Below are 57671 nucleotides of genomic sequence, written 5' to 3' on the forward strand. Positions count from 1 at the left end.
TATTGCCGAATTTAATTCGCTATGAATTAATGAAATGTTGTACTTAGTTAGTAAAGAAGGCAAATCATGCAACTACATCGATTCGATAACATTCAGGAATAGTGGATATCTCAGACTGGCAACTGAAGGCGATCGCTCCAATTAAATTACTTTGGTGAGAGTTTTGGCAAACCTCCTCTAATTTGTCACACTTGGGGGGAGATTAAGTATGCTGTATTCTGAACTTCAGCGATAAATTGCTTTTTGAATAAATGCTTAATTTTATTTCCTATTTGTTTTTAGCTCAAGCATCGCCTTCTCCTCCACCGCAGGAAATCTTCGTTCCCCAACAAACAAGACCTTTAACAGGATATCTTGACGAAGTACCAGTATTTAATAGTAATAATCCAGAAGTAGTTAAAAGTGAAGGAATTCTGCTTTCTACATTTCCTCCTCAAGGCAAAAAATTCCCCAGCGCCCACCTAAACTTTCCATTTCAGGGAAGGTTTGATTTATTTTCTCACCATATTGCTAGAGCGATTGAGACACCAGATGATTTGCGGACTCTTTATTTGGGAGTGATTGTTTACAATCCCAGCGATCGCTCTGCAACTGTCAACATTTTGCAAGCAGCTAGTTATGTGAGTCAACCTGATGCACCTTTTGTCAAGCTGCCTTCTATGCTGTCAAATAATTCGGGAAACATTTATGCAGGGCCAGGCGATCGCGTCATGAATGATGTGCTGCGAGTCAGACGACAAGGATGGCCGGCCCAGTTGGTAATTCCACCAAAACAAAGCCGGATGTTAATGAATCATCCAATTCCAGTGCGGACTTTAACGCCGCCATTGAATGGACGTTCTACTTTGTTACGTTTGTATAGCGATCGTCCTGTTTATCTGGCGAACCTGGCCATGTTTGCCAAACCCAATCCCGATGGTAGCGAACGAGCGCCTACTTTAGAAGAATGGGAGAATTTATTAGAAAATGGTGATTTTGCTGGGCCCCGCGAATCTGCTCCCAGTCCTCCAGATAAGCTTGCAGGGGCAACAGAAATTTACGGACGGGTAGCGGGAGTAGCTGTTGGCTCTCGTTGGCAAGCACAAGTTACCGACTCTAATAGTTCATACCTGACAATTCCCGAATCAGGACAAGCTTTTTCCTACGGTTTAAGTACCCTTTTGGCTGGCAAAATGGGTACTGGACAAAACCAAACTGCTAAACTCGTAGCGCGCTATCCTGGTACTGCTTACAAAGCTCACGGCAACTACGGCATTGAATACAACATCTCTCTACCATTATTCAACAATACGGATAAGCCGCAAACTATAAATGTACTTTTTCAAACGCCTATAAAAGAAGATGAGTTAAGTAAACCAGGGCTTCGCTTTTTTTCACCACCCGCACCAGCTGTCTTTTTCCGAGGCACTGTTCGTATTCGCTACAATGACGATAATGGCTTACCCAGAACTCAATATTGGCATTTAGTTCAACAACGGGGACAGATGGGAGAACCGCTGGCTCAATTAAAAATATCTCCTGGGCAGCGCCGACTAGTAGAAGTGGATTTTCTCTACCCACCTGATGCTACGCCCCCTCAAATGTTGACAATCCAAACTGTAGATCAAAATTAACAATTTAAAATTCCAGAAGTATTGTATGGAATACAAGTCTTGAGTTGAGTGCAATTTCTGATAAAACAGATGTTGTTCTTAATCTACTGGGGCAAAATAGAAAACATGACGATTGAATCCAATTCCTCTAATCTACCAACCCCAGAACCAGGCCCCGAAAACGATTCGCAACCAGATGACTTTGACGGTGGTGCAAATGAGAATAACCTAGCCTCAGAAGCACTAGCGACACAACAAGCACTAGCAGCAATTGGGTCTTTGCAATCTTCGCAACATACAACTGCTTTACAACAAGCCCGTTCTGACTTCAAGCAACCCATTAGCAAGCAATTTACAGTTAAGCCGAGGGCATTGCTGATTATTCTAATCGCGATCGCCATTACCTTCACTGGGATTATCCTCAATAATTGGATCGTCGGCATTATCGGAACACTGATGGCTTTGCTACTATCCCTGGCGATATTATTGCCTTGGTTGCAAGAAGTTTTAGACGAATGGTTTTCACCCCAAGAACGTACCCTGTTTGTGGCCTTTTTGGGACTAATAGTAGCCATTATCGGCACGATCAGGTTCACAGGTGTAGGCGATCGCTTGCTGCTTTTAGGACGCCAGATTAACTGGGAAACTGCTGGTAGCCTCGCAGAATGGTTTGGCGCTTTGGGGCAAATTCTGATCGCCATCATTGCCGTTTACGTAGCATGGCGACAATATGTTATTTCCAAAGACTTGACAATTCAGCAAAATATGCTGACAGTTCAGCAAAATATCATCACCCAGCAACAGACAATTGATTCCTACTTCCAAGGCGTTTCCGACTTGGTATTAGATGAAGAAGGATTATTAGAAGATTGGCCCCAAGAAAGAGCGATCGCTGAAGGACGCACTGCGGCAATTTTAAGTAGTGTCGATGGTAGTGGGAAAGCGAAAATTCTCCGTTTTTTGTCACGTTCCAAGTTGCTGTCGCCCCTAAAACGCGATCGCTTATTAGGTCGAGCCATTCTTGATGGAACTGGCGGATATGCAGAAGACCGCCTCGAAGGTGTGCGCGTCATCGATTTAGGCGTAATGCTAGCCGCAGCAGACCTTTCTGGTACTGATTTACGTTGGACTGATCTGAGCGAAGCTAATCTTGTCCGCGCCAATCTGAGCGGTTGCGATCTAGTAAAAGCCAACCTCTCCCGCACAATTTTATATGGTGCGAATCTCAATGATGCTGACATCAACGGGATTCGCCTATTCTATGGTGTAGTAGATAAAGCCTCACCCCGCAGCCGCACCCAACCACCAGATTATGAAACCGGCGAACAAACCGGCGCTGTGGTAGAAAATGCCGATTTCAGCAACGTACAACGAATGTCTGAGTCTACACGTAACTACTGTTGCACTTGGGGTGGCGAGAAAACTAGAGGTACTATTCCTGGTGGTTGTGAAGGTATTCCTAATAAGTTGGGAAGATAGTGACAGCAAAATCTAGAATTCAGGAGTAAAACACCCTTTAGGGACTGACAAAAAATAAAATATACAAGCAATATTAACAATTCAAAATTCAAAATTCAAAATTAAAGACATTTTCAGACGGGGATTTAAACCCCATCTGAAACTGACCGGAGGCGGAGTGGTTTTACTCCTAAATTCTGAATTCAGAATTTAGGAGTAAATAGTTATCCTGGCAAAAGAGTATCATATTGTACAAAAATTATTGACATTGCTTACAAGTATTAATTTGCTTGAAAAAGTTTAGATAAAATGCCAGCATTCTAGAAATTTGATTGCTATATTAGATTAAATAACTATTCTGGCAAGGGTTTAAAAGCTGTGCGGGATGATTTACAGGGATTGGAAATTAGTCAGAACGATCTGCAAAAGCTGACTAATTTACCTGTCAATGAGAAACTTATAATCATTACAAATCCTCTCAAGAGATTAGTAAATGTATATATACAAAAACTTCAAAGCTCTGAAGGAGCAACTGTAGTTTTTATTGGATTTTCTACATTTCTTTTTGTCTATATTTTATTCGATCTAATTATTAAAATGTTTGTGACGTGGATAACAATTCCATCATGGATATTATTATTTTTTTTAGGACTTTGGGTTGGCGGTCTGACGCAAAGTATTTTGTATTTTATCTGGAAAAGTAAAAGTAAGCTAGTTAAAGCTAATATGACAAAATCTCTGCAAATCCTGTTAAACGAGGTTAATAGATATAATACTGTTATTAGAGTTATAGATATTAATGACCAAATAGAAGAAGCTGGTAATCCAGAAGTGATTATCAAGGAAAGAGAGGATGTAATCGAAGCGCTTAAACTTACCAAAACTGATTTAGTTCGCGCTTTGAAGACAGAAAGGATTTTGAGAGAAAATAAGAATTTTATCCTCAGTAATACAGAACTATTTGTCAACAATTTAGCAACTTTAACAGCGATGCAAGTAACAGAGGAGGCTACTGAACATGGAAGGTTACTCAATGAAGCATTACAAATTGCATTAGATGTGCAATACGAAATGAAAAGATTACAGACTCAACGTTAAGATAATTTGTAATTAAGTTTTGTAATAGGAATTTAGAAAGCACTCGTAAATTCACTCGGTACTCAGTAAGAGTTAGAGAAAGCGTAGATGCTACTGATAAATCCATAGAGGTTGCTGGGTGAGTTGGCTTCCAGTCTGCTAGTAAAATATTCTCAATGGCTTTTTTCCATAATCTTTCCCACGGTTGCAATCCCCGGTCTAACATAAAGAATAATCGTAAAGCGATCGCTTATCCGTATGGACTGGAAAGAAATTAGAGGAAACTGGGTAATCATTCCCCAAAATCCCATAGGTATCGTTCATTTTTTAGGAGGTGCATTTGTCGCCACTGCACCGCACATCACTTATCGCTGGTTACTCGAACAACTGGCAAGTAAAGGCTACGTTGTAATTGCTACGCCTTTCGTCAATACATTGGATCATACTGCGATCGCCAAATCTGTGCTGTTAAACTTTGACCGCACCCTCGAACGATTGCATGATTCTAGGGCATTACGCAAGCTTTACTTTCCCATCTACGGCGTTGGACACAGTATGGGCTGTAAACTCCACTTGCTGATTGGTAGCCTGTTTAAAGTAGAACGTGCAGGGAATATTTTAATATCCTTCAACAACTACGCCGCTAAAGAAGCTATCCCTCTAGTAGAGCAGTTCAATTCTACTTTGAAAATCGAATTTACCCCTTCGCCGTTGGAAACTAACAAACTTGTCCAAGAACATTACAATGTCCGGCGCAATTTATTAATAAAATTTAGTAATGACACCATCGATCAATCGGCAGCTTTAACCAAAATCTTACAAGAACGTTTTGATGAGATGGTGACAGCACAAACGTTACCAGGAAGTCATACAACACCTTTGGGTCAAGATATTAAATGGCAAACGGGAACATCTTTTACCCCCTTTGATGCTTTAGGGCAATGGTTCAAACAAGAAGCATACCGTGACTTAAACCAGTTAAAAAGCAATATTCTTTTATGGCTAAATCCTTTGGGAACACCATAATATTTATGACTGTTAAATAGTCGTAAATTCGATCGGTAAATAGAAATGAGTTATAGTGCTTTTAATTTGAGTTTAATAAAGACCAAATCCTCAATTTCTTAAGCCTGTTGCTACAACGAAGGGTACTCTCTCTTTCTTTTTAAGAGAGAGGAATCAAAACATATTGCATACATAGATATGTAACGACTACTTTAAGAGTTCTCCGTTGCGCTAGCGTCTCCCCTTCTCCCAAAGGGAGAGGCTAACGCCAAGAGAGAAGCAAGCAGTATCCGCAAGGTACAATAGCACTATAGCAGCATTTCTATATTGATATTACTAGCTTATTAGCTGACATCATATTTTTATTTTAGATTTTGGCAAAAAATTATTAATGAGTGTTTTCAACAAATTTATATGTTTCAAATACTAATAATTGATGACGACTATTCAATAAAAATACTCCTGAAAAGGATGTTGGAAAAACAGGGTTATGAAGTAGTTACTGCCAGTAGCGGTGAAGAAGGAATAGAAAAGGCACTAGCTTATCGTCCAGCACTAATTATTTGTGATTGGATCATGCCAGGGTTGAATGGTCTGGAAGTTTGCCACCACATTAAGACAGACCCCAAATTTTTCACCACATTTTTTATTTTATTAACATCCTTAGATTCCGTTGCCGATTGCGTCAAAGGTCTAGACGCTGGTGCTGATGATTTTATCTCTAAACCTATTGAGCATAATGAATTACAAGCACGGGTAAGAGCAGGATTACGCCTGCATCAGTTGAGTAGAGATTTGCAGGCTCAAAAGTTGCTTCTAGAATCAGAAATGTCAGAAGCAGCAGAATATGTGCGATCGCTGCTACCTCCTTCTATGGCTGAACCCTTCAATATAAATTTTCGATTCATTCCCTCACGACAACTCGGCGGTGACTGTTTCGATTACTATTGGCTCGATGATGACTATCTGGCAATTTACCTACTCGATACTGCCGGACATGGACTCAAAGCTACTCTTCCTTCTGTTTCAGTGCTGAATTTGCTGCGTTCCCGTGCGCTCAAAGGTCTTGATTACTATCAACCTAGTGATGTATTGAAGGCTTTAAATGACACTTTTCAGATGAATTATCAAAATGATAAATACTTTACGATTTGGTACGGAGTTTACAACCGAATCAACCGCCAGTTAATTTATGCTAGTGCAGGTCATCCACCAGCAGTTTTAGTAACCGGCACATCTCCAAGAAAGTCTGAAGTTCAACTCCTAAAAACCCCTGGTATGCCAGTTGGCATGTTTCCAGAGGCAAAATATGTTGATGGGTTTTGCAATATTGAAAAATTCAGTACCCTTTATATTTTTAGTGATGGCGCTTATGAAATAACTAAATCAGACGGCACACTTTGGAGTTTGGATGCTTTTATTCAGCTACTGGTTAGCTTACAAGGTTCTGTTGATAGCCAACTCGATCGCGTACTCAGTTATTTAATAGCTCTGAACTCCAAAGATGCTTTTGATGATGATTTATCTATTTTGCAAATGAAGTTTGATTAATTACGTATTAGAGACTAAAACCTGATTAAATGCATCTTGGCTGGGAAATATTTCAAATACTTTATCCATATTAGTCAGTTCAAATAATATTCTGACTTGCTCATTAATTGAACAGAGAACAAGCTTAATATCTGCGGCTCGCAAGGTTTTAAAAGCTAATACTAAAGCTCCCAAACCCGAACTATCCATAAACGTTACATCTTTAAAATCAACTAACACAATTTTCGCACCACTTTCTAGAATATTTGTGATATTTTGTCGAAAGTCTTGTGAAGTTGTGGCATTCAAATTACCACTGAGCTTAATAACTTTTACTTGCTCTCTCATAATTATGTCACTCTGACTTATGTAAATAATACTCTGATTTCGCTATTATAGAACATTTAAAAATGCTTGTAAAATAAAATTTAAGATTAAATATTGATTAATAATTGATAATTAATCGGGATAGAGAAAGATTAATTATAAAAATTTGAATCTATTTTTTTGTAATTAAAAAAATTATTAGCTTAATTATGTATAGTTTTTTTACTATAAATAGACCAACTATAAATCAACCAGCTAAGTAAGTTGTCACGATCGACAACTGGTATATTTAGTTTTGTAAAGATGTTAAAATGACCAATCTATAAGCAGTTCGTTGATTTGATGTTCTATCATGTATGTTGATTTTTGAACGCCGACTTACTTGCATCTTCTCGATTTAAATATATACTTACTTACATACAAGCTGAAGTTACTGCTTTTCAGATTATTTCCCAAAGATTTTTGCAAAACTGAAATTCTCCAATAAATCTCACGATCGTAGCTGTCATTAAGCAATTCAAAATTCCAACAGTCTGAACTACACTTACGTATAGCTAAACCTAGTCCAGCAGCAGCTTTTCCTCCGTGAGTATTTATGATAGTAACTAGGATCTACATTTATTTATGTCCAATTACTTACATAATTGAAAAAATTTACCTCTGGACTACCGCTCTAGAGCCAAAAATTTAGGTTTAAACAGCGCCAAGCAAGCTAGAACCGACACCAAGGCTTTAAAAGAAGTTTTCTCGAAGGCATCGCCTTTGCTATTTTAGTATTCCCAATATCTGTCATTTATCGACAAATAATACAAAAAGTAAAGAGTTATGAATTTGTTACTCCTGTACAGACGCGATTAATCGCGTCTCTACTGCTCACGCCCTCAAACAGGACTCACTTTGGCTCTGTGAAGCAGCTTCTCACCTTGAAGGTAGCCAGTGTAGCGTATTTTGACTGTTTCTCCAGGTTGTGCAGTTCCCTCCAGCAATTGGTGCAGTTGGGGATCGTAAGGTAATTCTGCTCCCACAGGGGCGATCGCTTCTACTCCCCACGCCTGTAACAGCTTTTCTAGGGGTTTCTGCACCAAGGGTACTATTTTGACTGCTGCTAGCTGAGGATTCTCCTGCGCTTTCTGTGCTGCTGTTGGCCATTGCAATAATAAAGACTCCAGCAGTTGCAAACTCGACTGCTGGAGTTCTTGTAGTAATATTTCTCGCTGTTGTTCTAATTGAAGCTGCGAGCGATCGTACTCTCTTCTTAAATCTGTAATTTCTTGTAACAATTCCTGAGTAGGCGCTGTTTTCTCGTGTAATAACTCTACGGTTGAAAAAGTTGCGATTAATTCATTCAATGGCATCTGTAGCACTGGCGAAAGCTTAAGCAGCACATCTACCCGCATCTGCTCTAACTTTCCTTGGCGTAAGCGTAAAAGTTGACGCTCTGAGACGCCAGCAGCGCGACTCAGACCTTTAAAACTAGAAATACCTACCTGTTGCATTAAATCTTGCAACTTTTGGGAATGGAGCATTGGGGCATGGGGCATTGGGAATGGGGCATTGGGAATGGGGCATTGGCGATTAAGTTTTTTCTCTGTTCCCTATTCCCTATGCCCTATTCCCTAATTCCTATTCTTCCAGTAAACTTCTCAACATCCAAGCTGTCTTTTCGTGTACTTGCATCCGCTGAGTCAATAAATCGGCGGTAGGTTCGTCGTTAACTTCCTCTATCACCGGGAAAATAGACCGTGCAGTTCTGACTACGGCTTCTTGTCCTTCCACAAGTTCGCGAATCATCTCCACAGCTTTAGGAACTCCGGGAGTTTCTGGAATCGAACTCAGTTTGGCATATTCGCTGTAGGTTCCTGGTGCAGGATAGCCAAGCGCTCTAATTCTTTCGGCTATTAAATCAACTGCTAAGGCTAATTCTGTATACTGGGTTTCAAACATCAAATGCAATGTTTGAAACATCGGCCCCGTTACATTCCAATGGAAGTTATGAGTTTTCAGATACAGTGTATAAGTGTCAGCTAACAGGTGAGATAAGCCATCGGCAATTTTAGCCCTACTCGCCTCGTCAATGCCGATATTTACATTTTTGACTGTTACTTTCGATGACATAATTTTCTCCTAATTAGGTTATATGTAATGGGGGATTGGAAATTGGGTATAGGAAAGAGGACTTAGGGACAAGGAGAATTGGGGACAAGGGGAAAGACTTGATTGTAAGTTCTAAACTTTTGTCACCTTGTCCCCCTTGTCTCCTTGTCTCCTCTGCTCCCCTGCTCCTTATTCCCCACTCCCATTTTCTATGCCAAGTGCATCTTCAAAACGCTACGGGGTGCTTTACGAACTCTGGCTAAAACGGTTTCCTTGCCTAAACGCTGGCAAGCTTCATACCGATGGCAACCAGAAAAGCCATAATATTGTCCATCTACTTCTAGGACATCAATAGGTTCTTGCTGCCCAATCTCCGCAATCGATTCCATTAAGGCTTGTACTTTATTTGGATCGTTTGTACGCGGCAATGGCCGTTTTATCTGATTTAATGGAATTTCTTGGACTTTTACCATAAAAAGTTTATCCAACTAATTCTGTTTTTTGTCTCTATATAAATCATAGTCATTATGACTTCGTTTTGCAACTAGTATTTAGGGCAAAATTGGTAATGGTATCATTGGAGCATTCATGCGACAAAAAAACCGCACTACAAAGCAATTGGAAAATCAGCTCCAACGACGCATTAAGGGGCAGAAGACCCTTGAGTACTCGCTATCGCTTCCCTATCAGGTAGCCATGAAATTTTCGTTTTGGCGTTTTCCCCACGCTGTGCTTACAACATTTTGTCTATTGGGACTGACTGCTGCATCAGGGCCTGAGAGCAACATCCAGGATATAGAACTGAAAATTGGAATTGTGCAAAGATTTGGCGCCGAAGCCACAGCCAAGCTGCAACTGGAACCCATAAAAGGCGATCGCTTAAAGCTAAAATTTCAAGTGGGCAATAAGCAGCAAGTCCTGTTTACGAAAAATCCTGTAAAGCTGGAAACAGTTATGCAAGCTTTACCCCAGTCAGCAGTCGAAGAAGTAGTAGTTTTGGGCACATACCGCACTTTTGAAACTGCGGAAGACAGTGCTAATAAATGGCGTACTCAGGGAATGGAAGTGGAAATAGCCCAGCCAGAACGCTGGCAGGTTTGGGCTAAACGAGATGTTTACAGCACCCCTTTACTGCGACGCTTGTTATTACAAAACATCCAAGCTTCTACTAAAGAAAAAGTATATCTTGATACTAAAGTTTTGAAGCAAGTGCCGCGAGTGAGTTGGGTGGTGGATGGTAATCGCTATAGCCCAAATAACTTGGAAATTAGCACTGATAAAAACTTAATTCGGGTAAATAAAACCGAAAAACAAGAGTTTGCTCGTCTTTATGCCGGTCGAATGAATTTGCAGCCAAATGCTTATGGCACATATACTCTAGTTAATCAAGTACCTTTAGAAACTTATTTGCGTGGGGTTGTGCCTTACGAAATAGGAACAGATGCACCAAAAGCGGCGCTGGAAGCCCAGGCAATTCTTGCCCGGACTTATGCTTTGAGAAATTTACGTAGGTTTGCCGCAGATAACTATCAGTTGTGTGCTGATACTCACTGCCAAGTTTATTATGGGTTGAAGGGAGCAGCAGCCAAAACAGACCAGGCGATCGCCTCAACTAAGGGTAAAGTACTAACTTATAAAAATGAACTCGTAGACGCCCTGTATTCTTCTACCACTGGTGGCGTCACCGCTTCCTTTAGCGATGTCTGGAATGGCGAAGATCGTCCCTATCTGCGTCCTGTACTGGATGCTCCGACTAATTTTTGGGACTTGTCTAAGCAGAATTTAGCAAATGAAAAGAATTTTCAGAAATTTATTAATACGCAACAAGGATTTAATGAAAGCAAGTGGGATATGTTTCGTTGGCATAAGGAAACGCCTTTAAAAGATATTATCAAGGACTTGCAGAAGTTTTTACTCGTGAAAAACAGTCCCCATGCCAAATTTAAGACAATTCAGGCTATGGCAGTATTGGAGCGCAGCCAGAGTGGACGTATCCTGCAACTTGCGGTTAAAACCGATCGCAGTACCTTTATTTTGTACAAAGACGAAGTTCGCAGTGCTTTTGCCGCTCCTACAAGTACGCTTTTTTACATCGAACCCCTGAACAAAGGCAAACCAGAACTCTGGGGATACGCTTTTATTGGTGGTGGATTAGGACATGGAGTCGGCTTGAGTCAAACTGGCGCTCAAAATTTAGCTAAACTAGGTTGGTCAAGTCCAAAAATTCTCCAATTTTACTATCCTGGTACTCAGATTCAAATTCTCAACAAAGAGACTAAGCTTTAAGCTTATTGGCATTCAAGTTGCATTTTTCGCTAGGAGTCGGGAGTTAAGAAGAGGCAAAAAATAGAGAGGAAACTCCATACTTAAAAAATTAAGCAGGAACACAACATTTACTGCGTTCCTGCCCACCATAAAATTAGACTTTTTTCAAAGTCGCCTTCAGAGGTACACACGGCATTGCATTGCAAGGGTGTTAACTCTAGATATCCTGTTTGTATTTTGTCAACATTAGTAACTCTTGCAAGAGGTTTATGTTTGAGTTGTTTAACTCTTAGTAAAGGTCTTCTTCTTTGTGAGTTTCGATAGTTAAATCAGAGGTTGGGTAGGCGACACAAGTCAGTACATATCCTTTCTCTATTTGTTCATCATCTAAGAATGACTGGTCACTCTGATCGACAGTACCCTTGATGATTTTACCTGCACAGGTCGAGCAAGCACCAGCGCGGCAAGAATAAGGCAAGTCAAGACCACCTTCTTCAGCAGCATCTAGAATATAGGTATCGTCATCAACGTCAATTGTTGTGTTAAGTCCTTCAGCCTCGTTGATTAGTGTCACTTTATAACTTGGCATTGAGAAATCCTCTCTTTTACAAACGGCAGTATAAGTTATCTTAAGGCAAAGGTCACGGCTGTTCTGTGGAATTAGCCGTTGGTTCAAATTTGCTTCAATTCTGATACTACGAGAAAAATTAAACGATGTAACTGGAAATTGAACCCGATTAGTAATGAAATTTAGTTACTTAATCCCGATAAGTTTTCTTTATATTATTTTCGACCCTAGCCAGGTTGTGATTAAAAAAAATTATATAAACAAAACGTAAACATGAGTAAGGTTAATGTTACCGAGATTTTGTAGAACTTACGTAGAAGAGATTCACCAGCTCCTTTAAAAAATAGGGCTGTTTCATTTTCTAATCTGATTTAAATGCGCCCGTTATAACAGTAGAGATATTATTTTTATTTTGCCATTTTTTTGTTCATTATTATATTGACAAATGTCTGACATTATGAATAAAAAAGGGGCTTTTCTTCTGAAGTCTTCCTTTTTGAGTACACGTAATTCTATCTAGCTTCAAATAAAGTCTTATTTATCCTTGAGAGGGTAGGACGAATGTTGTAGAGTCTAGACTGGTGAATCCCATGAAGAGAGAATCTGACTATTAGAAGCGTGGGAAGATCGAGAACAGAACTAATGAGGATCATGTATAATTCAGAAGCAGCTTTGGAAAAAGCAAGAGTGCGTGTAGGTTTGGTAGGTACTGGGTATGCGGCAAAGTTACGGGCTGAGGCATTGTTCCACGATCGGCGATCGCACATAGTCGCAGTTGTTGGTCATACAAGAGAAAAAACCGAAACCTTTGCTAGAGACTACCAGATTCAAGTCTTGAGTACTTGGCAAGAGCTAGTAGGGCGTGAAGATATAGACCTAGTAGCGATCTCTACTGTTAATCGAGATCATGGTGCGATCGCTCGTGCAGCACTTAGCAACGGCAAACATGTGATTGTAGAGTATCCTCTTTCGTTGGATGTATTTGAAGCCGAGGAACTGATTGCCTTAGCCAAAGCACAACAAAAACTCCTACACGTTGAACATCTGGAACTTTTGGGTGGTTTGCATCAAGCTTTGAAGCAAAACTTAGACAAAATTGGTGAGGTATTTTATGTTCGCTACAGCACCATCAATCCTCAAAATCCTGCACCCCGCAAATGGACTTATAACCACGAGTTGTTCGGCTTTCCCTTAATTGGTGCCCTGTCTCGCCTACATCGCCTCATCGATTTATTTGGTACAGTATTTAGTGTTAACTGTCATCAGCGATATTGGGAAATAGAACCGGAATACTACCAAACCTGTTTCTGCACTAGTGAACTGTCCTTTAACAGTGGACTTTTAGCCCAAGTCGTGTATGGCAAAGGCGAAAGTATTTGGCAATCAGAGCGGAAGTTTGAAGTTCACGGTGAAAAAGGTGGTTTAATTTTTGATGGTGACACCGGAATATTCGTCCAGCCAGGGGAAACAACACCTATAGAGGTTGGGCCTCGTCGGGGTTTGTTCGCCAAAGATACGAGTATGGTGTTAGACCATCTTTTTGACGGGACTCCTTTGTACGTTACCCCAGAGGAAAGCTTGTATACCCTGCATGTTGCTGATACTGCACAAAGAGCTGCACAGACAGGGTTAACTATGTTTATGAAAGATACTTTAGATAAAAGTTAATGAAAACTGAACTAATTGTTATTTTATCCCAACGAGAAATAGAGAAAATGCGTCAAGCTGGGCGTTTAGCTGCTAAACTTCTCCAGCATCTAGAACCCTTTGTGAAACCAGGGGTTAGCACTCTCGAACTAAATGATGAAGCCGAACGTTGGACGCAAGCGCATGGAGCAAAAAGCGCACCCCTTGGCTATAAGGGTTATCCTAAATCGATTTGCACCAGTGTAAATGAGGTAATTTGTCACGGCATTCCCAACGCCAAGCAAATCCTTAAGGAAGGTGACATCATTAATATTGATGTCACACCGATTGTTGAAGGTTATCACGGCGATACATCCAAGACATTTTTTGTTGGTTCTCCTTCCCCAAAAACGAGAAAGCTGGTAGAGGTGACAGAAGAATGTTTGCGTCTAGGTATTGCTGAAGTTAAGCCTGGGGCACGCATTGGCGATATTGGTGCAGCCATTCAAGAGTATGCTGAAGGACAAGGCTTTTCTGTAGTGCGAGATTTCGTTGGCCACGGCATCAGTAATATTTTCCATACTGCGCCGGATGTTCCCCACTATGGCACACGCGGTAAGGGCAAGCGCCTCAGAGCAGGGATGGTTTTTACCATTGAGCCAATGATTAATGAAGGTACTTACGAAGTCGAAGTTCTGGGCGATAAGTGGACGGCGGTAACGCGCGATCGCAAGCTTTCTGCTCAATGCGAGCATACCTTAGCTGTAACTGAAGATGGGGTTGAAATCCTTACCTTACCTGAAGGCGAGAATTACTGGGCTGTATGATTAATAATTCATAATTCCTAATTATGGGATTTGCAACTTGATTGGGGACTTCTAAGAAATAAATAGACTTCTTGGCATTTGTCGGGGTAAAGGGGAAGGTGGGGTTCCCTCTGGGGATAAGGGTAAAGAAATTCAAAATCCTTTCCCTTTAACATGAGTCCCTTTTCCCTAAGAGTGCAAAAATATATTTTTGCAAGGTCAAATCTGCGACCAGAGCGTATGCAGAAACTCATGCGTTGCGGCGAATTCGGGGCAGAATCCGGGATTTTACTTCTTGCAGGAATGCTGAAATATAGCACAAGCCTTGGTGGTTAGGACATCAACAGACGATAAAACTTAGACACAAAAAGGCTTTTCACCCAGTCCCCAGTCCCCAGTCCCTTGCTATAACAATCCGGTTTTGCAAATTGTCGTTAAGAAACTGCTGGCGAAGTTTCCGCAGTGGAGTATCGCTTGCGTGGATGGGGTGCTGGTGAATTAGGAGTAGTGAATCTGTACAATCGAGAAGAGTTTGGGCTTGCTGTTTAATACCCAGATACCCTTGCCTAGAGCGTTACCCGGCAATGTAGTTAACTTGATGACACCTCAATGACGTTTTGGGCAAAGCTTTTATAAGCATCGCCCATTTGTTTAGCCACCGAGTCAGGAAAAACGTGAAAATCCCCAGTTTTGAGAGCTTTTATTATCCCCTCTGCCACAAGTGCAGGTGGCTCTGCAACCTCACTCATTCCTGCCGCATCGCTCATATCCGTGGCAATCGGGCCAGGGTGAACACTTAGCACAAGCGTGTCCTGCTTACTCAATAGTTCTCGTAATGTCTGGGTGATTGAATAGGCCGCAGCTTTTGAGGCACAGTAAGTGGCAGAGTCGGGGAAACCCTTGAGCGAAGCAACAGAATTGATTTGGGCAAACACACCACCTCCATTGGCTTTGAGTACTGGGGCAAACGCCTGAGCCATGTAGATCAATCCATATACATTGATGTTCATCTGAAATTCGAGAGCGGCGATCGCATTCTCAGCTAAGGGAGTTCCAGCTTGAAAGACTCCTGCATTATTGATAACTATTTGCACATCTGGGGCAGTTTGAGCAGCAGCAACAATAGATTGGGGATCGCCTAAATCAACCTGAATTGGTACTACCCGATCGCCATATTGTTCAACCAATGAGGAGACACTGTTGAGCTGACGAACAGCCGCATAGACTTTGGTGGCTCCGTGTTCAATAAACGAATCAACTATCGCCTTGCCGATGCCGCGATTTGCGCCCGTAACCAAAATGGTTTTGTCTTTGATGTCGTAGTTCATTTGGATTTCTCCTTATGGTTTTTCACGATCTGAAAAACCTTGGACAATCGCTCTAAGTTAGGGCAAAGAAATTTAGCTGCTCTCTTGAAGAAAGACTGCGGCTTCCACCGCTCCTTCTAGCATGGTATCATCATGCGAATCTAGCAACACCAATTTTTTAGCCGTCTTGGAAGTTTGTGCTTTTGGACACCTCTTCCCAGGCATTGAAAGTTGTTGTTTCGGGAATGAATATTAGCACCAAAAGGATTATTATTGCTGGGGGAATAGTTTATTTTATGGAAGTCCCTAACTATTACCATTGTTAATGACTTGTCGTATCTTTTCACATATTGGGTATTTACTTACCCCACTCAACCTTACCCAAGCTTTAGATCCGGTGAGTGCAACAAATAGCTGGTTACGAAGGCTTGTACTTGGCATAAAATTTGACCGAGACAATTTTAGATTTTAGATGCAAGGATGCAAGGATTAAACTCAAAATCTGTAATCTAAAAAAGGTTTCAAGCCTCTCCATTTATGGAGAATATTTAAAAAAATCATTATTGAAGCGAAGCCTCTTCTTTAAAGGAGAGGTTAATCCAAAATCGGCGTGACCTCTCAAAAGTTTTCAAACCCCCTCTTAGAGTTTAGTATTTATTAATAGTAGTGTACAAACTATTGCACCAAGCATATAAACCATAGACGTGTCAGCATCTTTTAAAAATAGAAGATAAAACATAGACAACACTACAAAAATCAACACTGTTATTTTCAACATAAAACTTAACAATTTCAACTATAAATACCAAAAAATACATCAAAAATATATCTCACGTTTTTTGAAATTGTTGTTTGCAGAAAATAGTTCAATTTCTAATAATATTTAAGACTTTATACCGTTTCTTTGTAAAGCTGCATATATTTACCCCCCAGCTACGCTGTCCCCCCAAGGCATCGGGGGGACTACAGGGGGGTCTTATTATGTACATCTTCATGCAGAATTAGTATTAGCGTGAAAAAATTATTGAATCGCTATTCTTAATATATTTCTCAAGTGATTATTTACCTGATTGTAATTATGACAGTTTTTTTTGTGGTAGTAACTAATCTAGACAAAAGTACCGATACCAAGTACTTTTATCTGTCTAAGTTAAATCTTGGTCAGAAATATGCCGTCTCTATAGCAATCCGATTTGATTTCTGAATTAATCGTAGGGACTAGGGACTGGGGACTGGGGACTGGGGACTGGGAAGAAGGAATAAAGGTGTACTGAGTTTTTTTCACGCAATCAAATATGAGTCCTATAGCATTATTTATTTTATTCTCTGAAAGTCCCTTAGTTAGATAATCTAGATAGTGTGAGCTTCTTTTTATTTTTTAGCAACCCCTAAATCATTGTGTCTCACTCGTTACATTAAGTTCGTTTTGGAGAAGGTTGTTTCTGTTTTGAAACACTAGGCTGAGAATTTAAAAATGGGGGGATGGGACACTCTAGCGTCATGGCGATCGCTCTGAGTAAATCTGCTTCTGAAGGAGTAACTTTGTTATCTAGTAGTACCGTGTGGGCACAAGCATCAACAATAGCTTGTTTGAGTTTGGGAGTGGCAAGACGCAGGCGCTCAATACTTTTCTTTAGTTCAGTAAAATTACAACTTAATGGCATTTCTGGTTTTTCTTGCTCTCCGGCTTTGGGAAGTCGAAAAACTCCAGAACGAAAAGCATAGGCGATGTCTTCAGTGGACGCATCAGGTTGGGAGTGTCCGACACGAGCAATTACGGACAATATTAATAGACTATCTGGCCAAATCTGTTCGATGGAGGTGAATTCTACGGTTGTAGTAGATGCAGGATTTATACTAGGTTGAAGACGATGCCACAGTATTAATTGCAACACAAAATGCCACAGCGATAAACTTCCCGTGGCTACAACTAAACCGTGGACGCATTTGCATAGCCTTTGGCATTCTTTGGCATTTTGGCGCAATATAGGCACTGCCAAATCCACAAGTGGTAAGCGAATTCTAGGATCTAACTGATTAATTTCGCTACTTAATTCCAAGGTTTTCTCTACCAAATCAGCAGGCTGTACCTCTCGTAACCAAGCTATTTGACGTTCTTGTATTTGGAGATTTTCTGTATCTAAGGCTAACGCCAAAGCGATCGCTATTGCACTTTGTTGCTCCCGCGCACCCAAACGCAAAGATTCTGGTAACTGCGATAACAGCGCTTGAGCATGGGCAAAATGCTCTGGTGTAACGCTTCCAACTTGGTTTACAACCTGTTTTGGTGTGGCACTGTCACCACCAGCAAAGCCCATTGTTAGGGATTCTTGGGAAGGGGAACGCATTTGATTGCGAGATGGCATTGCTGCTAAATTGCTGACGTTCAAACCCCCAACGCGGCGGATACGTTCTGCTAAGGGTGGGTGGGTAGAAAACATATCTTCCCAGAAAGAGGGGTTGAGGGCATTGCCAAAAAACATGTGGCTAGAGGCTTCTGCTCCGGGCGATATTAACCGTGAATCCATCTGTTGGAGTTTTTGGAAGACTCCGGTAAGTCCGTTGGGGTTACGAGTGAACTGTACGGCTGAAGCATCAGCGAGAAATTCGCGTTGGCGAGAGACGGCGGCTTTAATCAAGCGTCCGCAAAGTAATCCGATACCGCCAATGGCCATTAGTGCCAAACCAAACGCCCAAATAGGTAAACCCTTGTCTTCCTTTCCTAAGCGGAAGCTATCGCGAAGCCGCCAGAGCAATTCCCCGGTTAAATAAATGAATAAAATCCCATGCAGTAGTCCCACTAAACGCAAATTTAGCCGCATATCTCCATTGAGAATATGACTAAATTCGTGGCCGATGACTCCTTGTAACTCATCCCGGCTCAAGTTTTCCAAAGTTCCACGGGTAACTCCAATTACAGCATCATTGGGCGAAAATCCGGCAGCAAAGGCATTAATACTGGTTTCTTTGTCGAGGAGATAAACTTGTGGGACAGAAATACCAGAAGCGATCGCCATTTCCTCGACAATATTTAATAGTTGTCGCCCTTGTTCGTCGGCCATTTCTGGTAGCAGGAGTCTTCCTCCTAACTCTTGGGCAATGACGCTTCCACCTTGACGGAGACAGGCAATTTTATACAAACTTCCGATGGCGATCGCAATTATTGTAATCCCAGCTACGTAGAGAAATAAGCCTGGATGCCACCAAACACGGGGAGCCATGCGAAACAGAAATAAAGTGGCAATATAAATCGCCATAATCATAACTGCGATCGACAAAGAAAATAATCCGATTAATTGTTGCGTATTTTGGCGTGCCCGATCCTGATGTTCAAAGAAGTTCATAGACACCTAAAAAGATACGCGTGGAGCATTTCTTATTTCTGGGGTAGCTTCGGGGAGCAATTCTGCAACAGTAAAGTTAAATGTATTTGCTACAAGGTTGCTGGGAAAAGATTCGCTCTTGGTGTTGTAAAGTGTCACCGCGTCATTAAAAGCCTGACGGGCAAAAGCAATCCGGTTTTCAGTGGAAGATAATTCTTCCATTACCTGAGTCATGGCGCGATCGGCTTTCAATTCTGGATAAGATTCTGAAAGTACCATCAACCGACTTAACGCACCCGTTAGCGCCCCTTCAGCATTGCCCAACTGTTGCATCGCTTGGGGATCGCCAGGATTTTGTACCGCACGACTGCTAGCATTAATTGCAGAATTCCGAGCGGCAATAACTGCTTCTAAGGTTTCTCGCTCATGTTTCATATACCCTTTGGCAGTTTCCACCAAGTTGGGAATTAAATCATAGCGGCGCTGTAATTGAACATCGATTTGAGAATAAGCATTTTTGTAACGGTTGCGATACTTAACTAAATCGTTGTAGGCATTAATGATAATTACAGCAACAATGGCAACTAAAGCAACAGAAAATATTAAAAGCCCCATATTTTTAGATTATTTCCATCAGGTACTTACTTTTTTGCAGATTTACCAAACACGGTAATCTTGATATCCAGCAAAATTAGTGTGGATATAAAGATGAGTCTACTTGTAGCAAGTTGGCTTCGTCGTCTGTAGAATTAGTTACGCAAGTTTACTGATGTAAGATTTTTAAATAACCGCAGAGGCGCAGAGAACGCAGAGTGAAATAATTTACAACAATTCCAAACTATTTGTGTCTAAGTATTTAGGCATAAATAAATTAAAGTTTGTAATAAACCACATCTAGTTTGCATAATCTGAAATTGTACATTTCTTGTGGGGTGGGCGTCTCGCCCGCCCAATATATGCAAGTTTAATGTGGAACAGCTTAGTAAAGACTTTAGTCCTAATAATCCTTGCTCTGAGCGATAAATCGCTCACTACAAACTAAGAGTTTATTTTATTGTATTTAATTATGTCTACCTACTTACCTACTTATCATCTCTCTTTTCTCTGTGTACTCTGCGCCTCTGCGGTCGATTAAAAATTTTAGCCAGATATATCACCCATGAATCTGAAGAAATAGGGAATAACCACTGACAGCAAAAATAAAAAGGATGGCGGCAGGAAAAATTACTACATCCCTGACAATAAATAAAATCCAATCTTTTCTTAATTCTTGTTTAAACTTGAGTTCTCGCAGTTTTCGCTCAAGTTCTACGTCTTCTTGTGATTGCAAGTTGACAGGTGGCAAAATTAGCGGATTATCGCCTTTGCTGGCAATTCTTTTTGATAAATCTGTTATATCTGTCATGCCGTTGAGATACTGATATTACTTAGTGTCTCATAAAAAAGAGCCAGAGAGTTTTAACTCTCTGGCTCAAAGCTGGAGACAAAAGAATCATCAAATAAAGGCTAACTTGAGTAAGAACCTAAATTCTTCCCAGGTTATGCAACCCTAAAATAGCGCCCACACCTAAGATATGGCCAAAGGCAGCACTTGCTAAAAACGCTGGTACACCAAAATTACCAAGGAAATTGGCTGAGGGTAGTTTTGGTTCTGCGTTGGGATACTTGATGGTAGATTTGCCAAAGGCAATGGCAATGATATTAGCAATAATCATAATCAGTCCAACTGTAGGACTCCATTGCAGAGGTGTGGTTGCAGCAGCGAGTAAGGTTGAAGTTAACACCTAGATTTGCTCCTGAAATTTATTAATGGTTGAAAACATAATCTGAAACTTTCCGAAGCAAATTCAAGAAATTACCCGATTTTGCATCAATATTTAACAGTTATTCTTACTACTTAATACAAAATGAGTTTAATGCAGCGAGCTGATTGTGCTAGTTAGTTTGAATTTCAATGTCTGAAACAAGCGAACCGTTAGTATTGATTTATACTTATAGTTGAATTCAGCAGTAAAATACGCTTTATATCTGGGTAACAGACTTAATTTGCGTACCTCCCAAACTTGAAATCTGCTGTAGATAAAAGTGATTCCGATAAAATTATCCCCGACTTTTTGAAGGATACAGTTGAAGTCAGAAATTTCAGGAGCGGATTCACCTTTCGGTAGATTTAGACAGAATCATCAAAACTGTATATTTGGATGGGATAACACATAATTTGCCGCAAAACCTCATGCCAAATCAGTAATTTCAAGAACGACAGATGAAATTTTGATTGAATTCTAGTTAATTTGTTCCTTAAGTTCCTCAAAAGCCATGACATCCCCTGAGCCTCAAACTGATTTGGGAGAAAAAGCTCCAGAAACGTCATTTGAGCCACCTTCTGGAAAACGGCGGTGGCTTTGGTTGAGTTTAGCCGCACTCTTATTATTAGGGGGCGGAGCAGCTATAGTTTGGCGTTTACTCACTCCACAAAATTCAGCACCTTCAAATGCTAACGTTCAACCTCAAGGGGTAAGAGTCAAAATATCAACAGTACAAAGCGGCATAATTGAGGAAAGTTCAGATTTTATTGCTAGTCTAAAATCCCTGCGCTCAGTGACGCTTCAGCCGAGAATTCAGGGTCAAGTTACCCAGATACTTGTCAAATCTGGAGATCCAGTTGTCCAAGGAGCGCCAATTCTCCAAGTAGATTCTACACCACAGGCAGCGATCGCTAGGAATAATCCTGTGCCTCAAGCATTTTTAATGCAACTGGCAAATGCCCGCGCCACACTCAAATCTTTAGAAGCAGAACGACCCTCTTATGTTGCGAATGTGCAATTGTACCAGCAGAACTACGAAAAGTTTGTCAACCTAGCTGAACAAGGAGCCGTGTCTCGACAGGCTAGCAATCAGTTTGCTAATCGTCTGGCCAATGCTAAGACTAGTCTGGATGCAATAGATTCCAGAATTCAAGCACAACGAGCCTCTATCTTGCAGGCTGAAAAATCTTTGCAGCAATCTAATGTAAATCCTCAAACACAACAGCCCCAGTCTGACAAAATTACCGCTCCTTTTAGTGGCACAGTTGGCAACATCCCTGTGAAAGTCGGTGATTTAGTTAATACTTCTACACCATTAGTTAATATCACCCAAAATCGGCCTTTAGAAGTGAATATCTCTGTGCCGCTACAGCAAGGGCCCCAATTGCGTAAGGGTATGCCAGTAGAGGTGATGAACACACAAGGTCAAAAGCTTGGTAGAAGTAGGATCTTTTTTATTGCACCTAATGCCAGCAATGAAACACAAACGATACTGATTAAAGCACTGTTTGACAACACTAATGGTCAGCTACGTGCAGATCAATTGGTCAGGACTAGAGTGTTCTGGAATCAGCGCCCCGGAGTTTTAATTCCCACAACAGCAATGACTCGTGTAGGTGGGGACACTTTTGTTTATGTAGTTGAAACAGAGATATCTCCCCAAGGTGTATCCCAACAAGTAGCTCGGCAAAGGCGAGTAAAGCTAGGCGAGATCAAAGGTAATAATTACCAAGTTATTGAAGGATTACAGCCAGAAGATAAAGTTATTATTTCAGGGTTGCTCAATCTTAGGGATGGTGTTGCGATCGTTCCAGAATTTTAATCAAGGGGAGTAGCACTTCGACTTCACTCAGTGACCGAGGAGCAAGGGAGAAGTCTCAATCTTGTCTCATAACAATCTTCACTCAAGAGCGTTACTATAGCGATCGCTCTTTGTTGGAGAACTTGTAAAATAGTCTCTAAACTCGACTTTATCCAAAATTAAGAACTTGCTTATCTTGATACGGCAAAAACCCTAGCTTTTTGGCAAAAACTTTTTCCATGTCACTGATTATCGGTTAAATCTAAAAAGTAAAACTACCGTCCCACAAAGGTTTCAGTGTCAGGTTTTGGGTTTCGTAAAAATGGATAAAGTCGAGCTAAAAGGTTGTTTGAAAAGTGGTTGGCTGTGATCTTAGGCACTAACCGATCCCCCCTAGCCCACGCCAGTCGCTCATGGGGGAAACCACGCCAGATGCTCCACTTGGGGAAACCCCAAGACCGCACTGGCTCCCCAAGACCGCGCTGGCTCCCCTTAAAAAGGGGGGAACCGGAATCAAAGTCCCCCAATTTATCGGGGGATTTAGGGGGATCTAGAACGTTTTGTTACCGAGAAGAAAACTTTTCAAACATACTCTAAGTGTCTATCTATGCAATACACTCTGAACTCACTTCCATTCTTTTCTCCTAAAAAGAAATCATTAGTGAAATTGTTTTAAGATATAACTCGTTTTGTCAATAGTGATTACGCTGTAAATTATCTATGCTATTGAGTATCTCATTAAGCTTTATACTAAATTTTATGGCAAGGATGAACGATGCTTTTAAATATGCGTAGGCGTAGCTAGTCTTTTCTATGAAACGCTATGCGAAGGCATCACAGGCTGGAAATTTGCGTTTGTAACCTCAATTTTTACTAAATTTAATCACCATTACTTATTGACAAATGGTTAATGACCTTAACCTGTCACCAATGAGTAAAGGTAAGCAATTACTTGATTACCTAACAGAGGCAAACAATTATGTCAGTGAAAATCATCCAATCTAAGTTTGGTTTAGTTTTAACTTGTTTACTTGGACAAATAATGTTGTTGGCTGCGCCAGTACAAGCTGGAGTGGAGGGCAAAAGCTACGATGTCAATGTTCAGTCAAGTCAGGGAGATAATTTTACTGCTTGTTTTGAATTTAACGCCAATGGTAGCAGCCTTCGCTCTGTTGGACAAGACGCTACTTATGAGCTAAACGCTACTTATAGCCGTACAAATCAAGGTCGGGATCAGAGAAATTGGCAAGCAGTAACAAATCCCAATTCAGAAGAAAGTGTCGCACTTAGCGGTCAGGTAAGAGGAGACTTGATTCCAGATCGGAGGATAAGTGGTAATGCTATCAATTCCAAAGGCACTACTTATACATTTAATGGAACACTCTTATCTGGGGAAGTATGTCCAGAGTTTTTGATTCAAGGGGAAGGTCAAGAAAATCCCTTCTTCAAATAATTTAATCTACGCAGATATGATAAACCAGATGAGCTTTTGGTTAACGAAGACAGACAATTTATAAAAGATGTTTGTAGACTATGGTCAAGACAATACCTGTGTCATCAGCATTTAAATTCTGTCAAGTTCGGTAGGGCGTAGTTTACTGCCGTAGGCATTGTGTTTAGCTCAATGAAGACTCTATAAGTTCAATTTAGCTTCATTTCTCCCGCCTGAGAGTTACTTGAATTCACTGGCGGGATTTTGGCTGGAATCAAGTCGGGAGTTTTAGCAGCGATCGCTAAATTTAATCTTGGTACAGTACCTTTAACAATAGATAATCATTTTAGTTAACCAAAATTAAACTCGATTAATCTATGGCATCAATAACCGGGAAAGTTGCAATTATTACTGGTGCATCGCGGGGAATTGGACGAGCGATCGCACTCAAGTTAGCTGGTAATGGCGCATCTATTGTCGTTAACTATGCAGGGAATGCAGGCAAAGCACAAGAAGTTGTTGCAGAAATTGAAAAGTTGGGAGTAGAAGCGATCGCTATTCAAGCTGATATTAGCAAAGTACCCGACATCAAAAGGTTATTTGAACAAACACTTGAACGTTTTGGTAAAGTCGATATTTTGGTCAATAATGCTGGAATTGCCTTCTATAAACCAATTACTGAGGTGACAGAAGAAGATTTCGACGCGATTTTTGCCATTAATGTCAAAGGCACTTTTTTTGCTTGTCAACAAGCCGCGCAGTACATGACAGAAGGCGGACGGATTATCAATTTTTCCTCATCAACTACGGTGATGATGCTGCCAACTTATAGTGCTTATGTAGGAACCAAGGGTGCTGTTGAACAAATTACGCGGGTACTAGCTAAAGAATTAGGTGCAAAAGCGATCGCAGTTAATGTTATTTCTCCTGGCCCCACGGATACAGAACTATTCCGAGAAGGCAAAACACAAGAACAGATAGATCGTTTAGCGCAAATGGCTGCTTTTAATAAACTGGGAGATGTGCAAGAAATCGCCGATGTAGTAGCGTTTCTCGCTAGCGACGAAGCTAGGTGGATCACTGGGCAAAATATTCGTGTCAACGGTGGAATCGCGTGAGGAAAAGCTCTCCTAACGATCCCCGTTTTCAAACCTCAGTCAGGAATGTGCAACGCCGTAATCGAAATTTAAGTCATGAATTCCAATATCAATCTTTTCACACCAGTTCAACTTGGCCCTTATACTCTACCAAACCGAATCGTAATGGCACCGATGACGCGTTTACGGGCAATTGCAAGTATTCCCAACTCGCTAATGGCAACTTACTACACCCAACGCGCCAGTGCTGGGCTGATCGTTACTGAATGTACAATGGTTTCACCTCTGAGTTTAGGATACATTAACTGTCCAGGAATTTACTCAGAAGAACAAGTGGCAGGATGGCGGTTGATAACTAATGCAGTACACGAACAAGGGGGCAGAATTTTTTTGCAACTTTGGCATTCTGGGAGAGTTTCTCACTCAGCTTTACTTAATGGAGAATTGCCAGTTGCTCCCAGTGCAATCGCAGGGATTGGTTCACTTCACACACCCATAGGTAAAGTATCGTTAGAAACTCCCCGTGCTTTAGAAACTCCAGAAATTACTGAAATTGTCGAGCAATTTCGCAAAGGTGCCGAAAATGCCTTGGCAGCTGGTTTTGATGGGATTGAACTTCACGGTGCATTTGGCTATTTAATCGATCAATTTCTCCAAGATGGCTCGAACCAGCGCACAGATGAGTATGGCGGTTCAATAGAAAAGCGTAGCCGATTCCTCTTAGAAGTTGTGGAAGCAGTTGCTAGCGTTTGGGGTGCAAACCGGGTTGGGATCAAACTTTCGCCAAGTAACACTTTTTATGGAATGCATGACTCCAACCCTCAAGAAACTTTTGGTTATGCTATCAATGCTCTTAACCCCTTTGGACTTGCCTATCTTCACCTGATGGAACCGAACGAAGTCGATTTAGCAACCCGCGAAGTCATGAACCCAGTTACACCCTACTTTCGGCAAATATTCCAAGGTACTTTGATTACTAATGGTGGCTACGATCGCCAAACAGGAGATAGCATTCTTGCTAGTAGCAATGCAGATTTAGTTTCTTTTGGCAAGTTATATCTTGCTAATCCTGACTTACCAAAACGCTTAGAACTTAACGCCTATTTGAACGCTCCAGATCCAAAAACATTTTATGCCCCTGACGCTACAGGATACACCGACTATCCATTTTTAGAACTTCAGACAAATTAAAGCAATCATAGTCATCTCTAAATCAAAAATATAATTTGTCAGTTGTACCATTTTTCGGTTTTATAATTGTCCAAGTAGGAAAACACAGCCGTGCTAGCTTCTGATTAAAACGGATTGCTGAATATGGGATGACATTTGTATAAAGTATTTATAACTTATACAAATAACGGCTGATTATCCGGTTGTAGAGTCTGTGCTTTTGCACTAAATATCACTTATCAGGCATTAAAAAATTATGGATTTGTCTAACTTTACTACACTTCAAAACTTAGAAGCTGCCTTTGGTGGCGAATCGATGGCAAATCGTAAGTATCTGTTTTTCGCAGATGTAGCGCGTCAACTTGGGTTTACAGACTTGGCAAAACTTTTTAAAGAAACAGCAGATCAAGAAACTGAACACGCTTTTGCACATTTTAAGTTACTACATCCAGAACTTGTGGTAGAAGATGCAGCTGCTTTAACTGATGAACAAAAGCGGGAAATTGTATCTCGCTGTTTATCTTTGGCAATTGAAGGCGAGACTTACGAATATACTACAATGTATCCAGATTTTGCCGCAGATGCCCAACGCGATCGCGACAATCCAGCAGCTGAAGAATTTCTCAAACAAGCTCAAGAATCTACCGATCATGCCAATACATTTCGAGAAGCTGCTCACCGTTTTGGCTTGTTAAAATTCATCGAAAATTACCACGCCGATCGCTACGCTGAAGCCTTAGAAGTATTAAATGGAGGACAAGCAGCAACTAGAGTTGCTGGTGAACAACCTAAAACTCGGAAATGGATTTGTAAACAATGCAGCATGATTTACGATCCCGTTGCTGGCGATCCTGATTCGGGAATTGCACCTGGTACACCTTTTGAAGAAATTCCTGAAGACTGGGAATGTCCGATTTGCGGTGCTAGCAAAAAAACCTTTAAACCATTTGAGGAAAAAGTTGCAGCTTAAAACGACAATCAATTAGGCAATCTTTTTTAGCATATAAACGCGAAGCGTCTTAAAAGATACTTCGCGTTCTTGATTTTTTATACGTACAAATTAAATGCGTAACAGCTGAGGTATAGCACAAGCCTTGGTGATTAGGACATCAACAGACGATAAAACTTAGACACAAAAGGGCTTTTCACCCAGTCCCCAGTCCCCAGTCCCCAGTCCCCAGTCCCTTGCTATAATTCGTAATTCCTTTAGGAAGTATAAATCTTCTCAATGCGACGGTCAGGAATCAGCCACATAATTGCGACTAAAACGTACAATGCACAAGCAAACCATGAGTTTACAAAGGCAAGTGGAATTCCCACAGCATAGACAACTACTGATATTTTTCCTTTGAAGTCTTCACCAACTGCGATCGCTAGAGTCGAATCTTTGCCGTGGTGAGAAATCAGGGTACGAGTCAGAATGAAGTAAGCGATCGCATTCAACAACAACACCGTACCATAAAGGGCAACAGGCATGGCGGCAAAGTGATTCTCGCCCATCCAACCAGTGACGAAGGGGATTAGCGACAACCAAAACAGCAGATGCAAATTAGCCCAAAGGATACGCCCATTAACCTGTCGGACTGCTTGTAGTAGGTGATGGTGATTGTTCCAGTAGATGCCGATATAAATAAAACTCAACACATAGCTCAGAAATACTGGGATTAGTGGACGTAGCGCGGCTAAATCGAATCCATGCGGCACTTTGATTTCTAGCACCATGATAGTGATAATGATGGCAATCACCCCATCGCTGAATGCTTCTAATCTCCCTTTTCCCATGTACGCATTCCTTTTCTATTTATTTAAAAGTAAGTTGTGAGACTCTGTACTTTATCGTATCAAGTAGCCGCTGTTGATGAAGATTCTCTGCAAGGGCAAAATCAAAATCTTTAATTCTCACTTGCCAATTTCCGCCGTAATTCCCGAATAGCAGCGCTAGTATTGCGCTCGTAGGCAATTTTTAGAGACTCTGTGACTACTTCTGACACATTGATGTTAGGGAAATAACGGCTATTGGTTTCAACAGTGTAGCGATCGCCCTGCAATCTGTAAATTACCAGCTGGTTTTTCCTAAACAACCAAACTTCTGGTACTCGATAAGGTAGGTAGTCATTAACATCGGTGTAGCTGGTGATGTCTATCTCCACCACTAAATCGGGTGATGGATCGACACCCCAATTGATGCGATCTTTACCTGCGATTGCTTCCCAGTTTTCAATATAAAAACAGTAGTCTGGTTCTATACCACTTTTCTGTGGTAGTTCCATTGTGATTGGGGTAAATGCCTCGTATTCTCGTCCCAAACAATCGAGCAAAACTTTGACTACATCTGCAATTACACTTACTTTGCGCCCATGTTCTGGTAGCGGTGCCATCAAGAGAATTTCTCCATCTCGATATTTAATACGAGGCGAGGAGCGATCGCCTAGTTGTTCATTGAGTGCTTGATAATCTTGCCAGCTTCCAGGTAGGCGTACTACTGCGCCTGGGGGCAAATGGATTGTATCGGGTGTGACAACAGCAAACATAGAACTGATACCTCTACCTCAACTGTAATGCTTTAGATAAACTGTAGCTATACTTCGAGGATAATAACTGTTAAGCGCTGCAACAAAGTTTTAGTTTTATGGGAATCACAGGTGAGATTAAGCAGATTTCTGCATCGACACTTGAATTATTGAAAGAAGATCCACTTCTTGTTAAGGTATTTCGTGATGCTCAATGGTTGCCAGAATCCGCTCTTTGGCAACGAGAAACTTATTGGTTAGGATATGAGACAATCAAAAAAGAAGCAAGGGCGCGGTTTGATAAATTACCTAAAAGTCAGGGTTTAAGTAGGTTTATTCCTGGAAATCGCCGACAGTGGAAAAAGAATTATGATTGGCAAACGCTAGAACAACAGTTTCTCGCAGAATGGGAAAATCCCGAACTAGATTTACACAAATATTGGTTAGAACTGACATTTCTATTAGCTGGTTATGTTCCAGGTTATTATGCTACATCTCAAGGAAAAATTCCAGAATTGAAAGTAGATCAAGGATATAAAAAAGATTTTCTACCATTTTCAGTGATAGAAAATTCTGTGTGGGATGGTATGCCTTTGGTTAATGCCTTTGGTGCTGGTAAAGAAATCGGTGATGAAAATACAACGAGTTACGGCCCTATGAGGTATCTATCCCCAGGTGATGAAGTTGGAGAAATTCTGGATGGGTTATTAGAACTTTCACAAGAGGGGTTCCAGAATCGTTTCATCCGAGAATCACAGAAATCAGAACTAGTACCCTGGATTGACTGGTCTGAAGAAGAAATGTTGGATTGTATGACAGATTACTACAATGAGATTGTTGATTACTACCAGAGTGCTGTCAGGCAGCACAAAGCTCTCCTACTTTACCTCACTTAATTTCTGTAATATTTTAAATATCAATTGCTGCGGCTGAAAAATACAGCAGCTATAACAATGAAACCTAAAAGTGCTATAGGAACCCAGAGATTAGGGACATCCGATAAACTCATAAATGACTTCCAAATAAATATGATATATGAGGCAGATTGCAATAGACAGTTGCTACTTGATAAATCAACTTTTAAGTAAGCCTTCTTTTAACTTCCTCAGCTAGATTTTCTAGTAGTACTTCTACTTGCTCGCCTGTTTTCAAATCTTTGAGCGATGACTTTTGTGTTGCTGCTTCTTCAGAACCAATAATTACGCAAAATTGAATTCCTTGCTTCTCTGCTAATTGAAATTGTTTACCCAAGGGACGCTTATCAAAGTTAGTTATGACGTTAATTCCCGCCTGACGCAGACGTTGAGAAACTTTTAAATAAGTAGGCATTAAATCTTCCTGCATATTCACTACCATCACTTGGGCTGGTGTAGCAGCTAAGGTATTTAGAATACCAGCTTTTAACAAACGACTAATTAAGCGAGTTAAGCCGATAGAAATACCGACACCAGGCATCTTTTCGCCCAAGAAGACCCCGACTAATTCTTCATATCTACCACCAGAACAAATACTACCTAAAGCTTCATGCCCTAATAGAGTTGTTTCGTAAACTGTACCAGTATAGTAATCAAGACCACGGGCAATGGATAAATCAATACAGAAACGATTTTCGGCAACTCCGAGATTACGCACTCCAGTAATTACCGTTTCTAATTCGCTAACTCCTAAACTCAATTGCTCAGTTTCTAGCAGATTTTGGGCAAGGTGCTTGAGCTTATCTAAGACTTCATCAACAGAACCGTCTATTTTGATAAATTCAATGATTTTTTGCGCCTGCTCTACTGAAATTCCTTCTTTTTCTAAATCTTGTTTGACTTTACTTTCACCAATTTTTTCTAGAGTATCAACAATACCAATACAAGATTTTATTTGATTTTCAGCAATACCCAATGATTTAAAGAAACCAGTAAGAACTTTACGGTTATTGATGTGAATCAGAAAATCACCAATATTAATTGCTTCAAATATCTCAGTGATAATTGCAGGCATCTGAGCATCATAGAGCAAGCTGAGTTCGCGACGAGCAACTACATCAATATCACACTGACGGAACTGACGAAAACGCCCATCTTTCGCCCGTTCTCCCCGAAAAACTACATCAGTTTGATAACGAGCAAAGGGAAAGGTTAATTCATTCAGATGACGGGCAATATACGCTGCTAAAGGAACTGTTTGATCGAACTTTAAAGCTCTGGCTTCCGAACCAGTTTCACCCGATTTATCTCTCTCGGCTTGTCGATTTGGTGGCAATATGGGATTTATTCCATAAATGATATTATCGCCTTGATTACCTTTAGCTTGTAGCACTTCTAAACGTTCTACAGCAGGTGTTTCGATGGGCGTAAATCCATAGCTTTCAAAAACTCTACGGATGATATCTAGCAAATATAATTCTAGACGCTTTTCGCTAGGCAGAAATTCTGGAAACCCGCTAGGGGTAGAAAAGTTTATTTTGTCACCTTTGGCCATGCGTATACCTTACTAAGTTGAAATTTGAGATGAGAGTTATATCATGTCTAGTTGATTACTGAAACCCCTGACAGATTTTACTCCTATGTCTATTTTATTCGTTCTTCTTGCACCAATGTACGTTGATAGAGTTGATCGTTCTTAAACCAATGCCAGGTACGGAAACGATAGTTATTGCAAGGACTGAGGTAAATCACCTCATACAAGTAAGCACTCGGAGCCTTCTTAAAAGTAAATCGGAACATAATAGTTGCATCGTCTACTTCCCAAGCATTACCCTTAAGGCGTTCAGTGTCAAACCATACTTTGTTATCTCGATATAAACCAGGAAAATGATGTTCTTCTTGTTTGCCATTAGGCCATTTATAGCGATTTATTTGGTAGTATGAATAAGGAGGGTTTTCAATAAATTTGCAGCTTAAATGAGAAGTATATTTATCTAAAATTTTTCCTTCTGTATCAACTAGTGTATAAGAACCAGACCACTCTCCTTCTTGACGGGCCATTAGGGGCATTTCTATTTTCATGATAGACATGTTAAACTCCTATTTCTATAAGCTTTATTAGAGACTATTATTTTTCTTGTTATGAATTATCTATTATCCCTTCAGTATTCTTGATTATTAAACCACCAGGGGTCACTCATTGAGTTAGTTTTTAATCAAAATAGCTTTTTTTGGCATGAACCGTTTCAGCGCCGCTGCACCCATACGTGACTGTCTCAAACCGGAGAATTTGAAAGCGTTTTTGTCTGCCTCATGCATGATGGCTGTGAGTCCAGCATCGTTGATACTAATAGCACCTGCATCTATCTGGTAGGCAACTTCTAAGGCTTCTGTTTCTGAGGCAAATACAGCAGCACTTAATCAGTGCGGGCACGATTGTTATTATCAGGACTAATATTCCTTCTCGAATAAGTGAGCTACAACTTAATTATGTTCGCATATTATGAGTAGAGAGTGGGGAAGGTTATCAAAGACAGCTTTATTAATCATCGCTGGCGTAAATTCTTTAGATAAACTGGCAAAACCAATACTACACGCTGCCATGACATCGCTGTGGCCGCCAAAAATTGAGAGAGTTTGCGTGGCTAGCGATCGCCTTACGATCTATCCAGTTGAGCAAATTCATATCTAGCAACCTTTTTGGCCTTTCTTATCCGTCGAACCCACACCAATTAATGCCGAAATCCTGACTGAAAATTCTGCAATGCAAAATTCTGTTTTTCTTGCAAGCGATGCCTGCGGCGGGCTACGCCTACGCGTTTGTCGTCGGCTTCTAATGTTCCGGTTAAACGGCTGCAAGTAACCTCTGTATCCACACAAATATCTTTCGCCAGTCCCGTCGCCTGCGATCGCTAGTTGACGGTTTTATTGTCCACGTCCTGGCTTGCAATCTGCAAAACCCAACGCCTCTGTGTCGAGAAAACTTGCGATCGCCATCTCAATAACTGCTTCGATTGGATATTCAATTTCAGTAGCACGAGCAATTAGAGCGGCGCGAATTCTTTCAGGTAAGCATCCTAAAATAACTTCGGCATCATTGGGGGAAAGTTGCTCTTGGAGTTTTGCTTGCATCGCTTTACTACCCTTCGGTTGGAATTTGGACGTTGTAAGGAGGTTCGGTGGCTCTTAAAATAATGGCTTCTAGCTCCAATAGTAACGTAGGGTTTTCCCAATATGAAATCAATTGCACTGCGATTCGCACATCTTCATCGTTATACTTATCGAGCCACGCCCACAAAAAAGCTTTATGTCCACCACTGAAACGCCCCCGCAAGCTCTTGGTTTTACCGATGTATAGCAATCCCTCAGTCCTGTGCCTGATTGCATAGATGCCAGGACGAGCCGGAATGGTCGCAAAATCACGGCTCAAGGGTTGGCATTGCTCAAAGGGAATAAAGGCGATCGCATCCAGAATTTTCCGAGCTTGAGCTTGAAGTTCAGAATCATTTGTCGGCATGAAGACGAGAGGGGTGATTGCACAGAAATCATACTCTCACGAATTCAGTCATTTTCAAGCCCTTCCCAAAGTTGAGCAACTGGGATAGTTTGCCCAGTCATGGCTTCGTGCCAAGCTTGCCGGAAATCTGCTAAGACTTCTACTTGAGATTGATCGTTTAGAATTTCCTCTTCTGAAATTAGAATAATAACTTCTACGCGACTGTTTTTATCTGTCATGAGAGGATAATCTAAGGTTAGCTGCCCTTGCTCATTAATCGTTGCCATGACTTTAACTGCTTTCATTGCTATTCCAAAATGTTAAGTAGTAGTGGTTAGGTTAATGTCCAAGTGTTTTATGAACGAATGGACTTGTTTTGTGAACAATAGACTTGTTTTATGAACGAATGGATTTGTGTTGTGACGAATAGATTTGTGTTGTGACGAATGGACTTGTGTTATGAACGAATGGACTTGTGTTCTGAACCAAAACCATCAAAATTCTTCCAGATGCTTTGATTATCGTGGACGAAACTGTGGCAGAGGCGATCGCCTCTAGTAAAATAGATATTTTGAACAAGATGCGAATGCAATGCCAACTCTTGGAAACGCTTTGCGTAGCTTGCTTCTTTAAAGGAGTACGGCGGCAAGCTACGCCATTGGTTACGGTAATCAGTTGCATAGTGACGATCGCATTGGTCACTCCCCATTTTCAAACCACCAAGGGTCATTAGTAGCATTAGTTTTAATCAAAATAGCTTTTTTTCGCATAAATCGTTTCATCGCTGCTGCACCTATGCGTGACTGTCCCAAACCGGAGAATTTGAAGGGGTTTTTCTCTCCCTCATGCATGATGGCGGTGAGTCCAGCATCGTTGATACTAATAGCACCTGCATCTATTTGGTATGCAACTTCTAAGGCTTCTGTTTCTGAGGCAAATACAGCAGCACTTAATCCATAGATTGAGTCATTGGCTAAAGAGATTGCTTCACCTACTACAGAAAAAGGCATGACTGGCATAATCGGGCCAAAAGTCTCTTCAGTCATGACTTTCATGGAATGATTAACTTGGGTAAGCACTGTTGGACGACACCACCAACCCCCACCTAAATCCTCGATGACACCACCGCAGTGAATTACTGCTCCTTTTTCCACTGCATCTAGAAGATGATCGCTAATGATGGCTGCTTGTCTTTCGGCAATAATCGGGCCAATTTCTCCACTTTCGACTGTGGGATAGGCTAGCTCAAGGCGATGTGCTTTGGCTACTAGTTGATGGTAAAACTTTTCAAATATCGAGTCTGCAACGTAAATTCGCTCAATTGAGAGGCATGACTGCCCGGTGTTGACAACAGAACTCCACAAGATTGCTGAGGTTGCTAATTCTAAGTTGGCTGATTCTAAAACGATCGCTGGATCTTTTCCTCCTAATTCCAAAAAAGCTGGAATAAACTGTTTTGCAGCTGCTTGTGCAACTTTTCTCCCTGTGGCTACACTGCCTGTAAAACATACCAAATCTACATTTTCAATTAAAAGAGATCCGGTTGCACCTGCTCCTTCGACAAAAGTTAATACCTCGTGCAGTTTGGGAACAGTGTTGAGTGCTGTAATTAGTGGTGCTACAAAGCGGGGAGTGATTTCACTGGGTTTAACAATGACAGCACAACCTGCCAACAACGCCGGAATGGTATCAACAGTAGACAGTGACAGGGGAAAATTCCACGGGCTAATTACCCCAACTAAGGGATAAGGAACAGATGTTTGTTGCAAGGCAATAAAGGGAATGGCTGTATTTTTTGCCGATTCTTGCAGCAATTCTGGTGCTAACCGACACCAGCGATCGATGCTGGAGAGGAAGGAGTCTATTTCTAATACCGAGGCTGACAATCTTCCTGTATCATTTACCAAAGCTTCCGTGAGGCGATCGCGTCCAGATATTATCGCATCCTTCCACTGCTGTAAAGCTTCAATTCTCCCCTCTAAGCCCAATTTCTGCCAGCGAACTTGTGCCCGGCGCGTCCGCTTACATTGCTGTACCACCAGCCTTGGAGGCGGCGGGATAATTACGTAATCAAATTTGCCAGTTCGGGGATTGCGGACTTCTATTGGTTTTGTCATTTGTCATTTGTCATTTGTCATTTGTTATTACTTGCTAATCCCCAATTCCCATTCCCAAATTCAAATCATCCCCAAGTTGGTGAAGCACTCAATGGTAGTTTGCTGTGTTTGCAGGAAGTGTTTGCGGTCTACTTCTCTTCCAGCATAGTATTAGCAGGGTAAAAGTGTGATTGGCGATCGCTTGTTTGGTTAATTGCATAACAAGTAACTTGCGATGCTAAAGCGCAGTACGATTCTAAATTAGTGGACATGGAAAATTGAGAGCCATAACAAATGACCAATGACCAATGACCAATGACCAATGACCAATGACTAATTTAGAGAATCCGATCGCCACCCCAGAGCGATCGCACAAGTTTATCTGTCAATTCCGAGCCAAACATCTGTGCGGCAAATTTATTACCTGGATCGCGTTCAGCACTGATACGGCGGAGTTCTAAATCACGAGCAGCTAAAGCTTCTCGTGCATCTTCTGGCACAGGTTCGGCTACATCTACCCAAGTTAACCAGCGATCGAGTGTTTCGCGTGCAAGTGTGCGAGTTAGTTCGAGAGTTTCAAAAGTAGGTGCGCCTGTGTAACACAAGCTAACAGGCGATTGAAATAGACGAATATAAGTACTTTTGCTGGTAAATACCTTGAGCCGCGCATCTGACTGTAACTTTAAGAATGTTTGATTAACTGGCTCATAGTAGCGATCGAGATATGCCAAATCGGTTAAAAGCTCAGTTCTGGCAATGTAATCTATATAAAAGAAAATATTTCCATTTGGAAGTGTGCCAAACTCAAAGGCCAAATGAGGAACCTGAATATGGGACTTCAACCAAGTAGTGAGACGCATAGTACCAAAGTTTGATTTTTCCGGGTTTCCCAACCACGAATGCACTAGCCAGTCAATTTCTTCCCCAGAAAAAGCAGTCAGCGAACCTTTCATGTTGCCATCAAGACTGCTATATTGCTGTAAATTTTCTACAGAAGCGTCTGGATGTAACTGAAAACGAGCCTCTAATTTTTGGCGGAGTTCCTTTGTAATCTCCCACAACTGCTCAAATACAGCTTTATTATCTAAATCAGTTGGTTGCTGAGTCATGGTTTGAGTTTGCAGTTTTTTTATAAACTTCATATTTAGTTTGACACTTTCCGGTATCTAATTCGTTAGCGATCGGGACTTACGCACAAGTCACGGAAGATCAAACCACAGAGAACGCAGAGAACACAGAGGAATAAGAGTTAGAGAGCTTCAATTATTACTAATAGAAAATCCTCGACGCGTAGGTTTAACATTAGCTAACTCTACCTGAAAACTTACTTTGTCTATCATTTCCTCGCTTCTCGCTTCCAAAGTCCACTTACCAGGACGTAAATTCCAAAATAAAGAATTAGCTGAGTTTGTATCTAACTTTTCGCCATTTAACCACCACTCGACTGGTGCAGATTTATTTCCCGCTAGCTTAAATTCGAGTTTTTGCTGCGTTTCTTCACCAGGATAAACTAAAAATAAATCGCCATGATGCGGAGATAAAATTCTCAAACTGGCAGAAGTAAAATTTGATTGCTGTTGTTTTGCTAACCATTCATCATACTCTGGTGGCAAATTGAATTGATGCTCGCGTTCGTAATTACTTTTATCTTCAGGATAGAAATATTCCTGCACCACTGAGGTACAATCTGGGGTGGGTCGTAATCCAGAAATTGCACAAACAGGTAATTGCACTAAACCTTCTGGAGATGGAAAACCTGCTGGTTCTTGATGTTCGTGCAGATGTAACATAATTCGATTCCATAAAGGTGCTGCGCCCGTCACACCTGAAACTTGTCGCATCGGTTCGCCGTTGAAGTTGCCTACCCAAGTAGCGACGGTGTAATCTGTAGTGAAGCCAACAGTCCAAGTATCCCGAAAATTGGAAGAAGTGCCAGTTTTAACAGCAACAGGAAAGGGTAAATTTAACACCGAGTCTACACCAAATGCTGTTGCACGAGCATAGCTGTCACTGAGTATGTTGGTGATTAATTGCCAGATTGTGTGATTAAGGAGTGGGGAGTTTGTAGAGACGCGATTCATCGCGTCTGTAGGGATTGGGGAATTGGAAAATGTGCTTACTAAAGAAATCGCCTCTCCTTGTCGTGCTATGGTTAAGTATGCACGGGCTAATTCCCAAAGACTGACTTCGCCACTACCTAGAGTCAAACCTAAACCATAATGTTCTGGAGTTTGATTGAGGTGTTCAAATCCCAGTTGATGCAGTCGTTCTAAAAAAGTTTCCACACCGACTTTTTCTAACACCTTTATTGCAGGTACATTTAAAGAATTTGCTAAAGCGATTCGTACCCGCACAGGGCCAAGAAATCTTTCGGTGTAATCTGTGGGGCTGTAAAGTTTCGCGCCGGGAATTGCATAATGGGCGGGTACATCTGCCAAAATGCTGTTTGGGCGAATTAAACCTTTTTCTAAAGCTAATTCATAAACAAAAGGCTTGAGGGTAGAACCTGGTTGACGTAGTGCTTGCACTCCATCATTGCGTCCCAGTTTAGCTTCATTAAAGTAATCAGGTGAACCGACATAAGCCAAAACTTCACCAGTGTGGTTGTCAATCACCAACGCAGCTGCATCATGGACATTGTTAGCGGCTAAAGAAGAAATTACCTGCTGTAGCTGTGCTTCGACAAACTGCTGCAAAGGGCGATTGATAGTCGTGCGAATAACGGATTCATCCCCCCAACCCCCCTTAAAAAGGGGGGCTTGATTCTCCGCTTTGTAAGGCTTGCTAGGGGGGATTTGATTGGCTAACCAAAATAAAAAGTGTGGTGCGGCGATAATTCCCCGTTGGCGAGACTGAAACACAACCTTTTCGGTGTGTGTTCGGGTTGCGATCGCACCACTAATATACTTTTCCTGTACCATCCGATTAAGGACGTATTTTTGCCGCTGCTTCAGCCGTTCCCAATGTTCGTAAGGATTAAAATATGTGGGATTATTGGGAATAGCAGCCAACAAACTAGCTTGAGCAAGATTCAATTCACTAGCTGGAATGGAAAAATAAGTCTGTGCGGCGGCTTCCACACCATATATATTCCCGCCCATTGGTAGCCGATTGATATATGCAGCCAGAATTTCATCTTTGTTCATTCCTGCTGCTAACCGCCAAGCTAGCCAAATTTCACTCAGTTTACCAGAGAAGCTGCGCGGCACTGGATCTAACATCCGTGCCAACTGCATAGTAATTGTGGAAGCACCGGAAACAATTCTTTTAGCGTGGATGGCTTCTTTGCTGGCGCGGATAACAGCTTTCATATCCAACGCCCCATGATGGTAAAAGCTGGCATCTTCGGCGGCTAAAATCGCATGGATAAACTGGGGCGAAACCTGATTTAGTGGTACTACTGATGTATGTTCTTGGTCGCGGGTGAGCAATGTTCCTAATGGTAAACCATTGCGATCGCTAAATTGCATTGCCAACTGATTTTGAGCAATATCTGCGGCACGAATGGGCGCAAAATAAGGTAGTAAGCGTACCACCAGACAGATTAGCAGCACAGCCAGGATAACTTTACTACTGTGCTTGAGTTTGAGTAGCGATCGTAAAATTAGTTTCATCAGGGAATCCCCTGTTCAAGAAAACCTACCTTAATTTTGACGCAGCGATTACATCTATATCAGTCAATATGTCAAATCCTTAATAATTTATTTGAAATCACTTAGCAGATGTAAATTAATATTTGCAGAAGTTAAATACTTATTAATTAGTTAAGAATTGTAGTGATTTTTTGGAACAACTACACTAGATTGGTTATCTATGTAAATAAACATAGTTAAATCCAAAGTCTGAGTAAAAAATAGTCGTCTGCATCCTTTATTAATCTTGCCATTACCAAGTAAATCAGGTAATGCAAGCTTTTGCTTGCTATAATTTGTGAATTTTTTATTTTGAATTACTAAAAAATATGATTATCAAATTTTTACTCAGTTCTTATCGTAAAATTCTCTATCTCTTTCTTAACGTCCTTAGCGGTTTGTTAAAAAAAATTAGTCATTTTTCACGCCAGAAGAGAAAAATACAATTTATTCTTCTCTTCACATTCATGCTAGCGATGACAGGATGTAATTTCTTTAGTATCAATTCAAGTAAAGAACAACTTCCAGCAGTATCCTCACTCACACCACCAAAATTACCAGACTGGATTGAACAAATAAGTCCCATTGGAGATGCAAAACCCCTCAACCAAATCCGCATCCGTTTTCAAGAAGCTTTAATCCCAATTGAAAGTCTTGATAGTCCAGAACAGCAAAAAATATTACAAAAATTTGCCCTTTGGCCGCCTTTACCCGGTCAATTTCGCTTTTTAACACCACGCATGGTGGGATTTCAAGCTGATAAAGCATTACCAATAGCGATAAGATTTCAAGTTACTCTGAAAGCAGGTTTAGCCGATTTAAAAAATCATCACCTAGACAAAGATTTACCTTGGACTTTCAACACTGAATCCATTAAATTAACTAATTTACCCGGTGTCAATCCCATAGAGAAAGCTGATATCGAACTAATTGATTTACAACAAAAGTTACAGTTTACTTCTAATGTAGAATTGGATTTAGCTTCTGTACAAGAACATTTACAGCTAATTCCTGAAGGTAAAAGTAAAGGTACAGGTTTTAAAGTTGAATTAAACAAAGAAGAAAAACCATTAAAAAATGAAGAAGATCCTTTAGAAAAATTTGACCCTTCGGCACGCAATTGGATTTATAATCTCATCCCACAGCAAAATCTAGAAAAAGCAACTAGTTATCGCCTAGTATTTTCTCCCGGAATACGTCCTGCTTATGGCAATCTAGCGACAGAGAAAGAATTTGCTAGTAAATTAGCAACTTATTCGCCTTTAGCATTTCAGAAAATTAACTATTACGGACAGCCGGATTCAGGCGGAACATTTGGACGATTTGTTAAAGGCAGCCCGCAGCTAGAATTTAATAACATTTTATTAGCAGAGTCAGCTAAAGAAAACATTACTATTAATCCAGCACCAAAAGAAATTTCGAGAATTTTGGAAGTTAATGATGAAGATAAAATTGTCGGGATTAATCCTTATGCGCTAGAACCTGCCAAGACTTATACAATTACTATCGGCGGAAATCTCAAAGATAAGTTTGGGCAAACTTTGGGTAAACCTGTCACCCTTAAATATGACACTGGAGATTTAGCTGGAGATATTTGGGTACCATCAGATTTGAATATTTTCCCTACAAGTAAAAATTTACAGCTAAATATTAGTACGGGAAATTTGCCAGAATCTAAATATAAAGCCGCTTATCGAGTAGTTAAACCGACAGATTTAGTTTATTTTAATAATAGTAGTGATTTATTACCACAACCTTCTGAATGGCAAAGCTTTAAGGTATCGGTTAAGAAAAATCAATCAGTTGATATTGCTGTTCCTCTGCGGGAAAAAATAAATTCTACTACCGGCATGTTAGCTTATGGAGTCCAAGCCCGCACGAATAAATATCAAGAGAATGGGAAGGAACTGTGGCGCGAACCTACGACTTATGGCATGGTTGAATTGACAAATTTGGGCGTATTTACTCAGTGGTTTCCTGAGTCAGGGTTAATTCGTGTCAATCATCTTACAGATGGTTCGCCAGTTCAAGCGGCTGCTGTTGAAATTTATCAATCAAAATTACAAGCAAAATCTCGTCCAGAACCAGTACCTTGTGCAACAGGTAAAACTGATGACAATGGAATTTTTAGAATTGTTCGTGAAGGATTACAGAAATGTTATTCTGGCAATGAAAGCTCTAGTAAATCACCACAGTTATTAGTAATTGCCCGCGAAAATCAAGATTGGGCATTTGCTAGAACTGAAGAATATAGCGGTGTTTATGGCTACGGCATTGATGCGGGTTGGCAAGATAAGAAGCCAGAATCACGCGGGATAATTTTCTCAGATAGACAGTTATATCAACCAGGTGAAAAAGCTTGGTTGACTGGTTTTGCAGACTATTTACAAAATGGTGCAATTCAGCAAGATAAAAATGCTGCTTACCAATTAACTTTGGTAAATCCCGATGGACAAAAAACTAGCTTAGGTACGCAAACCACAAATGAATTTGGCAGTTTTTCTCTGGAGTTGCCAATCAAAACTACTCAGCGCTTAGGCTACTATACAATCCAGGCGAAAGGTAAAAATGGACAAGAAATTTCTGGAGAATTTCGGGTAGCTGAGTTTAAACCACCCAACTTTAAAGTCGAACTCAACTTAGATAAAGAATTTGCTCTCATTGACGAGAAAGTTAATATTAATGCTATAAGCAATTATTTATTTGGTGCGCCTGTAGAAGGTGGAGAAGCAAAATATTTTATTACTCGCCAGCAGGCTGATTTTGTTCCTAAAGGTTGGGAAGAATTTACTTTTGGTAGGCAATGGTTATGGCCGGAGGAAACCCCTACTATATCTACTGATGTATTGCAAACTAATGCCCAACTAGATGCTAATGGTAAAAGTAGTCAAACTGTAAATGTGGCTAATGATTTACCATATCCGATGACTTACCAAGTAGATGTGCAAGTTGCAGATGTTTCTAATCTGTCAGTAGCGAATTCCAAAACATTTACAGCTTTACCGAGTAATCGCCTTATTGGATTAAAAAGTAATTTCATCGCTGATGCTGGTAAGGCTTTTCCTATTGAAGTGATTGTTACTGACCCTACAGGAAAAGCAATCACAGGTCAACGGGTGCGTTTGGAATTACAACAGATTAAATATAGCAGCGTTACGCAGTTGGTGGAAGGTAGTCAAACTCCAAAAAATCAAGTTGAATATAAAACGGTAGGACAAGGTGAAATTACATCTGCAAGTAATCCGCAATCGGTAAGTTTAACAGCACCGGAATCTGGTTCATACAGGATTAGAGTTAATTTTAGTGATGCAAAAGGTGAATTAAGTGCCACAGATTTACAAATTTGGGCAACTGGAGAAAATCCAGTATTTTGGGGTTATAAAGAAAAAGATGTCTTAGAAATTAAATTAGATAAAAAAGAGTTTAAACCTGGTGAAACTGCTACTGCAATAATTCAATCTCCTTATCCAGATGCAGAATTGTACTTTGCTGTAATTAAAGATAAACCCCTTTATCAGCAGATTACCAAAGTTCAGGGAGGCGCACCACAAATTCAGTTTCAAGTTACGCCAGAAATGTTGCCAAATGCAGCCATCGAAGCTGTGTTAGTAAGACAAGGTAAACCCATAAACCAAGTGGAAGCGGGAAGTTTAGATAACTTGGTGAAGATTGGTTTCACACCTTTTAAAGTTAATTTAGAAGATAAGTATTTAAAACTGCAAGTTAAGCCAGTGCAAGCATCATTAGAACCTGGTGCAGAAGAAACGGTACAGCTAGAACTGAAGGACAATCAAGGAAACCCCGCCAAAGGACAGTTTACAGTCATGGTGGTAAATGAAGCGGTGTTACAACTTTCTGGTTATCGTCCGCCAGATTTGGTAGATACAGTTTATGCAGAACAGGTAATACCTACCCGCTTTAACGATAATCGCGCGGATGTTATATTACAAGCACAAGATGTAACTAAACCGAAAGGTTGGGGTTATGGCGGTGGTTTCTCAACTGGTGCAGCAAATACTCGCACTCGCACCGATTTTCAAGCCTTAGCTTACTACAACGGTTCTGTCCTTACCGATGCAAATGGGAATGCACAGATAACCTTTAAACTCCCGGATGATTTAACTACATGGCGAGTGATGGCTGTCGCCACTGATGGAAATCTGCGTTTCGGGAATGGGGAGGCGACGTTTATCAGCACCAAACCACTGCTAACTAATGCCATCTTGCCACAATTTGCCCGTCCAGGCGATCGCATTCTCGCTGGCTTATCTGTAACTAACAACACTGGGAATACAGGAAATCTCTCAATTAATGGCGAACTTAGCGGTAATGTGAAGTTTGCTGAGAAAAACCCCACAGCGACTTCTTTGCAAACCAAAGCTGAATCCGCAACTCATGCTTATCGCTTCCCCATGCTGGCAGATAGTGTGGGAACTGGTAAAGTTCGCTTTACGACTCAGCTAAATGGTACAGCCGCAGATGCTTTTGAAGTACCCTTGGAAATTAAGCCAATTGAAATTACAGAACAAGTCGTTGAATCTGGTGTCACTGAAAAACAGGTGAAGATTCCCTTAAATGTTGATAAAAATACCTTTCCTGATGCAGGAGGTTTAGATATTCAGTTGGCGAGTACTTTGATTCCAGAAATTAAAGCACCAGCAAAACAGGCTGTAGAAGATGATGATTTACCATTTACAGAACCGGCGGCGAGTCAATTAATAATTGCTGCTAATTTGCAAATTATTGCACAGAAATATGGTCAGACATTTACAGAATTTAATCCTAGCCAACAAGCAAGTCAAGCAATTGAAAAATTACAAAAACTCCAAATAGCTGATGGTGGTTTTGCTGCTTTCCCCGGACAAGAAAAATCCGACCCTTGGGTTTCTTCCTATACGGGTGAATCTTTGGCTAAAGCTAGTCAGGTGTTCCCTAATTTAGTTGATTCTGCAATGGTGTCTCGCCTGAAAGCTTATTTACAAAAAGTTCTAGCAAACCCCGGAGAATACGACTTTTGCAAACAACTACTCTGTAAAAGGCAACTGCAACTTAATGCTTTAATCTCATTAGCAGAATTGGGAGATAAACGCAATACTTTCCTCGCAGATATTTATGAACAGCGCAATAATTTTGATGTAGCAACTCAAATTAAACTAGCGCGATACTCATCTCAATTCCCAGAATGGCAAGATGAATCTCAACAATTAGCGAACAAACTGCAACAGAATGTTTATGAAACTGGCCGCACAGCAGTTGTGAGTTTACCAACTAGTTGGGGATGGATGAGTTCATCTACTACGACGCAAGCACAAGCTTTACGCTTATTTATTGCCAAACAAAGTAAACCCGAAGTTATAGATAAATTATTTCAAAGTCTTCTGGCATTGCGACGGAATGGTACGTGGCAAACCAACTATAATAATGCCCAAACTTTAACAGCTTTGGTAGATTATAGTCAACTGCAACCCACACCACCTAATTTTGTTGCCACAGTGGAATTAGCTGGTAATAAGTTAGGAGAAAATCAGTTTAATGGCTATCAAAATCCCAGCTTACAGCTAAATGTGCCGATGAATAAATTACCTCGTGGGCGTAATGATTTAACCCTGCAAAAATCAGGTAATGGCACTTTACACTATCTGGTTGCTTATAATTATCGCTTGCAAGATAATCAACCAGGTAAATTTAACGGACTACGCATAACACGAGAAATTAGTCAAGTAAATAAAGAGAAAGTTTTGCAAAAAACAGGTCTTTATGCTTTCGATAAACCCTTGACTTTAGCCTCTGGACAAGTGTTTGATATTGGTTTAGAAATCATTGCCGATCGTTCTGTGGATCATCTGGTGATAAAAGATCCCCTACCATCAGGTTTTGAGGCTGTGGATGCGAGTTTTCAAACTGCTACAGCTGCATTACAAGCAAAAGCCGATAGCTGGGAACTTGGTTTTAAGAATGTGTACCGCGATCGCATTATCGCCTACGCCGACCACCTGGAACCAGGAGTTTATAGTCTGCATTACTTAGTCCGTTCTGTGACACCTGGTACATTTTCTTGGCCTGGTGCAGAAGTTCACTTGCAATATGCACCAGAAGAATTTGGGCGTACTGCTGAGTCTACATTAATACTGGAGGATGGGAAGTAATTATTTATGCCATCTTTGGCTACAACAAATCTAAAAATCTTTCCAAGTCTATACGGGCCTGCTTTAAAATCTTAGCTAGGGTGGAACGCTTAACTGGGCGGTGAGCTGGAACAGTTAATTTTAAGACTTCATCCGGTATGCTTTTTTCCAATCTAATGTGACTACCTCGCTGGCGTACAACTATCCATCCATCCCGTTCTAAAGCAGCGATAATCTGAGTGTAAGGTAAATTGGGAACTTTGCTCACAGTACCAATTCCCTGACTATTACGCCTTCTTGAGTAATCCATTCATCTTCCAATGGCTCAAGGTAAAGTTCTATTGCTTCTTGGATATTCTCTAATGCTTCTTCTAATGTTTCTCCTTCACTGATACAACCAGGAAGTGAGGGAACATGGACGGTGTATCCGCCTTCGTCACTGGGTTCTAATACAACTCTGAGTTTCATAACTTGACAATAAAGTTACTTTTTTATTTTCAATGATTTATGGCGATCGCACTACCATTACTGAGAGAAGAGTAGGCGATCGCATTATCGCCTACGCCGACCACCTGGAACCAGGAGTTTATAGTCTGCATTACTTAGTCCGTTCAGTGACACCTGGGACATTTTCTTGGCCTGGTGCAGAAGTTCACCTGCAATATGCGCCAGAAGAATTTGGGCGTACTGCTGAGTCTACATTAATATTGGAGGATGGGAAGTAATAATTGTACTTAATTACATTTTTGCAACTGCAATTAAAGTACAATAAAACAAATCACAATAAGATTCAGTCTGTTTAGCTTGGATAAACCCCAAGAGTTAGTATTAACTAAATGTTGAATTTAGCAGACCCCTATCTTTTATTGTGGAAAAATGAGTCAGATTCAGGAGTTGCATAAAGAAGCGATGGATTTAGCCGAAGCAGCTTTTACTGCTAAACTCAGAGGAGACTTAAAGCAAGCTAGTCAAGTTTCTCGACAAGCTTTTGAAAAAGAATCCCAAGCTGCTGCACTAATTGCCAATCAACTTGATGCCGAACCGACTCGTTCAGTATTGCATCGTAGTGCTGCAACTCTTGCAATAGACTGTGGTGAATTTCAAGCAGCAGAACGTTTAATTGCGATCGCATTATCAGGAAATCCACCCCAAGAAATTGCCCAAGAACTAAAAGATTTATTCATTCAAATAAATTTGCGCCCATATTTAGAACGTCATGGGCTTACTTTTGATGAAGAAAAGTTGAAGAATCTGACGGTAGATCAATAGTCAAACTTAGCCAAAGAATTATTGCGTAGTATTCATGAAGATGGTACTGAATACTTTACTATCAAAACTATATAAGCTTTTGTAAAAAGAGCGATCGCACTACCATTACTGAGAGAAGAGTAGGCGATCGCTTTTTTCTTGTGCATTTTTGCAAGATATAAATATTTAGTCATAAAGCTGAACTTATATCACTTATAGAGAATGTTTACAAAGCATTATCGCCTACGCCGACCACCTGGAACCTGGAGTTTATAGCTTGCATTACTTAGTTTGTTCTGTGACACCTGGGACATTTTCTTGGCCTGGTGCAGAAGTTCACCTGCAATATGCGCCAAAAGAATTTGGGCGTACTGCTGAGTCTACATTAATACTTGAGAATGTAAAGTAATTATTTATACTACTTTTAGCTACAACAAGTCTAAAAATCTTTCCAAGTATATACTCAAATTTTAGCTAGGGTAGAAGGCCTAACCAGCCGATTTGGTTTTTATGAGCGCAGGAAACGCTCATATAAGACCCTTTCTTAACAAGCGTACTTAAGTAAAGGCTACGTTTATTACATAGATATGTTGAAGTTAAAGTAAAAACAATAACAGTAAATTACCTGGTTACAATTTAGCCTTAGCCTCAATACGATATAACACAATACACCTAAAACCCTGATGTAGAGGTGAGATTTATCGCGTGTGTTCAAAGGCCAATTATCTACACACTCTTAACTAAACCTGCAATATCCAAATTAGACATTATTTGCTATTCAAATAGTGGGTTTTGAGCTAATGATTATCAAAAAAGTTTTGAGAATTTAACAATCAAAGTTTGAGCAGATTACCTTCCTACAACAAAATGGGTAAGTTACTTCTGCTTGAATATTAAACATTGAAAATCAGCACAATTAAAAATGCAACAAGTACTAGCATTGATTGAACAAAAAAAACAAGAATTTGCTCAAGTGCCATTGTTTAATTTTATGCAAGATAAAAGTATAAATCCCAGACAAAGGTTAGCTTGGGCACCATGTGCTGCTCATTTTATTATGAATTTTGGAGAACTGAATAAGTATTTTTTGCGAGTAGAACCAACAACCGATCCAATTCAGACATTAATTAACAAACATACTTATGAAGATGACCATCATTGGCTGTGGTTTCTGGAAGATTTGAAGAATCTAGAATTTGACAAAACCTTGCAATTTAGTGATGCATTGAAATTTCTTTGGAGTGAAGAAACTCAGAATGCTCGCTGGTTGAGCTATCAACTCTATCGATATACTTTGCAAGCTACTCCTATTCAAAAACTAATCCTCATTGAAGTTACCGAAGCAACAGGTAATATAATGTTTTCTATAGCAGCAGAAATTGGCAAAGAAATTAAAGCAATTACCCAAAAATCATGCCGATATTTTGCAGATTTCCATTTGGATGTTGAAACTGGTCACATGACAGGTTCATCTGGAATAGAGCAATTGTTACAAGATATTCAACTATCAGAAGCAGCGCAACAAGAAGCTTTTGAACTAGTTGAAAACTTATTTACAGTTTTTACCCAATTTACAAACGGTCTTTTGGTATATGCCAAAAACCATAAAATTGAGCAACTATTGAAAACTGCATAAATTAATTAGCAAATTTATTGAAATTGAAAATTAATACCTAATTAAAGCCGGAAGGAGAAATTTTACTATGTCACAGCACGTACAAAATGTTGTAATTGTCGGTGGTGGTTCAGCAGGTTGGATGACGGCAGCTTATTTGAGTAAAGCCTTGAAAAAAAATGTTCAGATTACCTTGGTAGAGTCTTCTAATATTACAAAAATTGGAGTTGGCGAAGCAACTTTTAGTAGCATCAAGTCATTTTTTGATTTTCTGGGATTACAAGAGTATGAATGGATGCCAAAATGCAATGCTACTTATAAAATGGGGATTAAATTTGTTGATTGGAATTCCGATCGCAGACACTTTTACCACCCTTTTGAAAGATTTGATTTTATTGATGGATTCAGTATCTCTGAATGGTGGTTAAAACTTAAGAGTGCCAATGAGGCATTTGATTATTCCTGCTTCATGGCACCGACGCTGTGCGATCGCCAAAGGTCTCCGAGATATCTTAATGGCAAAATCTTTGATGATAGAGTAGAACATTTATTCTCAGAGAAACATTTTTCTGAAAAAAATCTCATCACACTTGCTGATGCCGAAGGGCAATATCCTTACGCCTACCATTTTGATGCAAATCTAATTGCTAGATTCTTGAAAGATTATTCAATACAGAGGGGCGTGAAACAAATTGTTGATGATGTGGTAGATGTAAATTTAACCGAAGATGGAAGCATAGATAGTCTCAACACTAACGAGCATGGCATTATCAGTGGAGACCTTTTCATTGACTGTACTGGTTTCCGTGGTCTTTTGATTAACAAAGCTCTTGGTGAGCCATTCATTTCTTATTCAGAGTCGCTACTGTGCGATCGCGCGATCGCCATACAGATACCAAGCGATATTCAGAAAAATGGCATCAACCCTTACACAACTGCAACTGCTCTCTCATCAGGTTGGGTCTGGAATATACCTTTGTATGGCAGAGATGGTACAGGATATGTTTATTCTAGCGCCTTCATCTCTGCACAGGAAGCAGAACAAGAATTTCGTCAGCATCTAGGAAATGTCGCTGATAATTGCAAAGCCTCTCATATCCAAATGAGGATTGGACGTAACAGAAACTCATGGGTGAAAAACTGTGTAGCAATAGGGCTTTCCAGTGGCTTTGTTGAACCATTAGAATCTACTGGCATATTTTTTATTCAGCATGGAATCGAAGAGTTAGTCAATCACTTTCCAGGGAAATCGTTCAATGAAGAATTGATCCGCAACTATAATAGAGCGATCGCTAACTGTCTAGATGGTGTTCGGGACTTTTTGGTACTCCATTACCGTGCCAGCGATCGAGCAGATACAAAGTTTTGGCAAGCAACTAAGCAAGAAATTAAAGTTCCTACGGAACTGCAAGAAAAGTTAAAGTTGTGGAAAAGCAGATTACCAAATAAAAAGAATATCAATCCATATTTTCATGGCTTCGAGACATACTCTTATTCGGTAATGTTACTTGGACTCAATCATAAGCCTGAAGGTAGTTTACCTCTCTTGGAGCATCTTGACGACGAAAAGGCGCTAGCTAAATTTCAGGCAATTAAGGAAAAAGCCAATTACCTGAGTACAAATCTACCCTCTCAATATGAATACTTAACTTATGTAATTAAGTCTCAAGAACAGTCAGAATACCTCAGCGACAATCATTTACCTACTTCATCAGTGAACGAGAGCGCATATCAAATTCCTGTGCCAATTTAATATATGACTTACGCAAACAATAGTCAAAGCTTTGATTTTCTTCTTAGGACAATTCATGAATTGCCCCTACTCCGTGTACTTTTCCGTAAGTCCGATAATAATTGAGGAGAACCCAAAATGACAGCGAAACAAATATGCGTGATTGGGGCAGGCGTGAGCGGATTAGTCTCAGCCAAAACATTTCTTGAAGAAGGTTACGAGGTTACATTGTTCGAGAAACGGCAGGAACTTGGCGGTGTGTGGGAAAGGTCGAGGGCTTACCCAGGACTCTCGCTTCAAAATCCCAGAGACACCTATGCTTTCTCAGACTATCCTATGCCTGCGTCCTATCCAGAATGGCCTTCAGGAGAGCAAATATGCGCTTACCTTGAATCCTATGCCCAACACTTTGGTGTCACAGAAAAAATTCAGTTCGGTGCAAAAGTAACTAAAGTGGAGCGCAAATCAGGAAATACTCCTGGATGGATGGTTAGTGTTAGCTTTCAAGAAGATGGTAAGGAGATCGGAAAACAAAATTACAACTTCGACTTTGTGATTGTATGCAATGGCACTTATGATATTCCCTACATTCCTAACTTGCCGGGAATGGAAGAGTTCATTGCCGCCGGAGGTCAGATAATACATACTAATAACTTTAATGACGGCTCTGTAATTGAGGGCAAGCGAGTGGTTGTTGTCGGTTTTGGCAAGTCAGCCACCGATCTAGCGAATTTCGCAGCTAGCAAGGCTAAGGAATGTACCCTTGTGTTCCGTCAAGCGTTGTGGAAATTTCCCAACTTCTTTCTCGGTTTGTTCAACATCAAGTATATTTTCTTAACTCGGTTTGCAGAAACTTGGATGCCCTATCATAAACTTCAAGGATGGGAAAAATGGCTGCATAGTTTTGGCAAGCCACTAGTGTGGGCATTCTGGCGGCTAAATGAGACTATCATGCGTTTACAGTTTCCTCTTGATGCTTGTGGGATGGTGCCCAAACAACCGATGAACAAATTGATTGGTTGTAGTGTCGGCTTAGTGCCTAAAGGCTTTTTTGAGCATATACGCGCAGGCAAAATTCGTGCTGTGAAGACAAAAATCGACAAGTTTCTTGCTACTGGCGTCGAATTGAATAACGGCGAGCAAATACAGGCAGATATTGTTGTCTTTGGCACGGGCTTTCTTCAGGATATCCCCTTTCTAGAAGAGAAGTACCGCAGACACGTATTTGATGAGGAAGGCACTATCCATCTTTACCGCCATCTCATTCACCCTCATGTTCCCCAGATGGGTTTTGTTGGTTATAACTATACTTTCTGTGCCCAGTTATCAGCAGAAATTGGTGCTAGGTGGTTATCAGAGTATGTCAAAGGAAATATATCTTTACCATCCCCGCAACAGATGTTAGAGGATGTAACGGCAGAGTTGGAATGGAGGAAGAAAGATAGACCTTATTCTTTCGTCAGTGGAGCATGTGTAACTCCTTTTACATTCCATTACATTGATGAATTGCTTCAGGATATGGGTCTTAGCACCCGCCGCAAACCAGGAAACCTGCTTGCAGAGTTGATGATGCCAGCAGACCCATCTGCCTATAAGAATCTCCGACAGGAATTACAGGCAAAACAACAGCCATCTCTTAATGATTCTGCGATCGCCAAATTACAAAAGCGATGTCTGCGACAAGACGAAACGTCTAGGCACTCATACATTAACCATTAAATTTTTCAGACTTCACTACTACCCATTGCGTCACAGCCGCCATTGCTCGCCAACCTAAAAATTTACCAATAGGTTCCGCCCGTTGGATGGCAATACGAGTTAAATTGCCACCGACTCGTTCATGCCATTGAAATAAAGTCTGCTCGCCCTCAACTGTGACAACATTGGCCACTAAGCGTCCACCCGGCCGCAGTGCTTCCCAGCAAACATCAAAAAGTCCTGTTGCTGTCACCCCACCACCAATAAAAATGGCATTTGGTGCTGGCAAATCTTTCAGGGCATGGGGCGCTTTGCCTTCAATGATTTGCAGATTTGGAGTTCCGAGAGTGGCGGCATTATCGGCAATATACAGTAGTCTAGAGGAGTTTTGTTCGATCGCGATCGCTCGACATTGCGCATTACTCCGCATCCATTCAATTGAAATTGAGCCGCAACCCGCACCCACATCCCACAATAACTCTCCTGGTGTAGGTGCTAAAGCTGTTAGGGTGATTGCCCTAACTTCACGCTTCGTTAACTGTCCATCGTGGTGGTAGGCGTTATCTGGCAATCCTGGTAATCTTGGTAATGAAATAACCCCAGTATCAGCAATACAATTAACTGCGATCGCATTCAAAGCCGCAACTTCGGTTTCACCCCAGGATGCAGCCGTACCTTCTACAATTCTTTCATGAGCGCCGCCCATACGCTCCAATACGGTGAGCTTACTGCCACCATAGCCGCGATTTGTCAAAATTTGAGCAACCAGCGCTGGGGTGTCTTTACCCTCACTCAAAATCAACAGTCGCGCTCCCGGATAAATGTAAGACTGGAGTAGGGAGGATGGACGACCATTCAAACTCAAGGTTTCTACCTCAGTCAAAGACCATCCCACCCTGGCACAGGCGAGGCTGAAGGCTGAAGGTGCGGGGATAATCGTCATTTCAGAGACGGGAATTCGCCGCGCTAAGGTGACACCAATGCCGTAACACATCGGATCGCCGCTTGCGAGTACGCAGATTGACTGACCCCGGCGCTGAATGATTTCCTCTACTGAAGCACTAATGGGAGATGTCCAGACTAGTTTCTCACGTCGATCGTCTGTAGGAAGCATTGCTAAATGGCGATCGCCTCCCACAATTACTTGAGCTCGATCGATTAAAGAACGAGCGATCGCGCTTAACCCCTGTAATCCATCTTCCCCAATGCCAACAATAGAAAGCCATTTTTGTATCATGCTAATTCATGATTAATTACTTCATAACGTTATTGGCAGGAACTTTTAACTGATAATTCCGAGATTGTTGTAGATTTCGATCAGATTGCCATCGGGATCGCGCAAATGATCTGTGCGGATTCCCCAGCTTGGGCGATCTTGTGGTTGAGTCACAACGAGCGCATTTTGAGCCTTTACTTGCTCATAGACCTCATCCACGTTATCGACTGCCAAAATCAAGACTATTTTATCTCGATTGACAACGTATGAAGGTTGTTCAATTCTTGGGACTACTTCAGCCATTAATTCTTGTTTGAGTAAACCCAGCTTGAGATATCCGGTATTAAACTCAGCATATCCGCTATTTTCATCGCCCCAATCGACATCAAATTTCAGCAGATCCCGGTAGAACAGAAAAGAATCTTTGTAGTTGGAGACAAGCAGTCTCAGGTGTGTTAGCTGAAGCTTCATATCTGTTGGGTTAGTCTACTAACTGTGAATTCTAGGTTCTGGGTGCAAAGTCGCCAGCAACTCGCTTTCGACAATTGCTAATTCATCAAGCCGCTGCATAACAATTTCTTTGTCGAAATAAGTAGCAGCTAAAACCCAATATATACCGTAGTGACGCGCTTCGGATGCCATTAGCCCACGATAAAATTTTGCTAACTCTGGCTCTGGACAGTGAGCAGCTAATAGTCCCAGGCGTTCGTGAGAGCGAGCTTCAATTAAACCAGTGACTAGTAAGGAATCCAAAAATCGCTCAGGTTCTTTGGGGCGTACTTGAGCTTTTAAACCCGCGCCATAAGGAGGCGGTGGTAGGGGAGCTAGGGGAATATTTCGGCGTTCTAACCATTGGTTGACTAGCTCAAAATGTTCTAGTTCTTCGCGGGCGATCGCAGTTAACTCCCGAACCATTTTAGTATTGGAAGGGTAGCGAAACATCATGTTTAAGGCTACGCCTGCTGCTTTGCGTTCGCAGTGCGAGTGGTCGAGTAAGATGATATCTAAATTAGCGATCGCTTGTTCTAACCAAGCAGAACTAGTAGGCTGTTTCAGGGCGTTGATAGTGGATAACTGAGTAAGCACAGAGTTAATCAATTTTGGATTTTGGATTTTGGTGAGGTAGCCCCCGTCTTGGCGGTTCCCGTCGATGGGGGACTACCGAACCCGAAGGGATTTTGGATTTTTCAATAGTTTAAACTATTAGTCCACCAAAGAAACTTTGCGAGATTTATCGTCAGAAAATCAAGTTCTTTTCTCCCTACCTTCCCTGCTCCCCTGCTCCCCTGCTCCCCTGCCCCCTGCCCCCCGGTCACTGAGCGTAGCCGAAGTGCTGCCCCCTGCCTCCCTCATTCCTGCTGCTGCCGTTTCTCTATGTCTTGAGTAGAAATCATACTGCTGACTTTCTCTACATCTACCATCATCAAAACTGCTCCTTGCATTTCAGCACCAAACAGCGGAGTAATTGCCAGGTAACATTTTATTTGCCTACCTCGACGATTGGTAGCATCGAGGATCGTTTCTTGAAACTGCTTTCTCCCGGATAGGGATTCACGAATAGGCGATCGCAACTGCTCGACGGGTAGCCCAATATCTAAGCTGAAAATAGACTTGCCGATCACTTCATCAGTTCGCAAGCCCCATAAATCTTCTACCATATAATTCCAAATAGAGATATTAAAGCTGCTGTCAATTACCACTATTCCCGTTTGCAGACTTCTGAGAATAGAAATTAGACTAATATTTGTGTGATTAAGTTCTGTGGTGCGCTGGTTCAGTTCGCTATTAATTGTCTGTAATTCTTCATTAGTAGATTGGAGTTCTTCATTCATTGTCTCCAATTCTTCATTGGTAGATTGGAGTTCTTCGTTGGTAGTTTCTAACTCTTCATTGGTAGATTGTAATTCTTCGTTGGTAGTTTCTAATTCTTCATTGGTAGATTGTAATTCTTCGTTGGTAGTTTCTAATTCTTGTTGGGAACGTTTCAACGCATCTTGAAGTTTAATATAACGGCTGACATCGTGAAAGGAAATACTGACTCCTAATAAGCTGTTATCTGTTTCTTGTAAAGGCGTAATTTGTACATCTAAATATTGAATTTCTGTGTTAGATATATAGCGCTCTACATTTGTTAGGATCACAGGACGGCGTTCGGTATAAGCCCGTTCAATTAGCGATCGCAATTCAACAGGCCGATAGGAAAGTTCTAGATCCTGGAAGGGACGAGCTAAATCTTTGGGGAAAAGGGCGAACAAAATTCGCGCTTGCTCGTTCACCATTACCAGAGTGCCATTGGTATCAATGACTATTTGGGCGATTGGAGTTGTGTCAAAACCCATATCTCGCAATCGGACATTTTGAGCCAAACGGTTGCTAGATTCGTCATCTGCGGGATTTGCCATAACTAAAAGGCGATCGCGTAAATTCACCGTCGATACTTTAGTAAATATTCGGTTTTTCAAGTCCAGCGGCGTAAACAAGTTAGAATGCATCAATAGCATCTCTGCTTTTCCTAAAAACAAATAGCCATTCTCATTTAGTGCAAAATGAAACCGGGCTAGAATTCGCCCTTGAGTCTCAGAATTAAAATACATTAATGTATTGCGGCTGACTAATAAATCTAAGCGCGAAATGGGTGCATCTTGAAGCAAATCGTGGCGACCAAAAATCACTGAGCGGCGCAAGTCTTGGCGGAAAACATGGCGGTTCCCGACAAATTCAAAGTATTTCTGCCGCAGTTCATCTGGTATAGATTGGACATCTTTTTCTGAATACACGGCTTGCCTAGCCTGGTTGAGAGCATCTTCATCTACATCTGTGGCGTAGATTTTTACTCGTTGACGAAATTCCTCTGCTCCCAATATTTGGGCCATCAACATTGCCAGGGTATAAGCTTCTTCTCCAGAAGCACAGCCAGCGCTCCAGATACGGATTTGCTCGGATGCTTTTTTATTGTTAATCAGATTAGGCAGTATTTGCTCTGCTATTTCTTCCCAAGCTGATGAATCTCGAAAAAAAGCGGTGACGTTAATTAAAATCGTATTGAAAAGATGATTAAATTCTTCAGGATAAACTTCTAGATAGTCTTGATACTCTTCAAAATTTTCTATGTTTAATGACTGCATCCGCTTGAATACTCGACGTATCAAAGTCGAGCGCTTATAGCCTGTAAAATCAAATCCCCGGCTTTGTCTGAGATAAACCAGTAAATTTTCAAATTTAGGATCTTTTTCTGCGGAAGTCATAGTTTAAGGGGGCAGGGGGCAGGAACAAAGGAGTGGAGTTTTGATTATGCTTCCACAAGTATCAAAGACTCATTAATGGAGTTCAAAGCTTCATTAACGGAGTTCAAAGCCTCATTAATGGAGTTCAAAGCCTCATTAATGGAGTTCTAAGCCTCATTAATGGAGTTCAAAGCCTCATTAATGGAGTTCAAAGACTCATTAATGGAGTTCTAAGCTTCATTAATGGAGTTCTAAGCTTCATTAACGGAGTTCAAAGACTCATTAATGGAGTTCAAAGCCTCATTAAACTATGTTGACACTAAGTTAGTTGCACTTTAATACATATTTCCTCTACTCCTCTGTCCCTATGCCTCTGAGTTTAGTTAAATTTTCCCATGATTAAACTTACCAGGGTGGTAGAAATTTCATCAAGAGGTAGAATAAAATCTACATTGCCAGTGTTAATTGCGGCGGAGGGCATCCCCGCAAATTCGGCGGTTTTTACGTCTTGGACAATGACAGTACCGCCCATTTTTTTAATTGCTTCTATTCCGATTGTGCCATCGCTACCCGTTCCACTTAGCACAAGAGCGATCGCTCTGTCTTTGTAAGTGGCTGCAACTGATTCAAATAATAAGTCAGCCGAAGGACGTAAAAAATGTACTAATTCCGACTGTGATAAGGAAAGTGTACCGTCACCGTTAACCAACAAGTGACGATCGGGTGGAGCAATGTAAGCCGTTCCTGGGGTAAGGGAATCTCCTTCTTGTGCCTGTTTGACAGTAATATCTGTGCGCCGACTGAGAATTTCTGCCATAAACGACGGATGTTCGGGAGCCAAGTGTTGCACAATGGCGATCGCGGCTGGAAATTCTGCTTTTAGAATCGATAGCACTTGAATTATAGCAGTCAGTCCGCCTGCGGAGGCTGCGATCGCCACTAGATCAAAGGCAGCATTAGTAAAGTGAGGTGGATGATTTTTGGCATTTTCTGCCATTTCAATCATGATTTTGCGCCTATGACTATTTGCGTAACTTCTTTAGTTACAAATAGCATTAATTAAGTTACAATTTTTTATTATTTACATATATTATACAGGATATTTGAACTACTTCAGCATTTTTTTGCCTTTAGCGATCGAATTCACAGGTTAATCTTCCTGCTCTAGAATACGTTTCGCTTCCAAAAGTTGCTGCTTATGTTCCTCACTAACTGTTGGGTATTGCAGATTTAGTTCTTCTAATTTTGTGCAGATAATATTAGCAACGGTTAGCCGTGTAAACCATTTGCGATCGGCAGGGATAATATACCACGGTGCCCATTTAGTACTAGTATTATTAAAAACTTCTTCATAAGCATTCATATAATCATCCCAAAAAGCTCGTTCTCGGACATCATTATCTGAAAACTTCCAATTTTTATCAGGAGAGTCAATCCGTGCTAAAAAGCGTTTTTTCTGCTCTGACTTAGAGACATTTAGAAAAAACTTCAAAATGATTACGCCATTATCAACCAAATATTTTTCAAAGTTATTTATTTCTTCAAAACGCTGTTTCCATATCTTATTGCCATTAGGAATATAAGGAAGTTGTTGTTTTTGAAGCATTTCTGGATGGACGCGAACCACTAGCGCTTCTTCATAGTATGAGCGGTTAAATATGCCAATTCTTCCTCTTTCTGGCAGAGCTTTCATTGAGCGCCACAAGTAATCATGGTCTAATTCTTCCGCACTGGGGCCCTTAAAACTAAACACCTGAAATCCCTGTGGATTAACACCAGAAGTTACGTGTTTAATAGTGCTGTCTTTGCCAGCAGCATCCATTGCTTGAAAAATAATCAACAGAGCATAGGTATTTTGAGCATAGAGAATATTTTGGTAATT

At 40.9% G+C, this 57671-nt stretch carries 52 protein-coding genes and 3 pseudogenes (1 of these 55 only partly in view); 22 read left to right on the plus strand and 33 right to left on the minus strand.

Annotated elements, in window-relative coordinates; all coding sequences use genetic code 11:
• Positions 1 to 251 precede the first annotated feature (251 nt).
• The 5 genes from RMZ95_RS12940 to RMZ95_RS12960 all read left to right on the plus strand — a co-directional run bounded on the left by RMZ95_RS12940 (position 252) and on the right by RMZ95_RS12960 (position 6683).
• The gene (locus RMZ95_RS12940; RefSeq protein WP_322684097.1) at positions 252 to 1613 is read left to right on the plus strand and encodes a DUF3370 domain-containing protein; all 1362 of its coding nucleotides are present in this window, start codon (positions 252 to 254) and stop codon (positions 1611 to 1613) included.
• Between the two features lie 105 nt (positions 1614 to 1718).
• Positions 1719 to 3071 (plus strand): pentapeptide repeat-containing protein, encoded by a 1353-nt coding sequence (locus tag RMZ95_RS12945; RefSeq protein ID WP_322684098.1) that lies wholly within the window; start codon positions 1719 to 1721, stop codon positions 3069 to 3071.
• 357 nt (positions 3072 to 3428) lie between these two features.
• Entirely contained in the window at positions 3429 to 4148 is a 720-nt protein-coding gene (locus RMZ95_RS12950) for a hypothetical protein (protein ID WP_322675527.1), read from the plus strand.
• A 237-nt stretch (positions 4149 to 4385) separates the two neighbouring features.
• Entirely contained in the window at positions 4386 to 5153 is a 768-nt protein-coding gene (locus RMZ95_RS12955; protein ID WP_322684099.1) for a DUF1350 family protein, read from the plus strand.
• A 393-nt stretch (positions 5154 to 5546) separates the two neighbouring features.
• Positions 5547 to 6683 (plus strand): PP2C family protein-serine/threonine phosphatase, encoded by a 1137-nt coding sequence (locus tag RMZ95_RS12960; RefSeq protein ID WP_322684100.1) that lies wholly within the window; start codon positions 5547 to 5549, stop codon positions 6681 to 6683.
• Here RMZ95_RS12960 and RMZ95_RS12965 read toward each other — a convergent pair whose 3' ends face one another.
• From RMZ95_RS12965 to RMZ95_RS12980, 4 genes are all read right to left on the minus strand, one after another.
• Positions 6684 to 7010, minus strand: coding sequence for an STAS domain-containing protein (locus RMZ95_RS12965; protein WP_322675524.1), 327 nt, complete (start codon positions 7008 to 7010; stop codon positions 6684 to 6686).
• An 860-nt stretch (positions 7011 to 7870) separates the two neighbouring features.
• The gene (gene grpE, locus RMZ95_RS12970) at positions 7871 to 8515 is read right to left on the minus strand and encodes a nucleotide exchange factor GrpE (protein ID WP_322684101.1); all 645 of its coding nucleotides are present in this window, start codon (positions 8513 to 8515) and stop codon (positions 7871 to 7873) included.
• A 97-nt stretch (positions 8516 to 8612) separates the two neighbouring features.
• A complete protein-coding gene (locus RMZ95_RS12975) occupies positions 8613 to 9104 on the minus strand; it encodes a Dps family protein (protein ID WP_289799395.1) in 492 nt (163 codons plus the stop codon).
• 188 nt (positions 9105 to 9292) lie between these two features.
• Positions 9293 to 9556 carry a ParB N-terminal domain-containing protein gene (locus RMZ95_RS12980; protein ID WP_104907642.1) on the minus strand — a complete coding sequence of 88 codons (264 nt, stop codon included), beginning with the start codon at positions 9554 to 9556 and terminating at the stop codon, positions 9293 to 9295.
• Between the two features lie 115 nt (positions 9557 to 9671).
• On the opposite strand from RMZ95_RS12980, the gene RMZ95_RS12985 reads away from it, so the two are divergent.
• Complete coding sequence (locus RMZ95_RS12985; RefSeq protein ID WP_322684102.1) at positions 9672 to 11369, plus strand: SpoIID/LytB domain-containing protein; 1698 nt, start codon at positions 9672 to 9674, stop codon at positions 11367 to 11369.
• Positions 11370 to 11637: 268 nt separating this feature from the next.
• Here the strand turns inward: RMZ95_RS12985 and RMZ95_RS12990 are convergent, their stop codons facing one another.
• Positions 11638 to 11937: a ferredoxin gene (locus tag RMZ95_RS12990; RefSeq protein WP_322675522.1), complete on the minus strand. Its 300-nt coding sequence runs from the start codon at positions 11935 to 11937 to the stop codon at positions 11638 to 11640.
• A gap of 630 nt (positions 11938 to 12567) precedes the next feature.
• On the opposite strand from RMZ95_RS12990, the gene RMZ95_RS12995 reads away from it, so the two are divergent.
• Entirely contained in the window at positions 12568 to 13584 is a 1017-nt protein-coding gene (locus RMZ95_RS12995; RefSeq protein WP_322684103.1) for a Gfo/Idh/MocA family oxidoreductase, read from the plus strand.
• Positions 13584 to 14369, plus strand: coding sequence for a type I methionyl aminopeptidase (gene map / locus RMZ95_RS13000; RefSeq protein WP_322684104.1), 786 nt, complete (start codon positions 13584 to 13586; stop codon positions 14367 to 14369). Before RMZ95_RS12995 ends, map begins: the two co-directional genes overlap by 1 nt.
• A 569-nt stretch (positions 14370 to 14938) precedes the next feature.
• Here the strand turns inward: map and RMZ95_RS13005 are convergent.
• From RMZ95_RS13005 to psaK, 5 genes are all read right to left on the minus strand, one after another.
• Positions 14939 to 15676 (minus strand): SDR family oxidoreductase, encoded by a 738-nt coding sequence (locus RMZ95_RS13005; protein WP_322684105.1) that lies wholly within the window; start codon positions 15674 to 15676, stop codon positions 14939 to 14941.
• 1394 nt (positions 15677 to 17070) lie between these two features.
• Positions 17071 to 18999 (minus strand): M48 family metallopeptidase, encoded by a 1929-nt coding sequence (locus tag RMZ95_RS13010; protein ID WP_322684106.1) that lies wholly within the window; start codon positions 18997 to 18999, stop codon positions 17071 to 17073.
• 6 nt (positions 19000 to 19005) lie between these two features.
• Positions 19006 to 19593: a LemA family protein gene (locus RMZ95_RS13015; protein ID WP_322675516.1), complete on the minus strand. Its 588-nt coding sequence runs from the start codon at positions 19591 to 19593 to the stop codon at positions 19006 to 19008.
• A gap of 538 nt (positions 19594 to 20131) precedes the next feature.
• A complete protein-coding gene (locus RMZ95_RS13020; RefSeq protein ID WP_322684107.1) occupies positions 20132 to 20383 on the minus strand; it encodes a hypothetical protein in 252 nt (83 codons plus the stop codon).
• Between the two features lie 118 nt (positions 20384 to 20501).
• Positions 20502 to 20762, minus strand: a complete 261-nt coding sequence (psaK, locus tag RMZ95_RS13025) for a photosystem I reaction center subunit PsaK (protein WP_322675514.1) — start codon at positions 20760 to 20762, stop codon at positions 20502 to 20504.
• Between the two features lie 532 nt (positions 20763 to 21294).
• Here psaK and RMZ95_RS13030 point away from each other — a divergent pair.
• From RMZ95_RS13030 to RMZ95_RS13050, 5 genes are all read left to right on the plus strand, one after another.
• Positions 21295 to 22605, plus strand: a complete 1311-nt coding sequence (locus RMZ95_RS13030) for an efflux RND transporter periplasmic adaptor subunit (protein ID WP_322684108.1) — start codon at positions 21295 to 21297, stop codon at positions 22603 to 22605.
• 958 nt (positions 22606 to 23563) lie between these two features.
• Positions 23564 to 24037: a hypothetical protein gene (locus tag RMZ95_RS13035; protein ID WP_322672306.1), complete on the plus strand. Its 474-nt coding sequence runs from the start codon at positions 23564 to 23566 to the stop codon at positions 24035 to 24037.
• A gap of 356 nt (positions 24038 to 24393) precedes the next feature.
• Positions 24394 to 25134 carry an SDR family oxidoreductase gene (locus RMZ95_RS13040; RefSeq protein ID WP_322684109.1) on the plus strand — a complete coding sequence of 247 codons (741 nt, stop codon included), beginning with the start codon at positions 24394 to 24396 and terminating at the stop codon, positions 25132 to 25134.
• 75 nt (positions 25135 to 25209) lie between these two features.
• A complete protein-coding gene (locus RMZ95_RS13045; protein ID WP_322684110.1) occupies positions 25210 to 26304 on the plus strand; it encodes an alkene reductase in 1095 nt (364 codons plus the stop codon).
• 235 nt (positions 26305 to 26539) lie between these two features.
• A complete protein-coding gene (locus RMZ95_RS13050) occupies positions 26540 to 27253 on the plus strand; it encodes a rubrerythrin family protein (RefSeq protein ID WP_322672309.1) in 714 nt (237 codons plus the stop codon).
• A 236-nt stretch (positions 27254 to 27489) separates the two neighbouring features.
• Here the strand turns inward: RMZ95_RS13050 and RMZ95_RS13055 are convergent, their stop codons facing one another.
• The gene (locus RMZ95_RS13055) at positions 27490 to 28065 is read right to left on the minus strand and encodes a TMEM175 family protein (protein ID WP_322684111.1); all 576 of its coding nucleotides are present in this window, start codon (positions 28063 to 28065) and stop codon (positions 27490 to 27492) included.
• A gap of 110 nt (positions 28066 to 28175) precedes the next feature.
• Positions 28176 to 28814: a Uma2 family endonuclease gene (locus RMZ95_RS13060; protein ID WP_322684112.1), complete on the minus strand. Its 639-nt coding sequence runs from the start codon at positions 28812 to 28814 to the stop codon at positions 28176 to 28178.
• Between the two features lie 98 nt (positions 28815 to 28912).
• On the opposite strand from RMZ95_RS13060, the gene RMZ95_RS13065 reads away from it, so the two are divergent.
• Positions 28913 to 29689 (plus strand): DUF1877 family protein, encoded by a 777-nt coding sequence (locus RMZ95_RS13065; RefSeq protein ID WP_322684113.1) that lies wholly within the window; start codon positions 28913 to 28915, stop codon positions 29687 to 29689.
• Between the two features lie 184 nt (positions 29690 to 29873).
• Here the strand turns inward: RMZ95_RS13065 and hisS are convergent, their stop codons facing one another.
• The 3 genes and pseudogenes from hisS to RMZ95_RS13080 all read right to left on the minus strand — a co-directional run.
• Positions 29874 to 31262: a histidine--tRNA ligase gene (hisS, locus tag RMZ95_RS13070; protein WP_322684114.1), complete on the minus strand. Its 1389-nt coding sequence runs from the start codon at positions 31260 to 31262 to the stop codon at positions 29874 to 29876.
• Positions 31263 to 31351: 89 nt separating this feature from the next.
• On the minus strand, positions 31352 to 31798 hold the full coding sequence (locus tag RMZ95_RS13075) for a DUF3598 family protein (protein WP_322684115.1): 447 nt from the start codon (positions 31796 to 31798) through the stop codon (positions 31352 to 31354).
• A gap of 71 nt (positions 31799 to 31869) precedes the next feature.
• Positions 31870 to 32128: pseudogene (locus RMZ95_RS13080) on the minus strand (aldehyde dehydrogenase); the annotation flags it as partial.
• A gap of 82 nt (positions 32129 to 32210) precedes the next feature.
• Between RMZ95_RS13080 and RMZ95_RS13085 the strand changes: the two are divergent.
• Complete coding sequence (locus tag RMZ95_RS13085) at positions 32211 to 32399, plus strand: hypothetical protein (protein WP_322672314.1); 189 nt, start codon at positions 32211 to 32213, stop codon at positions 32397 to 32399.
• A 40-nt stretch (positions 32400 to 32439) separates the two neighbouring features.
• Here RMZ95_RS13085 and RMZ95_RS13090 read toward each other — a convergent pair whose 3' ends face one another.
• The 9 genes and pseudogenes from RMZ95_RS13090 to pbpC all read right to left on the minus strand — a co-directional run bounded on the left by RMZ95_RS13090 (position 32440) and on the right by pbpC (position 38913).
• Positions 32440 to 32583 carry a hypothetical protein gene (locus tag RMZ95_RS13090; RefSeq protein ID WP_322684116.1) on the minus strand — a complete coding sequence of 48 codons (144 nt, stop codon included), beginning with the start codon at positions 32581 to 32583 and terminating at the stop codon, positions 32440 to 32442.
• Positions 32584 to 32632: 49 nt separating this feature from the next.
• The gene (locus RMZ95_RS13095; protein ID WP_104907658.1) at positions 32633 to 32839 is read right to left on the minus strand and encodes a hypothetical protein; all 207 of its coding nucleotides are present in this window, start codon (positions 32837 to 32839) and stop codon (positions 32633 to 32635) included.
• A 7-nt stretch (positions 32840 to 32846) separates the two neighbouring features.
• On the minus strand, positions 32847 to 33224 hold the full coding sequence (locus tag RMZ95_RS13100; protein WP_322684117.1) for a GIY-YIG nuclease family protein: 378 nt from the start codon (positions 33222 to 33224) through the stop codon (positions 32847 to 32849).
• Between the two features lie 44 nt (positions 33225 to 33268).
• A complete protein-coding gene (locus RMZ95_RS13105) occupies positions 33269 to 33508 on the minus strand; it encodes a hypothetical protein (protein WP_322684118.1) in 240 nt (79 codons plus the stop codon).
• A 152-nt stretch (positions 33509 to 33660) separates the two neighbouring features.
• A complete protein-coding gene (locus RMZ95_RS13110; RefSeq protein ID WP_322684119.1) occupies positions 33661 to 33912 on the minus strand; it encodes a hypothetical protein in 252 nt (83 codons plus the stop codon).
• Positions 33902 to 35320 carry an aldehyde dehydrogenase family protein gene (locus RMZ95_RS13115; RefSeq protein WP_322684120.1) on the minus strand — a complete coding sequence of 473 codons (1419 nt, stop codon included), beginning with the start codon at positions 35318 to 35320 and terminating at the stop codon, positions 33902 to 33904. The genes RMZ95_RS13110 and RMZ95_RS13115 overlap by 11 nt, the downstream gene beginning before the upstream one ends.
• Positions 35321 to 35380: 60 nt before the next feature.
• Positions 35381 to 35493: pseudogene (locus tag RMZ95_RS13120) on the minus strand (nitrilase); the annotation flags it as partial.
• 144 nt (positions 35494 to 35637) lie between these two features.
• Positions 35638 to 36408 carry a red chlorophyll catabolite reductase gene (locus RMZ95_RS13125; protein ID WP_322684157.1) on the minus strand — a complete coding sequence of 257 codons (771 nt, stop codon included), beginning with the start codon at positions 36406 to 36408 and terminating at the stop codon, positions 35638 to 35640.
• Positions 36409 to 36558: 150 nt separating this feature from the next.
• Positions 36559 to 38913 carry a penicillin-binding protein 1C gene (gene pbpC, locus RMZ95_RS13130; protein ID WP_322684121.1) on the minus strand — a complete coding sequence of 785 codons (2355 nt, stop codon included), beginning with the start codon at positions 38911 to 38913 and terminating at the stop codon, positions 36559 to 36561.
• A gap of 485 nt (positions 38914 to 39398) precedes the next feature.
• Here pbpC and RMZ95_RS13135 point away from each other — a divergent pair, with 485 nt between their 5' ends.
• Positions 39399 to 45077: an alpha-2-macroglobulin gene (locus RMZ95_RS13135; protein WP_322684158.1), complete on the plus strand. Its 5679-nt coding sequence runs from the start codon at positions 39399 to 39401 to the stop codon at positions 45075 to 45077.
• Between the two features lie 19 nt (positions 45078 to 45096).
• On the opposite strand, the gene RMZ95_RS13140 is transcribed toward RMZ95_RS13135, so the two are convergent.
• Both RMZ95_RS13140 and RMZ95_RS13145 read right to left on the minus strand, forming a co-directional pair.
• Positions 45097 to 45324 (minus strand): type II toxin-antitoxin system HicA family toxin, encoded by a 228-nt coding sequence (locus RMZ95_RS13140; protein WP_109007162.1) that lies wholly within the window; start codon positions 45322 to 45324, stop codon positions 45097 to 45099.
• Positions 45321 to 45524 carry a type II toxin-antitoxin system HicB family antitoxin gene (locus RMZ95_RS13145; RefSeq protein ID WP_322672322.1) on the minus strand — a complete coding sequence of 68 codons (204 nt, stop codon included), beginning with the start codon at positions 45522 to 45524 and terminating at the stop codon, positions 45321 to 45323. The genes RMZ95_RS13140 and RMZ95_RS13145 overlap by 4 nt, the downstream gene beginning before the upstream one ends.
• Positions 45525 to 45601: 77 nt before the next feature.
• Between RMZ95_RS13145 and RMZ95_RS13150 the strand changes: the two are divergent.
• Both RMZ95_RS13150 and RMZ95_RS13155 read left to right on the plus strand, forming a co-directional pair.
• Positions 45602 to 45781: pseudogene (locus RMZ95_RS13150) on the plus strand (hypothetical protein); the annotation flags it as partial.
• Positions 45782 to 45932: 151 nt separating this feature from the next.
• Positions 45933 to 46325, plus strand: a complete 393-nt coding sequence (locus RMZ95_RS13155) for a hypothetical protein (RefSeq protein ID WP_322684122.1) — start codon at positions 45933 to 45935, stop codon at positions 46323 to 46325.
• A gap of 32 nt (positions 46326 to 46357) precedes the next feature.
• Here RMZ95_RS13155 and RMZ95_RS13160 read toward each other — a convergent pair whose 3' ends face one another.
• A complete protein-coding gene (locus RMZ95_RS13160; RefSeq protein WP_322684123.1) occupies positions 46358 to 46498 on the minus strand; it encodes a hypothetical protein in 141 nt (46 codons plus the stop codon).
• 14 nt (positions 46499 to 46512) lie between these two features.
• On the opposite strand from RMZ95_RS13160, the gene RMZ95_RS13165 reads away from it, so the two are divergent.
• From RMZ95_RS13165 to RMZ95_RS13180, 4 genes are all read left to right on the plus strand, one after another.
• Positions 46513 to 46713: a hypothetical protein gene (locus RMZ95_RS13165; RefSeq protein ID WP_409882597.1), complete on the plus strand. Its 201-nt coding sequence runs from the start codon at positions 46513 to 46515 to the stop codon at positions 46711 to 46713.
• 513 nt (positions 46714 to 47226) lie between these two features.
• Complete coding sequence (locus tag RMZ95_RS13170) at positions 47227 to 47940, plus strand: hypothetical protein (protein ID WP_322684124.1); 714 nt, start codon at positions 47227 to 47229, stop codon at positions 47938 to 47940.
• Positions 47941 to 48007: 67 nt separating this feature from the next.
• Positions 48008 to 49672 (plus strand): tryptophan halogenase family protein, encoded by a 1665-nt coding sequence (locus RMZ95_RS13175; protein ID WP_322684125.1) that lies wholly within the window; start codon positions 48008 to 48010, stop codon positions 49670 to 49672.
• Positions 49673 to 49789: 117 nt separating this feature from the next.
• The gene (locus RMZ95_RS13180) at positions 49790 to 51370 is read left to right on the plus strand and encodes an NAD(P)/FAD-dependent oxidoreductase (protein ID WP_322684126.1); all 1581 of its coding nucleotides are present in this window, start codon (positions 49790 to 49792) and stop codon (positions 51368 to 51370) included.
• On the opposite strand, the gene cbiE is transcribed toward RMZ95_RS13180, so the two are convergent.
• From cbiE to RMZ95_RS13210, 6 genes are all read right to left on the minus strand, one after another.
• Positions 51360 to 52586, minus strand: coding sequence for a precorrin-6y C5,15-methyltransferase (decarboxylating) subunit CbiE (gene cbiE, locus RMZ95_RS13185; RefSeq protein WP_322684127.1), 1227 nt, complete (start codon positions 52584 to 52586; stop codon positions 51360 to 51362). The genes RMZ95_RS13180 and cbiE overlap by 11 nt on opposite strands.
• A gap of 45 nt (positions 52587 to 52631) precedes the next feature.
• Positions 52632 to 53036, minus strand: coding sequence for a VOC family protein (locus RMZ95_RS13190; protein ID WP_322684128.1), 405 nt, complete (start codon positions 53034 to 53036; stop codon positions 52632 to 52634).
• 18 nt (positions 53037 to 53054) lie between these two features.
• Complete coding sequence (locus tag RMZ95_RS13195; RefSeq protein ID WP_322668290.1) at positions 53055 to 53651, minus strand: tRNA-(ms[2]io[6]A)-hydroxylase; 597 nt, start codon at positions 53649 to 53651, stop codon at positions 53055 to 53057.
• A 263-nt stretch (positions 53652 to 53914) separates the two neighbouring features.
• Positions 53915 to 55810, minus strand: a complete 1896-nt coding sequence (locus RMZ95_RS13200) for a CheR family methyltransferase (protein ID WP_409882577.1) — start codon at positions 55808 to 55810, stop codon at positions 53915 to 53917.
• 358 nt (positions 55811 to 56168) lie between these two features.
• The gene (locus tag RMZ95_RS13205; RefSeq protein WP_322684130.1) at positions 56169 to 56795 is read right to left on the minus strand and encodes a chemotaxis protein CheB; all 627 of its coding nucleotides are present in this window, start codon (positions 56793 to 56795) and stop codon (positions 56169 to 56171) included.
• Positions 56796 to 56939: 144 nt separating this feature from the next.
• Positions 56940 to 57671, minus strand: the 3' portion of a protein-coding gene (locus tag RMZ95_RS13210) for a polyphosphate kinase 2 family protein (protein ID WP_322684131.1). The gene runs 138 nt beyond the window's last position; 732 of the gene's 870 nt are visible here — the last part of the coding sequence; its start codon lies beyond the right edge, outside the window; the stop codon is at positions 56940 to 56942.

Source organism: Nostoc sp. DedQUE07, from assembly GCF_034530975.2.
GTDB lineage: Bacteria > Cyanobacteriota > Cyanobacteriia > Cyanobacteriales > Nostocaceae > Nostoc.

Coding starts and splice junctions, on each gene's coding strand:
- RMZ95_RS13180 (WP_322684126.1), top strand. CDS start 49,790: ATGACAGCGAAACAAATATGCGTGATTGGGGCAGGCGTGAGCGGATTA.
- RMZ95_RS13045 (WP_322684110.1), top strand. CDS start 25,210: ATGAATTCCAATATCAATCTTTTCACACCAGTTCAACTTGGCCCTTAT.
- RMZ95_RS13065 (WP_322684113.1), top strand. CDS start 28,913: ATGGGAATCACAGGTGAGATTAAGCAGATTTCTGCATCGACACTTGAA.
- RMZ95_RS13105 (WP_322684118.1), bottom strand. CDS start 33,508: ATGAAAGCAGTTAAAGTCATGGCAACGATTAATGAGCAAGGGCAGCTA.
- RMZ95_RS13135 (WP_322684158.1), top strand. CDS start 39,399: ATGCTAGCGATGACAGGATGTAATTTCTTTAGTATCAATTCAAGTAAA.
- RMZ95_RS13155 (WP_322684122.1), top strand. CDS start 45,933: ATGAGTCAGATTCAGGAGTTGCATAAAGAAGCGATGGATTTAGCCGAA.
- RMZ95_RS13115 (WP_322684120.1), bottom strand. CDS start 35,320: ATGACAAAACCAATAGAAGTCCGCAATCCCCGAACTGGCAAATTTGAT.
- RMZ95_RS13205 (WP_322684130.1), bottom strand. CDS start 56,795: ATGATTGAAATGGCAGAAAATGCCAAAAATCATCCACCTCACTTTACT.
- RMZ95_RS13030 (WP_322684108.1), top strand. CDS start 21,295: ATGACATCCCCTGAGCCTCAAACTGATTTGGGAGAAAAAGCTCCAGAA.
- RMZ95_RS12995 (WP_322684103.1), top strand. CDS start 12,568: ATGTATAATTCAGAAGCAGCTTTGGAAAAAGCAAGAGTGCGTGTAGGT.
- pbpC (WP_322684121.1), bottom strand. CDS start 38,913: ATGAAACTAATTTTACGATCGCTACTCAAACTCAAGCACAGTAGTAAA.
- RMZ95_RS13200 (WP_409882577.1), bottom strand. CDS start 55,810: ATGACTTCCGCAGAAAAAGATCCTAAATTTGAAAATTTACTGGTTTAT.
- RMZ95_RS13060 (WP_322684112.1), bottom strand. CDS start 28,814: ATGTTTGCTGTTGTCACACCCGATACAATCCATTTGCCCCCAGGCGCA.
- map (WP_322684104.1), top strand. CDS start 13,584: ATGAAAACTGAACTAATTGTTATTTTATCCCAACGAGAAATAGAGAAA.
- RMZ95_RS13020 (WP_322684107.1), bottom strand. CDS start 20,383: ATGACAGATATAACAGATTTATCAAAAAGAATTGCCAGCAAAGGCGAT.
- RMZ95_RS13005 (WP_322684105.1), bottom strand. CDS start 15,676: ATGAACTACGACATCAAAGACAAAACCATTTTGGTTACGGGCGCAAAT.
- RMZ95_RS12955 (WP_322684099.1), top strand. CDS start 4,386: ATGGACTGGAAAGAAATTAGAGGAAACTGGGTAATCATTCCCCAAAAT.
- RMZ95_RS13040 (WP_322684109.1), top strand. CDS start 24,394: ATGGCATCAATAACCGGGAAAGTTGCAATTATTACTGGTGCATCGCGG.
- RMZ95_RS12965 (WP_322675524.1), bottom strand. CDS start 7,010: ATGAGAGAGCAAGTAAAAGTTATTAAGCTCAGTGGTAATTTGAATGCC.
- RMZ95_RS13125 (WP_322684157.1), bottom strand. CDS start 36,408: ATGACTCAGCAACCAACTGATTTAGATAATAAAGCTGTATTTGAGCAG.
- RMZ95_RS12945 (WP_322684098.1), top strand. CDS start 1,719: ATGACGATTGAATCCAATTCCTCTAATCTACCAACCCCAGAACCAGGC.
- RMZ95_RS13015 (WP_322675516.1), bottom strand. CDS start 19,593: ATGGGGCTTTTAATATTTTCTGTTGCTTTAGTTGCCATTGTTGCTGTA.
- RMZ95_RS12980 (WP_104907642.1), bottom strand. CDS start 9,556: ATGGTAAAAGTCCAAGAAATTCCATTAAATCAGATAAAACGGCCATTG.
- RMZ95_RS12940 (WP_322684097.1), top strand. CDS start 252: ATGCTTAATTTTATTTCCTATTTGTTTTTAGCTCAAGCATCGCCTTCT.
- RMZ95_RS13035 (WP_322672306.1), top strand. CDS start 23,564: ATGTCAGTGAAAATCATCCAATCTAAGTTTGGTTTAGTTTTAACTTGT.
- RMZ95_RS13085 (WP_322672314.1), top strand. CDS start 32,211: ATGAGTAGAGAGTGGGGAAGGTTATCAAAGACAGCTTTATTAATCATC.
- RMZ95_RS12975 (WP_289799395.1), bottom strand. CDS start 9,104: ATGTCATCGAAAGTAACAGTCAAAAATGTAAATATCGGCATTGACGAG.
- RMZ95_RS13170 (WP_322684124.1), top strand. CDS start 47,227: ATGCAACAAGTACTAGCATTGATTGAACAAAAAAAACAAGAATTTGCT.
- RMZ95_RS12990 (WP_322675522.1), bottom strand. CDS start 11,937: ATGCCAAGTTATAAAGTGACACTAATCAACGAGGCTGAAGGACTTAAC.
- RMZ95_RS13110 (WP_322684119.1), bottom strand. CDS start 33,912: ATGGGGAGTGACCAATGCGATCGTCACTATGCAACTGATTACCGTAAC.
- RMZ95_RS13175 (WP_322684125.1), top strand. CDS start 48,008: ATGTCACAGCACGTACAAAATGTTGTAATTGTCGGTGGTGGTTCAGCA.
- RMZ95_RS13160 (WP_322684123.1), bottom strand. CDS start 46,498: ATGACTAAATATTTATATCTTGCAAAAATGCACAAGAAAAAAGCGATC.
- cbiE (WP_322684127.1), bottom strand. CDS start 52,586: ATGATACAAAAATGGCTTTCTATTGTTGGCATTGGGGAAGATGGATTA.
- RMZ95_RS13095 (WP_104907658.1), bottom strand. CDS start 32,839: ATGCAAGCAAAACTCCAAGAGCAACTTTCCCCCAATGATGCCGAAGTT.
- hisS (WP_322684114.1), bottom strand. CDS start 31,262: ATGGCCAAAGGTGACAAAATAAACTTTTCTACCCCTAGCGGGTTTCCA.
- RMZ95_RS12960 (WP_322684100.1), top strand. CDS start 5,547: ATGTTTCAAATACTAATAATTGATGACGACTATTCAATAAAAATACTC.
- grpE (WP_322684101.1), bottom strand. CDS start 8,515: ATGCTCCATTCCCAAAAGTTGCAAGATTTAATGCAACAGGTAGGTATT.
- RMZ95_RS12985 (WP_322684102.1), top strand. CDS start 9,672: ATGCGACAAAAAAACCGCACTACAAAGCAATTGGAAAATCAGCTCCAA.
- RMZ95_RS13010 (WP_322684106.1), bottom strand. CDS start 18,999: ATGAACTTCTTTGAACATCAGGATCGGGCACGCCAAAATACGCAACAA.
- RMZ95_RS13190 (WP_322684128.1), bottom strand. CDS start 53,036: ATGAAGCTTCAGCTAACACACCTGAGACTGCTTGTCTCCAACTACAAA.
- RMZ95_RS13075 (WP_322684115.1), bottom strand. CDS start 31,798: ATGTCTATCATGAAAATAGAAATGCCCCTAATGGCCCGTCAAGAAGGA.
- RMZ95_RS13100 (WP_322684117.1), bottom strand. CDS start 33,224: ATGCCGACAAATGATTCTGAACTTCAAGCTCAAGCTCGGAAAATTCTG.
- RMZ95_RS13145 (WP_322672322.1), bottom strand. CDS start 45,524: ATGAAACTCAGAGTTGTATTAGAACCCAGTGACGAAGGCGGATACACC.
- RMZ95_RS13055 (WP_322684111.1), bottom strand. CDS start 28,065: ATGGGAAAAGGGAGATTAGAAGCATTCAGCGATGGGGTGATTGCCATC.
- RMZ95_RS13050 (WP_322672309.1), top strand. CDS start 26,540: ATGGATTTGTCTAACTTTACTACACTTCAAAACTTAGAAGCTGCCTTT.